This window comes from Agreia sp. Leaf210, assembly GCF_001421485.1.
Lineage (GTDB): Bacteria > Actinomycetota > Actinomycetes > Actinomycetales > Microbacteriaceae > Agreia.
The window spans coordinates 332,438-389,696 of record NZ_LMKK01000004.1 but is presented as its reverse complement, the minus strand read 5'-3'; the positions used below and the strand labels follow the sequence as shown (position 1 = coordinate 389,696).

The 57,259-nt window shown below is 64.6% G+C and carries 53 protein-coding genes and 3 tRNA genes (2 of these 56 cut by a window edge); 23 read left to right on the top strand and 33 right to left on the bottom strand.

The window, feature by feature from the left end; translation table 11 throughout:
• Positions 1-1,834 carry the 5' portion of a family 43 glycosylhydrolase gene (locus ASE64_RS16415; protein WP_200920261.1) on the bottom strand. The gene continues 1,040 nt to the left of window position 1, outside the view, so 1,834 of the gene's 2,874 nt are visible here — the first part of the coding sequence; the start codon lies at positions 1,832-1,834; the stop codon falls past the left edge of the window.
• 199 nt (positions 1,835-2,033) lie between these two features.
• The gene (locus ASE64_RS16410) at positions 2,034-3,056 is read right to left on the bottom strand and encodes a LacI family DNA-binding transcriptional regulator (RefSeq protein WP_055783013.1); all 1,023 of its coding nucleotides are present in this window, start codon (positions 3,054-3,056) and stop codon (positions 2,034-2,036) included.
• A 90-nt stretch (positions 3,057-3,146) separates the two neighbouring features.
• Here ASE64_RS16410 and ASE64_RS16405 point away from each other — a divergent pair, with 90 nt between their 5' ends.
• On the top strand, positions 3,147-3,527 hold the full coding sequence (locus ASE64_RS16405; RefSeq protein WP_055783010.1) for a hypothetical protein: 381 nt from the start codon (positions 3,147-3,149) through the stop codon (positions 3,525-3,527).
• Positions 3,528-3,559: 32 nt separating this feature from the next.
• Here the strand turns inward: ASE64_RS16405 and ASE64_RS16400 are convergent, their stop codons facing one another.
• The 8 genes from ASE64_RS16400 to ASE64_RS16370 all read right to left on the bottom strand — a co-directional run bounded on the left by ASE64_RS16400 (position 3,560) and on the right by ASE64_RS16370 (position 12,644).
• Positions 3,560-4,246 (bottom strand): response regulator, encoded by a 687-nt coding sequence (locus ASE64_RS16400; RefSeq protein WP_055783007.1) that lies wholly within the window; start codon positions 4,244-4,246, stop codon positions 3,560-3,562.
• A complete protein-coding gene (locus tag ASE64_RS16395; protein WP_055783004.1) occupies positions 4,243-6,777 on the bottom strand; it encodes an ATP-binding protein in 2,535 nt (844 codons plus the stop codon). Before ASE64_RS16395 ends, ASE64_RS16400 begins: the two co-directional genes overlap by 4 nt.
• 2 nt (positions 6,778-6,779) lie before the next feature.
• Positions 6,780-7,391 carry a potassium-transporting ATPase subunit KdpC gene (gene kdpC / locus ASE64_RS16390; RefSeq protein ID WP_055783002.1) on the bottom strand — a complete coding sequence of 204 codons (612 nt, stop codon included), beginning with the start codon at positions 7,389-7,391 and terminating at the stop codon, positions 6,780-6,782.
• A gap of 63 nt (positions 7,392-7,454) precedes the next feature.
• The gene (gene kdpB / locus ASE64_RS16385; RefSeq protein WP_235480666.1) at positions 7,455-9,554 is read right to left on the bottom strand and encodes a potassium-transporting ATPase subunit KdpB; all 2,100 of its coding nucleotides are present in this window, start codon (positions 9,552-9,554) and stop codon (positions 7,455-7,457) included.
• 14 nt (positions 9,555-9,568) lie between these two features.
• A complete protein-coding gene (gene kdpA, locus ASE64_RS16380) occupies positions 9,569-11,242 on the bottom strand; it encodes a potassium-transporting ATPase subunit KdpA (protein WP_055782995.1) in 1,674 nt (557 codons plus the stop codon).
• Entirely contained in the window at positions 11,243-11,332 is a 90-nt protein-coding gene (locus tag ASE64_RS17265; RefSeq protein WP_104279474.1) for a potassium-transporting ATPase subunit F, read from the bottom strand.
• A 614-nt stretch (positions 11,333-11,946) separates the two neighbouring features.
• Positions 11,947-12,162 (bottom strand): hypothetical protein, encoded by a 216-nt coding sequence (locus ASE64_RS16375; protein WP_055782992.1) that lies wholly within the window; start codon positions 12,160-12,162, stop codon positions 11,947-11,949.
• A 74-nt stretch (positions 12,163-12,236) separates the two neighbouring features.
• Positions 12,237-12,644 (bottom strand): winged helix-turn-helix transcriptional regulator, encoded by a 408-nt coding sequence (locus tag ASE64_RS16370; protein ID WP_082466452.1) that lies wholly within the window; start codon positions 12,642-12,644, stop codon positions 12,237-12,239.
• Positions 12,645-12,781: 137 nt separating this feature from the next.
• Between ASE64_RS16370 and ASE64_RS16365 the strand changes: the two genes are divergently transcribed.
• Positions 12,782-13,378, top strand: a complete 597-nt coding sequence (locus ASE64_RS16365) for an NADPH-dependent FMN reductase (RefSeq protein ID WP_055782989.1) — start codon at positions 12,782-12,784, stop codon at positions 13,376-13,378.
• Between the two features lie 48 nt (positions 13,379-13,426).
• Here the strand turns inward: ASE64_RS16365 and ASE64_RS16360 are convergent, their stop codons facing one another.
• On the bottom strand, positions 13,427-14,041 hold the full coding sequence (locus ASE64_RS16360; RefSeq protein WP_055782986.1) for a GNAT family N-acetyltransferase: 615 nt from the start codon (positions 14,039-14,041) through the stop codon (positions 13,427-13,429).
• Positions 14,042-14,119: 78 nt separating this feature from the next.
• Between ASE64_RS16360 and pdxR the strand changes: the two genes are divergently transcribed.
• The 4 genes from pdxR to ASE64_RS16340 all read left to right on the top strand — a co-directional run bounded on the left by pdxR (position 14,120) and on the right by ASE64_RS16340 (position 18,273).
• Positions 14,120-15,559 carry a MocR-like pyridoxine biosynthesis transcription factor PdxR gene (gene pdxR, locus ASE64_RS16355; RefSeq protein WP_055782983.1) on the top strand — a complete coding sequence of 480 codons (1,440 nt, stop codon included), beginning with the start codon at positions 14,120-14,122 and terminating at the stop codon, positions 15,557-15,559.
• A gap of 210 nt (positions 15,560-15,769) precedes the next feature.
• Positions 15,770-16,246, top strand: coding sequence for a hypothetical protein (locus tag ASE64_RS17610; RefSeq protein ID WP_162234582.1), 477 nt, complete (start codon positions 15,770-15,772; stop codon positions 16,244-16,246).
• Positions 16,247-16,257: 11 nt separating this feature from the next.
• On the top strand, positions 16,258-17,601 hold the full coding sequence (locus ASE64_RS16345; RefSeq protein WP_162234581.1) for an outer membrane protein assembly factor BamB family protein: 1,344 nt from the start codon (positions 16,258-16,260) through the stop codon (positions 17,599-17,601).
• Positions 17,602-17,640: 39 nt separating this feature from the next.
• Positions 17,641-18,273, top strand: a complete 633-nt coding sequence (locus ASE64_RS16340; RefSeq protein ID WP_055782975.1) for a GrpB family protein — start codon at positions 17,641-17,643, stop codon at positions 18,271-18,273.
• Between the two features lie 15 nt (positions 18,274-18,288).
• Here the strand turns inward: ASE64_RS16340 and ASE64_RS16335 are convergent, their stop codons facing one another.
• The 4 genes from ASE64_RS16335 to ASE64_RS16320 all read right to left on the bottom strand — a co-directional run bounded on the left by ASE64_RS16335 (position 18,289) and on the right by ASE64_RS16320 (position 20,967).
• Positions 18,289-18,873, bottom strand: coding sequence for a uracil-DNA glycosylase family protein (locus ASE64_RS16335; RefSeq protein ID WP_055782972.1), 585 nt, complete (start codon positions 18,871-18,873; stop codon positions 18,289-18,291).
• Positions 18,866-19,714 (bottom strand): alpha/beta fold hydrolase, encoded by an 849-nt coding sequence (locus ASE64_RS16330; RefSeq protein WP_235480665.1) that lies wholly within the window; start codon positions 19,712-19,714, stop codon positions 18,866-18,868. Before ASE64_RS16330 ends, ASE64_RS16335 begins: the two co-directional genes overlap by 8 nt.
• Positions 19,711-20,775, bottom strand: coding sequence for a hypothetical protein (locus ASE64_RS16325; RefSeq protein WP_055782968.1), 1,065 nt, complete (start codon positions 20,773-20,775; stop codon positions 19,711-19,713). The genes ASE64_RS16330 and ASE64_RS16325 overlap by 4 nt, the downstream gene beginning before the upstream one ends.
• A gap of 108 nt (positions 20,776-20,883) precedes the next feature.
• Positions 20,884-20,967 (bottom strand) — tRNA-Leu (locus tag ASE64_RS16320).
• Between the two features lie 263 nt (positions 20,968-21,230).
• On the opposite strand from ASE64_RS16320, the gene ASE64_RS16315 reads away from it, so the two are divergent.
• From ASE64_RS16315 to pknB, 7 genes are all read left to right on the top strand, one after another.
• Positions 21,231-22,034 carry an FhaA domain-containing protein gene (locus ASE64_RS16315; RefSeq protein ID WP_082466446.1) on the top strand — a complete coding sequence of 268 codons (804 nt, stop codon included), beginning with the start codon at positions 21,231-21,233 and terminating at the stop codon, positions 22,032-22,034.
• Entirely contained in the window at positions 22,031-22,612 is a 582-nt protein-coding gene (locus ASE64_RS16310; protein ID WP_055782965.1) for an FHA domain-containing protein FhaB/FipA, read from the top strand. Before ASE64_RS16315 ends, ASE64_RS16310 begins: the two co-directional genes overlap by 4 nt.
• A 3-nt stretch (positions 22,613-22,615) precedes the next feature.
• Positions 22,616-23,926 carry a PP2C family protein-serine/threonine phosphatase gene (locus tag ASE64_RS16305; protein WP_055782960.1) on the top strand — a complete coding sequence of 437 codons (1,311 nt, stop codon included), beginning with the start codon at positions 22,616-22,618 and terminating at the stop codon, positions 23,924-23,926.
• 22 nt (positions 23,927-23,948) lie between these two features.
• Entirely contained in the window at positions 23,949-25,325 is a 1,377-nt protein-coding gene (locus tag ASE64_RS16300; RefSeq protein ID WP_235480676.1) for an FtsW/RodA/SpoVE family cell cycle protein, read from the top strand.
• 4 nt (positions 25,326-25,329) lie between these two features.
• Positions 25,330-26,781 (top strand): peptidoglycan D,D-transpeptidase FtsI family protein, encoded by a 1,452-nt coding sequence (locus ASE64_RS16295; RefSeq protein ID WP_055782954.1) that lies wholly within the window; start codon positions 25,330-25,332, stop codon positions 26,779-26,781.
• Entirely contained in the window at positions 26,778-28,580 is a 1,803-nt protein-coding gene (locus ASE64_RS16290) for a protein kinase domain-containing protein (protein WP_082466444.1), read from the top strand. The genes ASE64_RS16295 and ASE64_RS16290 overlap by 4 nt, the downstream gene beginning before the upstream one ends.
• Before the next feature lie 62 nt (positions 28,581-28,642).
• On the top strand, positions 28,643-30,349 hold the full coding sequence (pknB, locus tag ASE64_RS16285; RefSeq protein WP_104279457.1) for a Stk1 family PASTA domain-containing Ser/Thr kinase: 1,707 nt from the start codon (positions 28,643-28,645) through the stop codon (positions 30,347-30,349).
• A gap of 32 nt (positions 30,350-30,381) precedes the next feature.
• Here the strand turns inward: pknB and ASE64_RS16280 are convergent, their stop codons facing one another.
• The 3 genes from ASE64_RS16280 to ASE64_RS16275 are packed head-to-tail and all read right to left on the bottom strand — an operon-like array spanning position 30,382 to position 32,226.
• A complete protein-coding gene (locus tag ASE64_RS16280) occupies positions 30,382-31,020 on the bottom strand; it encodes an anthranilate synthase component II (RefSeq protein WP_055782948.1) in 639 nt (212 codons plus the stop codon).
• A complete protein-coding gene (locus ASE64_RS17710; RefSeq protein ID WP_181035804.1) occupies positions 31,017-31,178 on the bottom strand; it encodes a hypothetical protein in 162 nt (53 codons plus the stop codon). The genes ASE64_RS16280 and ASE64_RS17710 overlap by 4 nt, the downstream gene beginning before the upstream one ends.
• 1 nt (position 31,179) lies before the next feature.
• A complete protein-coding gene (locus ASE64_RS16275) occupies positions 31,180-32,226 on the bottom strand; it encodes a class E sortase (protein ID WP_082466442.1) in 1,047 nt (348 codons plus the stop codon).
• A gap of 81 nt (positions 32,227-32,307) precedes the next feature.
• On the opposite strand from ASE64_RS16275, the gene ASE64_RS16270 reads away from it, so the two are divergent.
• Positions 32,308-32,565: a cell division protein CrgA gene (locus ASE64_RS16270; RefSeq protein ID WP_044440925.1), complete on the top strand. Its 258-nt coding sequence runs from the start codon at positions 32,308-32,310 to the stop codon at positions 32,563-32,565.
• Between the two features lie 111 nt (positions 32,566-32,676).
• On the opposite strand, the gene ASE64_RS16265 is transcribed toward ASE64_RS16270, so the two are convergent.
• Both ASE64_RS16265 and ASE64_RS16260 read right to left on the bottom strand, forming a co-directional pair.
• On the bottom strand, positions 32,677-33,402 hold the full coding sequence (locus ASE64_RS16265) for a rhomboid family intramembrane serine protease (RefSeq protein ID WP_326940098.1): 726 nt from the start codon (positions 33,400-33,402) through the stop codon (positions 32,677-32,679).
• 150 nt (positions 33,403-33,552) lie between these two features.
• Complete coding sequence (locus tag ASE64_RS16260) at positions 33,553-34,092, bottom strand: peptidylprolyl isomerase (RefSeq protein WP_055782942.1); 540 nt, start codon at positions 34,090-34,092, stop codon at positions 33,553-33,555.
• 144 nt (positions 34,093-34,236) lie between these two features.
• On the opposite strand from ASE64_RS16260, the gene ASE64_RS16255 reads away from it, so the two are divergent.
• Positions 34,237-34,746: a hypothetical protein gene (locus ASE64_RS16255; protein ID WP_055782939.1), complete on the top strand. Its 510-nt coding sequence runs from the start codon at positions 34,237-34,239 to the stop codon at positions 34,744-34,746.
• Positions 34,747-34,850: 104 nt separating this feature from the next.
• Here the strand turns inward: ASE64_RS16255 and ASE64_RS16250 are convergent, their stop codons facing one another.
• The 11 genes from ASE64_RS16250 to dnaA form a co-directional block, all read right to left on the bottom strand.
• On the bottom strand, positions 34,851-35,309 hold the full coding sequence (locus ASE64_RS16250) for a hypothetical protein (RefSeq protein ID WP_146077703.1): 459 nt from the start codon (positions 35,307-35,309) through the stop codon (positions 34,851-34,853).
• A 227-nt stretch (positions 35,310-35,536) separates the two neighbouring features.
• Positions 35,537-35,609 (bottom strand) — tRNA-Ala (locus ASE64_RS16245).
• Positions 35,610-35,639: 30 nt separating this feature from the next.
• Positions 35,640-35,713, bottom strand: a tRNA-Ile gene (locus ASE64_RS16240).
• Between the two features lie 76 nt (positions 35,714-35,789).
• Positions 35,790-36,197 (bottom strand): DUF3566 domain-containing protein, encoded by a 408-nt coding sequence (locus ASE64_RS16235; RefSeq protein ID WP_055782932.1) that lies wholly within the window; start codon positions 36,195-36,197, stop codon positions 35,790-35,792.
• Complete coding sequence (gene gyrA, locus ASE64_RS16230) at positions 36,190-38,778, bottom strand: DNA gyrase subunit A (RefSeq protein WP_055782929.1); 2,589 nt, start codon at positions 38,776-38,778, stop codon at positions 36,190-36,192. The genes ASE64_RS16235 and gyrA overlap by 8 nt, the downstream gene beginning before the upstream one ends.
• Positions 38,779-38,817: 39 nt before the next feature.
• Positions 38,818-40,791 carry a DNA topoisomerase (ATP-hydrolyzing) subunit B gene (gyrB, locus tag ASE64_RS16225; RefSeq protein ID WP_055782926.1) on the bottom strand — a complete coding sequence of 658 codons (1,974 nt, stop codon included), beginning with the start codon at positions 40,789-40,791 and terminating at the stop codon, positions 38,818-38,820.
• A 136-nt stretch (positions 40,792-40,927) separates the two neighbouring features.
• Positions 40,928-41,464: a DUF721 domain-containing protein gene (locus ASE64_RS16220; protein WP_082466441.1), complete on the bottom strand. Its 537-nt coding sequence runs from the start codon at positions 41,462-41,464 to the stop codon at positions 40,928-40,930.
• Positions 41,461-42,714 (bottom strand): DNA replication/repair protein RecF, encoded by a 1,254-nt coding sequence (gene recF / locus ASE64_RS16215; RefSeq protein ID WP_055782923.1) that lies wholly within the window; start codon positions 42,712-42,714, stop codon positions 41,461-41,463. Before recF ends, ASE64_RS16220 begins: the two co-directional genes overlap by 4 nt.
• Positions 42,715-42,793: 79 nt before the next feature.
• The gene (gene gnd, locus ASE64_RS16210; protein WP_055782920.1) at positions 42,794-43,684 is read right to left on the bottom strand and encodes a phosphogluconate dehydrogenase (NAD(+)-dependent, decarboxylating); all 891 of its coding nucleotides are present in this window, start codon (positions 43,682-43,684) and stop codon (positions 42,794-42,796) included.
• Between the two features lie 68 nt (positions 43,685-43,752).
• Positions 43,753-44,898, bottom strand: a complete 1,146-nt coding sequence (dnaN, locus tag ASE64_RS16205) for a DNA polymerase III subunit beta (protein ID WP_055782917.1) — start codon at positions 44,896-44,898, stop codon at positions 43,753-43,755.
• 392 nt (positions 44,899-45,290) lie between these two features.
• A complete protein-coding gene (dnaA, locus tag ASE64_RS16200; RefSeq protein ID WP_055783226.1) occupies positions 45,291-46,724 on the bottom strand; it encodes a chromosomal replication initiator protein DnaA in 1,434 nt (477 codons plus the stop codon).
• A 339-nt stretch (positions 46,725-47,063) separates the two neighbouring features.
• Between dnaA and rpmH the strand changes: the two genes are divergently transcribed.
• The 8 genes from rpmH (at position 47,064) to ASE64_RS16170 (ending at position 54,883) form a co-directional block, all read left to right on the top strand.
• Complete coding sequence (gene rpmH / locus ASE64_RS16195) at positions 47,064-47,201, top strand: 50S ribosomal protein L34 (RefSeq protein WP_010204566.1); 138 nt, start codon at positions 47,064-47,066, stop codon at positions 47,199-47,201.
• On the top strand, positions 47,149-47,574 hold the full coding sequence (gene rnpA, locus ASE64_RS17260; protein WP_326940069.1) for a ribonuclease P protein component: 426 nt from the start codon (positions 47,149-47,151) through the stop codon (positions 47,572-47,574). Before rpmH ends, rnpA begins: the two co-directional genes overlap by 53 nt.
• Positions 47,571-47,912 carry a membrane protein insertion efficiency factor YidD gene (yidD, locus tag ASE64_RS17255; RefSeq protein WP_082466439.1) on the top strand — a complete coding sequence of 114 codons (342 nt, stop codon included), beginning with the start codon at positions 47,571-47,573 and terminating at the stop codon, positions 47,910-47,912. The genes rnpA and yidD overlap by 4 nt, the downstream gene beginning before the upstream one ends.
• Before the next feature lie 5 nt (positions 47,913-47,917).
• Positions 47,918-48,877, top strand: a complete 960-nt coding sequence (gene yidC / locus ASE64_RS16190) for a membrane protein insertase YidC (protein WP_055782914.1) — start codon at positions 47,918-47,920, stop codon at positions 48,875-48,877.
• Between the two features lie 86 nt (positions 48,878-48,963).
• Positions 48,964-49,461, top strand: a complete 498-nt coding sequence (locus tag ASE64_RS16185; protein WP_055783223.1) for a Jag family protein — start codon at positions 48,964-48,966, stop codon at positions 49,459-49,461.
• 44 nt (positions 49,462-49,505) lie between these two features.
• Entirely contained in the window at positions 49,506-50,135 is a 630-nt protein-coding gene (gene rsmG / locus ASE64_RS16180; protein ID WP_200920267.1) for a 16S rRNA (guanine(527)-N(7))-methyltransferase RsmG, read from the top strand.
• A gap of 2,851 nt (positions 50,136-52,986) precedes the next feature.
• Complete coding sequence (locus ASE64_RS16175) at positions 52,987-53,913, top strand: ParA family protein (RefSeq protein ID WP_055782908.1); 927 nt, start codon at positions 52,987-52,989, stop codon at positions 53,911-53,913.
• Positions 53,903-54,883, top strand: a complete 981-nt coding sequence (locus ASE64_RS16170) for a ParB/RepB/Spo0J family partition protein (RefSeq protein WP_055782904.1) — start codon at positions 53,903-53,905, stop codon at positions 54,881-54,883. The genes ASE64_RS16175 and ASE64_RS16170 overlap by 11 nt, the downstream gene beginning before the upstream one ends.
• Before the next feature lie 118 nt (positions 54,884-55,001).
• On the opposite strand, the gene ASE64_RS16165 is transcribed toward ASE64_RS16170, so the two are convergent.
• Both ASE64_RS16165 and ASE64_RS16160 read right to left on the bottom strand, forming a co-directional pair.
• Positions 55,002-55,964, bottom strand: a complete 963-nt coding sequence (locus ASE64_RS16165) for a D-alanine--D-alanine ligase family protein (protein ID WP_055782903.1) — start codon at positions 55,962-55,964, stop codon at positions 55,002-55,004.
• A gap of 2 nt (positions 55,965-55,966) precedes the next feature.
• Positions 55,967-57,259, bottom strand: the 3' portion of a protein-coding gene (locus ASE64_RS16160) for an aminotransferase-like domain-containing protein (RefSeq protein ID WP_055783221.1). Its footprint extends 27 nt past the window's final position; the window shows 1,293 of its 1,320 coding nt (coding positions 28-1,320); its start codon lies off the right edge, out of view; it ends in the stop codon at positions 55,967-55,969.

Here is a 57,259-nt window from a genome sequence, read left to right as displayed (position 1 = left end):
CGCGGTCGGTAAGCGACCAGTATCGGTTGTCCGGGGCGTGGTTCCATTCCCACGGCAGGTCGAGGCGCGAGCCGTTGGGCTCGATCTCTTCGGCACTCGGCTGCTCCACCGTCACCTGCTGACCGACGATCGAGACGTCGTCGACGAGGTAGCTGACCGAGGAGGAGGCGGGCTGGGGCTGGGCCCACGGTGTCTCGATGGCGAACTTCACCGAGGCGACGTTGGCTGTCTGCGGCATCGTGTAGGTGCCCACCACCTCGGTCCATTCGCCGACCGGAACCGACTTCGACACCATCGTCTGCACCCCGGAGCCCCAGTCGGCCGTGAGGTTGAACTGGATGTTCGAGGGGGCGCCGGAGTACTTCACCTTTGCCGAGACGATGTAGGTGATGCCCCGCTGCAGGGTATTCGTGAGCACCTGGTTGGGCCCCGACCCGTTCAGCGTGCGGTTGGTCACCGAAAGAGCGGATGCGCCGGATGCTGCGTCTGTGCTGGTCGCCACGACGGCGCCATACTGGCTGCCCCAGGGCGTGACCTCGGCGGATTCGAAGCCGGGGTTCTGCATGAGTTCGACACCGAGCAGGGACTCGTCGAAGGTCGGCCCGGCGGGAATGGTCCAATCTTCGTGCTGGTAGGCGCGATCTGGCGCGTCGTTGTCGAAGTCATCCGACACCACGAGGCTCTTCTGCCGCTCGAAAAGCTCCTCTTCAGGCGTCAGCCGGATGGGCTTCTCGAAGAGGCCGTTCACCGGAACGGAGCCGTTGTCGCCGAAGGTAGGCCAACCATCGCTCCAGGTAGCGGGAATGAGCGCCGGCACACGCCCCGTCGGGAAGGTGTCGCGAAAGAACATGCCGTGCCAGTCGGTGGTGCCGTCGGCTCGGTTGATGGGAACGAGACTGCCCTGAGCGAAGCCGTTGGAATTCAGCACGCCACGCGCTTCGTAAGGATTGCTCCCATCTGCGGTGGCGTAGCGGCCGAGTAGATCCTCGGAACGGAACAGCACGACCTGGCGGCCCTGCCCGGGCGGCCAGGTGATGATGACCACGTAGTAGTAGCCATCGATGTACTGCACCTGAGCGCCCTCGAAGAGCCCGCCGAGATAGCTCGAACCCGGGTAATCGGCGGGACGGAGGATGTCGGAGTACTCCGCGACGACCTCGGTGAGGTCGCTATTCAGCTTCACCGCGCTCGTCGAACCCGAGCCATAGAAGATGTAGGGGGTGCCTCCGTCGTTCTCGTCGAAGAAGAGTGACGGGTCGTGAAAGGCCCGGCCCAGCGCGACCTTGCCCCACGACCCGCTGTCGATGTCGTCGGTCGAGTAGATGTACGACCCGCCCAGGTTGTTGGTATTGAACGCCACGTAGAACCGACCCTCGTGGTAGCGCAGCGACGAGGCCCACTGGCCCTGGCCGTACGACGTCTGGCCGTTACGCAACGAGAATGAGTCTCCGATGCTGGCGCGGTCGAAGACATAGTTCACCGTCTCCCAGTTGACGAGATCGTACGACTTCATGATCGGAGCCCCCGGGCTCAGGTGCATCGTTGTACTGATCATGTAGTACAGGTCACGGCCCTCGTCGTTCTCTGCTGCCGGCACCATCTCGACGCTGACATCGGGAACATCCGCGTTGAACAGGGGCACCGAGTACGTGCCGTCGCCCTTGTCTGTCGACGTGAAGGAACCGGGGGGATTCCATCCATCGTCTGCCCGCGCGCTCATCGGCGACTCCACCAGGCTGACTGCCACCATGGCGATGGCGATGAGAGCGGTAACAATAACCGCGCCGGGCCTAGGCGTCACGACGAGCGACGACATCGAGAATGACGATCTCATTCCAGCTCCTTTGCTGTGGCGAGACGGATCTGTCGCAGAGCGCGAACCAGGAACCAGGCGTTACCCCCGAGCGGGGGTGGCCTTCGTCAGGATGTTACCGGGAACACTCGAAGACGGTCAAGCAAATCACAGAAACTTTTGTTAGCGCTCACAAGCGCGGCACCCAGAAGCGCGTGTCGATCAAGTCGATCGGCCCGCGCTACAGCGCGGCAGAGCGCGGCGGCGCGGTCGACTCGCGCACCACGAGGCGACTGGGGATTTTCACATGCCTGGCCGACACCTCGGACTCCAGTGCCGAATGCAGAAGCTCCAGCGCCTTCACGCCGAGCGCCGTGAAGTCCTGCTCGACGGTGGTGAGTGGCGGGCGCAGGTGCCGTGAGGTGGGTAGATCGTCGAACCCGACCACGCTGACATCATGCGGCACAGCGATGCCGCGGTCGTGCAAACCGTGCATGACGCCGAGCGCCATGTCGTCGTTCGCGGCGAAGATCGCCGTGTAGTCGGGCATGCCGGTGAGGGCACGGGCGAACTCGTACCCCGTATCCGCCGTCCAGTCCCCCACCACGTGAGGCCGTTTCGGCAGGCCCAGAGCGCGAATGCGAGCATGGAACGCTCGCAACCGCGACTGAGCATCAGACCAGTCGAGCGGACCCGAGATGTGCAGGATGTCGCGGTGCCCGAGCTCGGCGAGGTGGTCGACCAGGAGATTCGTACCCAGAACCTGGTCCACCCCGGCCGTGAGAAAGGTACGGTCTGCGGTCGATTTGATCACGAGAACCGGCACGGCGATGGCCATCTGCCGCAGAGCGACCAGCGACGATGTGCGCGGGGCGATCATGCAGAGAGCGTCCACTCCCTGTGCCAGCAGATGTTCCACGGACTGAGTCGGCGTCAACTTGCCGCGATGGCTCGTCGCCGTCGTCAGCGTGTAGCCCATGTCTCGGGCTGCCTCCTCGATGGCACGAATGGTGCTCATCGGGCCGTACTCGACCGCGCTCTCCACGACCACGCCGATCTGCCTCGAGCGGTGAGTGGCCAGCGCCCGCGCGGCCGTGCTCGGGGTGAAGTTGAGCTCGCTGATCACATCGAGCACCCGCTGGCGGGTGGCCGGCCGTATATTCGTGTGGCCGTTGAGCACCCGTGACACGGTCATGTGCGACACCCCGGCGAGGGATGCGACGAGACGGATACCGGTCTTGCCGGGCTGATCGCTCACGTCCATCGCTGCTTCCATTCTCCGCGGAGTGGAGACACTCGACTTTACCGCCAGGGCATCGCTGGATCGGACTCGTCGTGCCGCTATTGTCAGTGCATGGCATCCAGTTACGACTTCTTCATCTCCGGCGATCACAACGCTGCGAAGACCATCATCGGCGACGCGCTCACCGCCGAGGGCTTCACGATCACCATGAACACCGACGGCGGATTCCACGCCGTGCGCGGCAGCACCGCCGCCACCGTTCTCTGGGGAGGACTCGCGGGCAAGAAGCTTCACATGGCCTTCGACACGCAGTTCTTCGTCGACGAGCGCGGCCAGCTCGTCGCTCGCCTCGCGCGCGACCTCGCGGTCGGCGCACTGAAGGGCGGCGCGATCGGTGCGTCGAAGACCGCGACGGCGTTCGAGGCGACATCTCACGCTGTCGGCACGGCGCTCACGAATGCCGGCGTCCTGACCTCGAGCATCGCCAACTAGGCCTCGGGCTCACCGAGCCGACGGCGCTCGGCTCACAACACGAAGCGGTATCCCATGCCGGCCTCGGTCAGCAGGTGGCGCGGCCTCGCGGGCTCCTGTTCGAGCTTCTTGCGCAACTGCGCGAGATAGACGCGCAGATATCCGGAGTCGTTGGTGTGGTTCGGGCCCCAGACGGCGGTCAGCAGGGCTGCTCGCGTCACGAGCCTTCCGGGGCTCCGCACCAGGGTCTCGAGAATGATCCACTCGGTCGGCGTGAGCCGAACGCTCTCGTCGCCACCGGCATCCGTTCGTCTCGTGACCTGCTTCGCCGAGAGGTCGATCGTGACGTCGCCGAACGTCACGAGCGCCTCGTCGCCCGCCGTCGGCACCCGCCGGGTCAAGGCTCGGATGCGCGCCAACAGTTCGTCGATCGCGAACGGCTTGGTGACGTAGTCGTCGGCGCCGGCGTCGAGCGCGAGCACCTTCTCGGCCCCGTCGGTGCGCCCCGACACGACGAGAATAGGCACCTGCGACCAGCCGCGGATCCCTTCGATCACCTCGATGCCATCGAGCTTCGGCATACCCAGATCGAGCATGACCAGATCGGGGTGCTGATCGATAGCCGCGTTGAGGGCCTCGGCCCCGTCGCGCGACGTCACGACGTCGTATCCGCGGGCACGGAGAGTCACCGATAGGGCACGCAGGATCTGCGGATCGTCGTCGGCGATCAGAATCTTCATGGCTTCTCCTCGGCTGCTGGCTGGACTGCGGGAAGAGAGACCACCATGGTCAGGCCACCGCCGGGCGTGTCTTCGGCCTCGATCGTTCCGCCCATGCCCTCGACGAAACCCTTCGAGAGGGCGAGCCCCAGCCCGAGACCGGTGGAATTGTCGGTGTCGCCGAGACGCTGGAACGGCACGAAGATCTCGTCTCGCCGTTCGCCGGGAACACCCGGACCGCTGTCGACGACGCGCAGTTCGACCCGGCCGCGGAACGCGCTGGCAGAGAGCCGCACCTTCGCCCCCTCGGGCGAGAACCTCACCGCATTCGACAACAGGTTCACGAGAACCCGCTGCAGCAGAACCTCGTCGGCCAACACCGGCGGACGCTCGTCGCCATCGAGGGCGAGCTCCACGCGATCGGGACCGAGCTCCAGTTCGTCGAGCGCGGGAACGATCACGTCTTCGACATCGATCGCGTGCATCGACACAGCCAGCACACCCGCCTCGACGCGGCTGACGTCGAGCAGATCGGTCACGAGGTCGGCAAGGGAGTCGAGACTCTCCTGGGCCGTATCGAGCAACTCGGTGCGGTCATGCGAACTGAGTTCCACCTCGGTCGACCGGAGCCCGCTCACGGCGGCGGTCGCCGCGGTCAGAGGGCGGCGCAGATCGTGACCGACCGCCGCGAGCAGAGCACTGCGCATGCGATCGGCAACGGCGAGAGGACCGACCTCGCTCGCGGTCGCCGCCAGATCCCTGTGTTCGAGCGCCTGATCCATCTGGGCCGCGATGACTCCAAGCAGCCGGCGCTCGGATGCGGCGAGGTCAGGACCACAGAGCTCCAGCGTGGCGCGGTCGCCGACCGCGATCGTCGACGCTGCACGCGACACGGTCTCAGTCCCGGCTCCAGCCTCCGCCTCGAACTCCGACAGCGACGACGAAGCCAGGATGCTGCCGTCCAATGCCTTCAGCCGCACCTCGTTGAGCCTGAAGGCTTCGCGTGTTCGGTCCACGAGCGCCTGCAGAGCATCCTGCCCCCGCAGGACGCTGCCGGCGATGCTCGCGAGGAGCTCCGACTCCGCCGCCGCGCGCCTCGCCTGCCGCGAGCGCCGGGCCGCGGTGTCGACGACCACGCTGACCAGCACGGCGTTCACGACGTACAGCGCCAACGCCAACAGGTGCAGGGGTTCGCCGACCGAGACCGTGTAGAGCGGAGAGACGAAGAAGAAGTCGAGCGTGAGTCCAGAGAGCAGAGCGGCGAACAGCGCCGGCCAGATTCCGCCGACCAGCGCCACCAGAACCACCACCAGCTGGAACGTCAGCACGTCCGAGGTGATCGACTCGTCGGACCTCAGCGTGACGAGCAGCCAGGTCACCAGCGGCCCTCCTCCGAGGGCGAGCACGAATCCCAGAATCCGGCGACGCGCGGTCAACGATCCGCTGAACCGGGGAAGACGCAGCTTTCCCCCCGCGGCCGCGTGCGTCACGATGTGAACGTCGATGTCACCGGATGCGCGGATCACGGTCGCCCCGATACCCGGGCCGGAGAGGGCTGCGCTGAGGCGGGTTCGGCGGCTCACTCCGATCACGAGCTGGGTCGCGTTCACTCCACGGGCGTAGTCGACGAGAGCCGCGGGAATGTCGTCGCCGACCACCTGGTGGAATGTCCCGCCCAGCGATTCGACGAGCGAGCGCTGCGCGGCCAGCGCCCCGGGGTGAGCCGCGCGCAGACCGTCTTGGCTCGTCACGTGCACGGCGACGAGGGTGCCGCCGGCCGACCGGGCGGCGATCCGGGCGCCTCGCTTCAGCAGGGTCTCGCCCTCAGGGCCTCCGGTCAGAGCAACGACCACGCGCTCCCGGGCCTCCCACTTGCTCGCGATTCCGTGGTCGGCCCGATACGACTTGAGCGCCGAGTCGACCTCGTCGGCCAGCCAGAGCAGGGCGAGCTCGCGCAGCGCCGTGAGGTTGCCGAGTCGGAAATAGTTCGAGAGGGCGGCATCGATGCGCGCTGCGGGGTACACGCGTCCATCGGCGAGGCGGTCGCGCAGTGCCTGGGGGGCCAGGTCGACGACCTCGAGCTGCTCGGCCGAGCGCACGACCCAATCGGGCACCGTCTCCTGCTGGCGCGCTCCCGTGATCTGCTCGACCACGTCGGTGAGCGACTCGATGTGCTGGATGTTGACGGTCGTCATCACGTCGATGCCGGCATCCAGCAGGGTCGCGACGTCTTGCCAGCGCTTCTCGTGGCGCGACCCCGGCGCATTGCTGTGCGCGAGCTCGTCGACGAGCGCCACATTCGGATGCCGCTCGAGCACGGCGTCGAGATCCATCTCGCTGAGCGTCACCCCGCGATGCGTCACGGCCAGGCGCGGCACGACCTCGAGGCCGCCGAGCATGCGCGCGGTGGCCGATCGCCCGTGGGTCTCGACGACCGCCACGACCACGTCGCGGCCCTCGGCGGCGAGTCGGGTGCCCTCCTCGAGCATCGTGTACGTCTTGCCGACGCCGGGCGCGGCACCGAGCAGCACACGCAGGCGGCCGCGCCCCATGATCAGCCGGCCATCGACGCGAGCGCGAGGTTCAACTCGAGCACATTGACCGTCGGGTCTCCGAGGATTCCGAGATCGCGACCCTCGACGAACGAGTCGACGAGAGCAGAGACCTTCGCCTCGGGCAGATCACGAGCCTCCGCCACGCGGGCGACCTGAAGTCGCGCGTACTCCGGGCTGATCTGAGGGTCGAGACCGGATGCCGACGCGGTGACGGCGTCAGCGGGAACCTCGGACTCCGACACGCCTTCGAGTTTAGCCACGGCCGCTCGACGTTCACCGATCGCCGCGATGAGGTCGGCGTTCTCAGGGCCGAGGTTGCTGCCGCTCGAGGCGGTTCCGTCGTATCCGCTGCCCGCGGCCGACGGACGCGACTGGAACCACTGGGGAAGAGCGTTGCCGTCGGCGTCGGTGAACGACTGCCCGATGAGGGCCGAGCCGACGACCTGGCCGTCGGCATCCGACACCGGCTGGCCGCCGGCCTGGGCCGGGAGGGCAAGTTGCCCGATGCCGGTGACGACAGCCGTGTAGCCGATGCCGAGAACGACGGTGAAGACCACCATCGCCCGCAGGGCGACCCAGTACTGGCGGCCGCTGCGTGAACGTGTACTCATTTTCGTGCTTCTTTCTTGTATGAATGCGCTGGTCGAGTAGGCCGCCTGCGGCCGTATCGAGACCTAGAAACCGGGGATCAGGGTGACGACGAGGTCGATCAGCTTGATGCCGATGAAGGGCGCCACGACTCCACCGAGTCCGTAGATCAGCAGATTGCGGCCGAGGATGCGCGAGGCCGAGAGTGCGCGGTACTTCACGCCGCGCAGGGCCAGCGGCACGAGCACCACGATGATGATCGCGTTGAAGATGATCGCCGAGAGAATGGCCGAGGCCGGCGAGTGCAGCTGCATGATGTTGAGCACCGCGAGCCCGGGGAACACACCCGCGAACATCGCCGGGATGATGGCGAAGTACTTGGCCACGTCGTTCGCTATCGAGAACGTGGTGAGCGCGCCGCGGGTGATGAGCAGCTGCTTGCCGATGCGCACGATGTCGATGAGCTTGGTCGGATCGCTGTCGAGGTCGACCATGTTGCCGGCCTCCTTCGCGGCCGAGGTGCCCGTGTTCATCGCGACTCCCACGTCGGCCTGGGCCAGTGCCGGCGCGTCGTTGGTGCCGTCGCCGGTCATGGCGACGAGGTTGCCGCCCTCCTGCTCGCGCTTGATCAGCTCGAGCTTCTGCTCGGGCGTGGCCTCGGCGAGAAAGTCGTCGACCCCGGCCTCGGCCGCGATGGCCTTCGCGGTGAGCGGGTTGTCTCCCGTCACCATCACGGTGCGGATTCCCATGGCCCGCAGCTCGGCGAACCGCTCGGCGATGCCCTCCTTCACGATGTCCTTGAGATAGACGACACCCAGGATGCGGGCTTCGCCCGGCTGCTTTCCGACGGGCGGCGCCTTCACGGCGACCACCAGGGGCGTGCCACCCGCGTTCGAGATGCGCTGTACCTGTTCGTCGAGCTGGGCGATGGTCGACGAGGCCGCCCTGCCCGACTCCTCGACCCACGCGAGCACGGCGGAGCCCGCGCCCTTTCGGATCTGGCATCCGTCGGGAAGATCCAGCCCCGACATACGGGTCTGCGCCGTGAACGGCACGATCACCCCGTCGATATCGTCGGGCGTCACGAAGCCCTTCGTCTCGGCGAGCACCACGATCGACTTGCCCTCGGGGGTGGGGTCGGCGAGCGACGAGCTGGCGGCGGCCTCGATGAGCTCGAGCGGCGCGACACCGTCGAGCGCCGAGAACTCGGCGGCCTGGCGGTTTCCGTAGGTGATGGTTCCGGTCTTGTCCATGAGCAGCGTGGTCACGTCGCCCGCGGCCTCGACCGCACGGCCCGACATGGCGAGCACGTTGTGCTGCACCAGGCGGTCCATGCCGGCGATGCCGATGGCCGAGAGCAGCGCACCGATGGTGGTCGGAATCAGGCAGACGAGCAGCGCCACCAGCACGGGCACGCTCACCGAGGCCGCGGAGTATCCGGCGATCGGGTTGAGCGTCAGCACCACGACCACGAAGATGACCGAGAGGCTGGCGAGCAGGATGTTCAGGGCGATCTCGTTCGGCGTCTTCTGCCGCGAGGCGCCCTCGACGAGCGCGATCATGCGGTCGACGAAGGTCTCGCCGGGCTTCGACGTGATGCGCACGACGATGCGGTCCGACAGCACGCGGGTGCCGCCGGTCACGGCGCTGCGATCGCCGCCGGATTCCCGCACGACGGGAGCGGATTCACCCGTGATCGCCGATTCGTCGACCGAGGCGATGCCCCACACGATGTCACCATCGCCCGGGATCAACTCGCCCGCGGTCACCACGACGTGGTCTCCGAGCGTGAGCTCGGCGCTCGAGACCGGACGTGTCTCGGCGCGCAGGCCACCGGCATCCGATTCGGCGTCGTACGACGCGATCACATTCGCGGTCGTCGAGGTGCGGGTCTGGCGCAGGCTGTCGGCCTGGGCCTTTCCACGGCCCTCGGCGATGGATTCGGCCAGGTTCGCGAAGACCACGGTGAGCCAGAGCCACACCGCGATCCCCGCGGTGAACGTGGCCGGCACGGGTGAGCCGCCGGATGAGGCCGGCCCGCCGAGAAAAGGCTCGGCGACGGCCAGCAGGGTCGTGAGCACGGCGCCGACTTCGACGACGAACATCACGGGGTTGTGCCACATCTGGCGTGGATCGAGCTTGCGCAGGGCCCCCGGCAGAGCGGGGATGACTGTTGCGGTGAGCATGGACATAGCTGCGGTTACAGCCCTTCAGCGAGTGGAGCGAGCGCGAGAACGGGGAAATAGGTGAGGGCCGACACGATGATCGTGACGCCCACGAGCAGGCCCACGAACTGCGGACGATGCGTGGGCAGGGTGCCCGCGGTCGAGGGGATCTTCGGCTGCGCGGCGAGCGAGCCCGCGAGCGCCAGCACCAGCACGATCGGAATGAACCGGCCGAACAGCATGGCCACACCGAGAGCGGTGTTGAACCAGGGGGTGTTCGCCGTGAGACCAGCGAACGCGGATCCGTTGTTGTTGGCGGCCGAGGTGAACGCGTAGAGCACCTCGCTGAGGCCGTGGAGCCCGGGGTTCAGGATCGACGTGCCCTCGACATCCGCCCTGATCGCCGGAATCGCGAAGCTCAGAGCCGTTCCGGCGAGCACCAGCGTGGGAGTCACGAGGATGTAGAGGCTCGCGAGCTTGATCTCCCGCGGGCCGAGCTTCTTGCCCAGGTACTCGGGCGTGCGTCCGACCAGCAGGCCGGCGATGAAGACCGCGATCACGGCGAGGATCAGCATTCCGTAGAGGCCCGAGCCCACGCCTCCCGGCGCGACCTCGCCGAGCATCATGTTGATCATGGGCATCATGCCGCCCAGCGAGGTGAACGAGTCGTGCATGGAGTTGACCGCACCGGTCGACGTGAGCGTCGAGGTCGAGCCGAAGAGCGTCGAGGCCGCGATGCCGAAGCGGGTCTCCTTGCCCTCCATCGCCGCACCGGCCAGTTGTGGAGCCGTGCCCGCGCCGCCCAGCTCGAACAGGGTCAGCGCCGTGAGCGACACCACGAAGATGGCCGCCATGGCCGCGAGGATCGCGTAGCCCTGGCGTTTGTCTCCCACCATCGCGCCGAAGGTGCGGGGCAGGCTGAAGGGGATGGCGAGCATCAGCACGATCTGCACGAGGTTCGTGAACCCGGTCGGGTTCTCGAACGGGTGCGACGAGTTGGCATTGAAGAAGCCGCCACCGTTGGTGCCGAGCATCTTGATGGCCTCCTGGCTGGCGACGGGGCCGCCCGGGATGCTCTGGGTTCCGCCTGACAGCGTGGTCACGTCGGTGAAGCCGGCGAAGTTCTGGATGACGCCTCCCGCGATCAGGACGATCGCGACGAGTGCCGCAAGCGGCAGGAGCAGGCGCAAGGTGCCGCGGGTGAGGTCGACCCAGAAGTTGCCGAGGGTGCCCTGGCGTGTGCGGCGGAGGCCGCGCACGAGGGCGATGGCCACGGCGATTCCGACCGCGGCAGAGACGAAGTTCTGCACGGCGAGGCCGGCGAGCTGCACCGTGTAGCCCATGGTCGCCTCGGGCGAGTAGCTCTGCCAGTTGGTGTTCGTGACGAACGAGACCGCCGTGTTGAACGACAGCCCCTCGGGAACGGCCGGCAAGCCGAGGGAGTACGGGAGCACCGCCTGAGCGCGCTGGAGGGCGTAGACCAGCAGCACGCCGATGAGCGAGAACGCGAGCACGCTGCGGAGGTACGCCATCCAACTCTGCTCGGCACGGGCATCCACGCCGATGAGGCGGTAGAAGCCGCGCTCGACACGCAGATCTTTCGTCGACGAGTAGATGCGGGCCATGTAGTCGCCGAGCGGCCGGTGGATGGCGACGAGAACAAGCGCAAGGGCGCCGACCTGCAGGATTGCGAGAAGTGAGGAGTCCATCTAGAACTTCTCCGGCTTCACGAGGGCGTAGACGAGATACGCGAGGGCCGAGACGGCGAGCACCGCCGCGAGCGTGTCGAAGACGATCACAGCTTCGACACCCCCCAGGCGATGACGCCGACGAGCGCGAACGCGGCGAAGATGCCGAGAACGTAGACGAGGTCGAGCACGGAAAACTCCATCGGATGATGTGACGTGACGCGCCCCGGCCGGGGTCGCTCATCCGAGTAGATACCTGCTTTCGGGCGGCATCCCGCGCCCTAACGGATTCCTAACGGGTGCCTCGCGCATCCATACGATGTCGATACGGCTGCGGCTGTTCCCTGAGCCTGTCGAAGGGAGCCCCCGTTCCCTGAGCGACCACCCGGGCGGAGATTCCTGCGTACCGCCACGCGTAGGCGTCCGGTAGCGGAAATCTCCGCCCAACCTGGCGAACGGGAGGAAATACGCCAAACCGACGCAGTATTTGCGTCGGATGTGCTCATCTCCTCCCGTTCCGCTGGTCGAGTAGGCCGCCTGCGGCCGTATCGAGGCCACCGTGGCGGATTTCGATACGCCAGCACCCGTTCCCTGAGCCTGTCGAAGGGAGCCCCCGCACACCGCGCTGGTCGACCAGCCGCCCTTCGACAAGCTCAGGGAACGACTCCTCTTCACGACGAAGGCCCCGGGTTCGTCACCCGGGGCCCTCGTTCGTTCTGTCGCTACTAGTCGCGCAGCTTTTCTTTGTACTCGTTCTTGGCTTCGGTGGCGTCGCGCTCCGCTTCGGCGCGCTTCACGTCGCCCTCTGCCCGCTTGACCTCGGCGTCGGCTCGAACCTCGTCGGCCTTGTCGCTGAGGCGTTCTTTGGCATCGTCGACGGCCTCGCCGATCTTCTTACCGGTGGCCTCTGCAGCATCTTTGGCGTTCTCGAGAAAACCCATGGTGTCGTTCCTTCCGGTTGAGTGCCTCCACCGTATGAGTGTGCGCTGAGAATTCGCGGAAAGCGCGCTGGCGACTACCTCACTCCGTCGAACTGCTGTCGGCTCTCCTCTATCTCGGCCTGGTGCAGCTGCGTCCACGCGATGAAGGCCCGCACGGGTTCGCTCAGCGTCTGGCCCAACTCGGTGAGCTCGTACTCGACCCGCGGTGGCGATTCGGGGTAGCTGGTGCGACCGACCAGGCCGTCCCTCTGCAGCGAGCGAAGCGTGCGGGTGAGCATCCGGTGCGAGATGCCCTCGACGGCCTGCATCAAAGCCGTGAAGCGCACCGGGCCTTCGTCGAGGGCTCGGATGACAGGCATCGACCAGCGATCCCCCGTCATGGTGAAGATGTCGCGCACGAGGTCTCGAGTGGACGGAACCTCGCACGCCTTGTTGAGCCCCTCGACCGATTCTGCAGCGGCCGTTATCGACAGTGCCGTCATAACGCGTGACTTCCCTTCGTGTGCGTGACGCACTCCAAAGTGCGTGGCCGGCGACGGGACTAAATCGCGCCTCCGACCTCTTCGTATGACTGACAACGTGCGTTACGCACGAAAAGTTCCTAAGGAGAGAAATCCAGATGACCACAATCGCAATCATTCTCGGCAGCACGCGCCCCGGACGCAACGGAGAGGCCGTCGCCAAGTGGGTTCGTGACATCGCCGTGAAGCGCGACGACGCGACCTTCGAGCTCGTCGACCTGGCCGACTTCCCGCTCCCCCACTTCGACGAGCCCGGCTCGCCCGCGTGGGGTAACTACCAGAACGAGCACACGAAGGCCTGGTCGGCGAAGATCGCCCAGTTCGACGGCTACGTGTTCGTGACCCCCGAATACAACCACTCCACCTCGGGCGTACTCAAGAACGCCCTCGACTACCTCTACAACGAATGGAACAACAAGGCCGCGGCCTTCGTGAGCTACGGTTCGGTCGGTGGAGCCCGCGCGGTCGAGCACCTGCGACTCGTCGCATCCGAGCTGCAGCTGGCGACGGTTCGCGCCCAGGTCGCCATCTCGCTCGTGACCGAGTTCGAGAACTACTCCGTCTTCACGCCCAACGACTACCTGCTTCCGCAGGTCGACACGATGCTCGACCAGCTCGTGGCCTGGTCGAAGGCTCTCGAGCCGCTGCACGCTCCCGTCGTGCCCACTGACGCCGACGAGACCGTCGCCGCCTGATCGTCTGACCCCGGTCGGCCCATCACCGGATGCGATGGGCCGGCTCGGTCAGCCTCGAACCTTCTCGACGCGGCGCCGCAGCCCCGCGCGCACCGACGGCCACTCGCTTTCGACGATCGAGAACACGACGGTATCGCGCAGCGTTCCATCCGCCATGCGGGTATGGCTGCGCAGCACTCCGTCTTGCTTCGCGCCGAGTCTGGCGATCGCCTCGCGCGACTGCTGGTTCATCCAATTGGTGCGGAACTCGACGGCCACGCATCCGAGGGTCTCGAAGGCGTGCCCGAGCAGCAGCAGTTTCGAATCGGGATTGGTTCCCGTTCCCTGAGCCGAGGCCGCGTTCCAGGTGTAGCCGATCTCGAGTCGAGGCGTGGTGTGGTCGATGTCCATGTAGGTCGTCATGCCGATGATGCGACCGGGCTCGCCGGTCTGGGCATCGCGCACGCGGGTCGTGAAGGGCAGCATCGACCCTTCTTCTTGCAGCCGCAGCCGCCGGTCGATCTCGGCGCGCATGCCCTCGGGTGATGGCACCGTCGTGTAGAAGAGCTTCCAGAGCTCGCCGTCTCGCACGGCATGCACGAGCCCGTCGTGGTGGTCGTGGCTGAGTGGCTCGAGAACGACGTGGGTTCCGGTGAGGGTGGTGGGGGCGATCGTCAGTGTCATGCCTCCGATTCTGGGCGCAGCAGTGGATCATCGGGTATGCCACTATTGGCGAACTCGCATAGACCAGTTGGGGAGTCAATGAGGCACGCGCGCGCAGTCGATATCGTCGAGATGATCGCGCCAGAGGGTGCCGACAGCCCGCGCGACAGACTCGCGGCGGGGCTCCGCGCGGCGATCCTCGGCGGCCGGATGCGACCGGGTGACGCGGTGCCGTCGAGCCGCGCCGTCGCATCCGCCGTCGGAATCGCGCGTGGAACCGTCGTGCGCATCTACGACGAGCTGTCGGGAGAGGGATACCTCGAGACCGTTCAGGGTTCGGGCACCTTCGTCTCCACACGCGTGCCTCCGCGAGCGCCGCACGCTGAGAATGTCGTCACGGAGATACGGATGAACGCCGGCGATCCCGCACCGACCGCCCCCTCGAGCCCACCCATCGAGCTGCGCCCTGGCATCCCCTCGACCGCGTCGATCACGCGCGGCGACTGGGCAGCGGCCTGGCGCCGAGCGACCCCGGGCGAGGTGCCCGCCGTCTACCCGCCCGCAGCGGGGCTGCCCGCCCTGCGCGAGCAGATCGCGCGGCACCTGTTTCATGCTCGTGGTCTCGCGTGCGACCCCGACGACGTCATCGTCACCTCGGGCGCACGAGAGGGTCTCGCGCTGGTCGCGCTCGGGCTCGCGGCCCGGCACGGCCGCCACCTGCGGGTCGGATGCGAGAACCCGGGCCACGTCGGCAGTCGCACGGTGCTCGCACGGTTCGGCGCCGAACTCGTGCCCATCGACGTCATCGACGGCGGGGTCGACCTCGACGCCGTGCAGAGTGAGCGACTGACCGCACTGCTGGTCACGCCCAGCCACCAGTATCCGCTGGGAGGAAGCCTCGACGTGGGGCGCCGGCTTCAGCTGCTCGGGTGGGCTGCGCGAACAGGCTCGATCATCATCGAAGACGACTACGACAGCGAATTCCGCCACCTCGGGCGAGCGCTGCCGTCGATCGCGTCGCTCGACGACTCCGGATTGGTCGTCCACGTCGGCAGCTACTCGAAGGTCATCACCCCGTGGCTGCGCTGCGGCTACGTGGTGGTGCGCGACCCGGCGCTGCGTGCCGCGATTCTGGATGCCCGGGTCGACGTCGGCGAGACCGTGTCGGGCATCCCGCAGCAGGCGCTGGCGCACTACCTCGACAGTGGCGGACTCAGTCGACACCTCGCCCGCACCCGCCGCGCCTACGCGCACAAGCGGGCCCTGGTCGTGGATGCGCTCGACGGCGACGTCGGGTCGTCGTTCATGCTCAGCGCCCTCGACGGCGGACTACACGCGGTGCTCTCGTCGCCCGCGGGCACCGGGAACGCAGATCTGGCTGAGCGCCTGTCGCGCCGCGGCGTCGCCGTGACCGAGCTTGCCAGGCACTACTTCGGGCAGACCGCTGCCGGCCGCGAGGGGATCGTGTTCGGCTACGGCGCTGCGACCGACCTCGAGCTGCAATCGGCCCTCGTCTCGATCCGACGCGAGATCGTCTGAGCGGTCGACTAGTCGTTCGGCTTCCGAGAAACCGTGATGGTCACCGTCGGCCGCCCCCGACTGTCGGCGCCCGGGTCGATGGCGTCGAGCGCCACGGTGACGCCCGGGACCGTGCCATGGCGTCTGGAGCGAGCGTAACGAGTCGTACAAAACGGTCGATGGGTAGATCTCCCCATCCGCCGACATCCTCGCCCTGAGTACGCTGGCTGCATGACTCCCGTGCCCCGACTCACAGCCGCGCTCGTTGTGACCGCCGCCCTGGTCGCCCTGTCGGGATGCGCGGTATCCGACCCCTCCCCCAGTATGGATTCCGAGGCCGCCGCTGAACGCTACGAACCGGTGATGGACGACGTCGTGGCGGCACTCGAGCAGAAATACCCTGACGTCGCATGGAGCGACGACGACGAGACCCGCGTCGTGGCCGATGGTGACCGGTGCACCTTCGTGGTGGGAACGCAGCGAGGCGAACCGTCGCTACGGGAGGCGGCAGGCGGATGGGACGCGGTGGCAGATGTGATCGATCCCGTGATCACAAACCACGATCTCGATTCCGTGTCGGAACAGAAGCTCGAGGGCGGCTGGACCGGAGTTGCATCTCGCGACGACAGTGGGGCCACGCTGGACATCTCCGACAAGACGTACACGCTCATCGAGTTGTCGGTTCCCGTAACCGACACCGACTGCTGAGAGGACCAGCTGTGTCGCCACAACGACCGCGTCGCCGCGGCTATGCCTTGGGCGTCGTCGTCGCGCTTCTGGGTGCATTGCTGATCGCTGCCACGATCATCTGGCAGTGGCGGCACATCCCCTACGGGCTGGGCGTTGCGGCGCTGGCTATCGGATGCGCGATTCTCATCGCTGTGGCGATGCGCCGAGTGGTGTGGAAGGTGATCGCCGGCGTTGCCGTGGGCGCCCTCGTCGTGACCGGTGGCGTGGTCGCCCTGACCGGCATCTCATCGAACACCCTGCCGCACTGGGATCGCCGGGTCTTCGAAGGGGTATCCGGGTTGTCTGCACGCACGGGCGACCTCCTCGTCTCAGGCAACATCGCATACGACGCGCAGACCGGAGACGTGGCGTGGAGTCTCGACGACAGGAGTGCCGACCCGATGCTCGTCCACTCCGACATCGTTGTTCTGGGCACCTCCGACGAGACCGTCGCGCTCGAGACGTCGACCGGAGACGAACTCTGGCGCTCACCGATCTCCGGGCAAGGAGTCGCCAGCGACGGTGACATCCTCGTCGTCTCACATTTCGTCTCGGATACCGAGACCGAGGTGGTCGCTCTCGACCTGAAGACGGGCGCGGTCGTCTGGCAGCGCCCCGGCCGCGCGGTGATGGAATGCGATCTCGGACCCATCAACGTCTTCTCTGTGGCTCCCGAACAATCTCACGTTCTGGTCGATCACGATGGCGGCCAGACCGAGCTTCTCTCGGTGGCCGATGGCAGCACCACGGTCGCAGACGTGGATTGCTCTGTCAGCGCACGCATGGTCGGCGACGTTCTGCTCGAGACGAACGACAACTCCCTGCTGGGCAGATCGCCCGTCGACGGCGCACGGCTCTGGTCGACGCCCATCGACGAATCCTGGGTCGTCGAAGGGAACGGAGCAGAGGTCTTCACAACCAGCGAGGCCCTCGGAGACTCCGCCGAACTCACGGCCATCGACGTCGCGACCGGCCGAGCACACACCGTGGAACCTCCGGCAGGCACGGTCAGATACCTCTCGAGCACCGAGCGCTACCGCACGACCGACGTCTGGGTGGTCGTCGACCTCGACGCCGGGGCGGCGATGTGGAACCCGAGCTCCGACGCCTTCGTCACCATCCCCGACGCCGAGTCCATCGACGACTACAGCGTGGACGCGTACTCGGGGTGGATCGCCCTGAGCGGCCGGACTCGCGATTTCACAGGCGACGTGACCCGCCTCTGCTGGGCCCTCTCGCCAGACGGAGAGCTCTTCGGCCCGGCTCCGGGGCCCGGATGCTACGTCGACGAGGGAATCATGGACGCCGGTCACGCGGTCTATCCCCTGAAATAACCGACCGTCTCGGCCGCGTCGCCCTGATAGCTTGTCCCGATGCCTTCTACGCGTCAGATCACAGAGTTCTCCGATGAACCGGCCGCCGGCAACCCCTGGGTCGTCGAGCCCATGCCCGCAACCATCGAGCTTGTCGAGTACGACCCGGTGTGGCCGACGCAAGCCCGACAGATCGGCGACCGACTCAGCGAGCTGCTCGGCCTGCGGGCCATCCGCATCGATCACGTCGGATCGACCGCCGTCGAGGGCCTGCCCGCCAAGCCGGTCATCGACATCGACGTCACGGTCGCCGACCCGGCAGACGAGGCGGGATACGTGAGCAGACTGCAGGAGGCGGGATTCGTTCTCACCGTGCGCGAGCCCTGGTGGCATGAGCACCGTTTGTTCCGCGGCGGCCGACGCTCCGACGATCGCGTCGCACCGACCGACGGCGGCCCGGCCACGAACATCCATGTCTTCGGGCCCGACAGCCCGGAGCCGATCAAGCATCTCGTCTTCCGCAACTGGTTGCGCTCCAGCGCGAGCGACCGAAAGCTGTACGCCGATACGAAACGCGCCGCCGCCGCCGCCCAGCGCGACGACGACGCCGTCATGGACTACAACGCCAGAAAACAGACAGTGATCCTCGACATCTATGAACGCGCGTTCCGCGCCTCGGGTTTTCTGAGCTGACGCCCGCGCGCCGCCTCAGCCGGCGTCGAGCGCTTGCCGCACCTCCTGTGCGAGCAGCGGAACCGTCGTCTCCTCGAACCACGGGTTGCGGGAACGCCAGCCGCGGGCCAGAGGCGACGGATGAACCAACGGAAAAAACGGCAGGAACGTCTCGGCCGCCCGGACGGTCTCGGTCACGGACTGGCGCTTCTGCCCGTGCAGGTAGTACCGCTGCGAATACGCGCCCACCAGCACGGTCAGACGCACGTCGCTGAGCGCGCCGATGATGCGCGGATGCCACAGCGGCGCGACCTCGGGCCGCGGCGGCAGATCACCGCTCGGCCCCTTGCCCGGAAAGTAGAAGTCCATGGGCAGAAGCGCGAACTGCTCGGGGTCGTAGAACGTGGCATCCGTCACGCCGAGCCACGATCGCAGCAGCCGCCCGCTCACATCGCTCCAGGCCAGGCCCGTCTCCTGCGCGACTCGGCCCGGCGCCTGCCCGATGACCAGCACGCGAGCGCGCGCGGATCCGGTGAACAGGGGCGCCCACCCCTGTTCCGACGCCCACGCGTTCGACGGGTGGTCGATGATCTCCTGTCGAATGACGTCGAGTTCATCCACGAGCGGCTCGGCTCCGCTCTGCCAACCAGGTGTCGAGCAGCTCCCGGAAGGCAGCGGGCTGTTCGATCCACGGATAGTGACCGCACTCCGCGATGAACGCCACCCGGGCGTCGAGTGCCGCCGCATAGTCGCGAACGGGCTGAACCCCGGTCAGCAGATCCTGATCTCCTCCGACGACGAGCGTCGGCGGTGGCAAGTGCATGGCCCGGATGCGCTCGGGCGCGTCGCTCGGAATGTCGCGGAACCAGGCGGTCGCCGCCGCCAGGCTCACCGCTCCGAGCTGCGCGTGGACACGTTCTCTGTCTGTCCATCGCGCATAGCCGGCCGGGGCCTGCCTCAGGAACAACGCGCGATACTCCGTCTCAGTGCTCGCATCGCCGTGCTCCAGCGCAGCAAGGGCTTCGGTGACCTCGGGCTCCGCGCGATTCACGGCGATCGATGCGACGTCTGACGATGCACCGGTGAGCCAGGCAGCCGGAGGCGTGACGAGTGCGAGAGATCGGACCCGCTCGGGAAAGCGCGCCGCGGTCGCGAGGGCCAACCGGGTTCCGGCGGAGTGCGCCACGATGTCGACATCCGCCAGGCCGAGCGCATCGACGAGAGCGACGACGTCATCGGCATCCGACCACCACCCTCGCGAGAGTCCTCCGCTGTGAGGAGCACCCCGGGGATGCAGCACCACCAGGGCATGATCGCCGGCCAGGCCGGCGAGGTCTCCGAGGTACTCGGGGCCACGACACGGGCCGCCCGGCAAGACGATCACGGCCGGACCGGAGGCGTCGCCCAGGCAGGAGACCGCGAAGGGCAGGTCGAGATCATCCATGCGAACGAGCGGGGTCACAGGATGTCTTTGAAGAGGTTGTAGAAACCGATCACGGCCAGAATTCCGCCGATGACCCACCACCACTCGGCCCGACGGTCGAGTCTTCGCCCCTGGGGCGCAACGCCCTCTCGTCGGGCGGAGTTCGGAACGACGCCGCCCGTCCATCCTGCGACTTCGGCATCCAGACGCTCGTCACGCCACCGTTCCCACTGCCGGACCCTCTGCGAGAGGATCTCGACCACAGAGAGGAGCTGTTTCCACAGGTCGGGATCGAGGGTCGACAACTCTCTCTGGGCGTAGAGGAACAGATAATCGTCGACGATCTCGATATCGAAGGCGGCGGCATTGTCGATGAACTTCGCCATGACGTCGGGGGTGAAGAGATACAGCGCGTCCGCTTCGTACCCTGAAGGGCAATACAGGGCGAAGTGCCGGTCGAAGTCTCCCTCGAGAGACAACCTCTGCCCCGCGGAGAGCGCGACCGGCAGAGCGGGCCTGCCCCACTCGTTGTTCTTCTGGGCGTCGAGAACGATGTTGGGCAATGGCGAGGTCAGACGAATCGCCACGTAGCCCCACCGGTGCACGGTTCGGTTCTTACCCGACCCCACGACCAAGGTGTGGTTCGCGATCGTCACGGGTGGCTCGCCCTCACGGCTGACGACGTCGGTCGAGTAGGCAGACGACTGCCCCTGACGGCTGAAGATCATGCCGGGAAGCTGAGGTCCTTTCGACCACGGAACGTAGCTGAACGAGTTCGCCCGAGCGAAGCCGTCGATGCGGAACTGCCGGACACCGTTGCGCGATCTGAGGGCGCGCACAAGAAGGGCAATGGCAATGATCGGCATGGCGATGACCGGCACGAGGAACATCACGCTCGACGAACTGAAGTCGCCGATGACTCGATCGAACCCCACACCCTTCAGCACCATGGCCAGGAACACGACAGGAAAGGCGAGAAAGACGAACGGCAGCACCACGCTCGCCAGCTTCGGCCGCACCGCGGAGGGAAGGGTGCGACGGAACGCGCGCAGAGCCCGGTGGTCGATCCTGTCGGTCAGCGGGCTGGTATCCAGAGTCACCCGCTCAGATTAGTTGCAGCCCTCAGGGCGCAGGTCGATCTTCGACGAGACACGACGAAAAGAGCCGGCCAGCGATTTCTCGCTGACCGGCTCTCTGTTGCGTTCGCGTGCGCGAGGGGGGACTTGAACCCCCACGCCCTTTCGAGCACTGGCACCTGAAGCCAGCGCGTCTGCCAATTCCGCCACTCGCGCGAACTTAGAGAGATTAGCACGAAGGGGCAGTGCGGGGGAATTCGAGGGCGAAAGGAGCCTCGATACGCGCTGCTGGGCACTCGCGAGCGCCACCCGTTTGACGCGGATCGCCCACTCCATCGGCGCGCTGCTTTTAAGAGGTACGAAATTCATCGGAATACCGGCACGGAACGCGTACTAGGTGGATTTGCACGCAACACAAGTAACATCTACCTGAGCGTCGCCGCCCGTCTTATGGCGTGCGCGCAAGAAATGGGAGACACGTGGGACTGCTGGACAACTTCGAGAAAGGTCTCGAGCGTGCCGTCAACGGCGCATTCGCCAAGACCTTCCGCTCGGGGCTGGCACCGGTCGAGATCACCTCTGCCCTGCGCCGCGAGCTCGACACCAAGGCCGCCGTCATCTCGCGCGACCGCATCCTCGTGCCCAACTCGTTCCGCGTCATCGTGGGCCCGAACGACTACCAGCGCATGATGGCCCTCGGCCCCACGCTCAACGACGACCTCATCCAGTTCATCCAGACCCACGCCAAGCAGCAGGGCTACCAGTTCGCCGGCGGCATCTCGATGGAGCTCGTGCAGAACGCACGCCTCACCGATGGTCTTGTGCAGATCGAGTCGGCCAACGCGGCCGGCGAGGTCACCTGGACCCCCGTGCTCGACGTCGCCGGCAAGCGCTACCCCATCACCTCGTCGCGCACCGTCATCGGTCGTGGGTCGGATGCCGACATCACCATCGACGACCCCGGCACCTCGCGCAAACACGTCGAGATCCTGTGGGACGGCAAGCGCGCCCAGGTGAAAGACCTCGGCTCCACGAACGGATCGCAGCTCAACGGGGTCGCCGTCTCGAAGGCCCCGCTCGAGCCGGAGTCGGTCATCCAGATCGGCCGCACACGCATCGTGTTCCGCGTTCTCGCGCAGTCGGCCAGCGTCGATCAGTACTCCGATCTGCGCACGCAGCGCCAGAGCCGCGCTCCCGAGCCGTTCCGCGAGCAGCGCCCGCTGCCGCCGCGCCCCGACCGGCCGCGCCCCGATCCGGGCGGCTTCTGGAGGGACAACAGTTGAGTGAACTCACCCTCCTGATCCTGCAGTTCGCGTTCCTCGCCCTTCTCTGGATCTTCGTCTTCGTCGTGGTCTACGCCATGCGCAGCGACCTCTTCGGTCGCCGGGTCAAGAAGCTCCCGGATGCGCAGGCCGCGGGCGCGGCCGGCTTCCCGACTGCGGCCCCGGCCGCCGCCGTGAGCACCAACACCCCGCCCCGTCAGCAGGCGCCCGTACCCCAGTCGAAGGTCCCCACCTTCACCCCCCTCGAGGGCTCGTCTGCCGGAACTCACCCCCGCGCCACGACCGGCAACGCGTCTCGCCTGGTGATCACCGCCGGCACGAAGAGCGGCACCGAGATTCCTCTCGGAACCATGCCCCTCACCATCGGTCGCTCGACCGACTCGAGCGTCGTCATCCGCGACGACTACACCTCCACTCACCACGCCAGGCTCATGGTGTGGAACGAGGAGTGGATGCTGCAGGATCTCGACTCCACGAACGGAACCTTCCTCGACGGCAAGCGCGTCACCTCCCCGGTGAACGTCCCCCTCAATACGCCCATCAAGATCGGCGCGACCAGCTTCGAGTTGCGGCGCTAACACATGGCACTCGTCACATCGAGCGCCGCCATCTCCCATGTCGGCAAGATCCGCTCGAACAACCAGGACTCCGGGTTCGCCGGGCAGTCTCTGTTCGCGGTTGCCGACGGCATGGGCGGTCACGCGGGCGGCGATGTCGCATCCGCTCTGGCCATCACACGGCTGCGTGAGATCGACGGCGAGTACGGCTCGGCCGTCGACGCCGAGTTCGCCCTGCAGGAGGCCATCGTCGCGGCCAACGCGATCCTCGCCGAGACCGTCTTCGAGCATCCGGAACTCACCGGAATGGGCACGACCCTCTCGGCTCTCGTGCGCGTGGGCCAGAGCGTGGCCCTCGCCCACATCGGAGACTCCCGCGTCTACCGCTTTCGCGACGGCACGCTGACTCAGATCACCGCCGACCACACCTTCGTGCAGCGCCTCGTCGACTCGGGTCGCATCACGGCCGAAGAGGCCAAGACCCACCCCCGCCGCTCTGTTCTGATGCGGGTGCTCGGCGACGTCGATTCGACACCGGATGTCGACCTGCAGGTCATGGACACCCGTCCCGGCGACCGATGGCTGATCTGCTCCGACGGCCTTACGGGTGTCGTCGACAACGACCACATCTCCGAAGCCCTGGCCAGCGAGATGACGCCGGCCGAGGTCGTCTCCGAACTCGTCAAGCAGGCCCTCGACGGTGGCGCCCCCGACAACGTCACCATCGTGGTCGTCGACATCAGCTCGTCGTTCGACGAGCACGGCGTCGAACCGGTGACGGTCGGCTCCGCATCCAAACCGGTGGCGTTCGAGGGAACGCTCGGTCGTCGCGTCTCCCGTCTGCCGGGCCTGCGCCTGCACCCTCGCGGTCCCGCTGATCCCAGCCACTTCGAGCCCGAATCCGAGGACTACCTCGACGAGCTCATCGAAGAGAACCGGCGCCGCTCGAGGCGACGAAAGACAGCCTGGCTGGCCGGCGCCCTCGTCATCATCCTCGCCATCGCGGCCGGAGCCTTCGCCGGCTACAAGTGGACCCAGACCCGCTATTACGTCGGCGATGTCGACGGGCAGGTCGCGATCTTCCACGGCGTGCAGCAGAGCATCGGGCCGATCGCACTGTCCGAGGTCTACCAGACCACCGACATCCAGCTCGACGACCTTCCCTTCTACACGCAGGAGCAGGTGCGAGACACGATCAGTGCCGACTCGGTGAAGGCCGCGCTCGAGATCGTCAAGCGCCTCGGCGCCGCGGTCGAACCGGAGCCCACGCCGACACCCACGCCCACTCCGTCGGTCACGCCAGCACCCGAAGCCCCGGCGGCCCCCGTTGGCTGACGTCAAAGGGTCGTCTCCCGTGATCGAGGCCTCGCCGCGCGTTCCGGATGCCGGGCGCGGCATCCGTCGCATCCGCGTGCCCCAAAAACTCCGCAACCTCGAGTTGTTCCTGCTGGTCGTCGCGTGCGGAATCAACGCCTTCGCCGTCGCGCTCGTGCAGCTCGGCGCGATCGGAACCGTCGATTCGACGGTCATCACGCTCGGCGCGAGCCTGTCGGTTCTCGTTCTCGGCATGCACATTGCGCTGCGCTACGTCGCTCCGAACGCCGACCCGTTCATCCTGCCCGTCGCCGCGATCCTCAACGGCATCGGCATCGCCGTGATCTATCACGTCGATCTGATCAACGGCGATACAGGCTGGGATTCGACCGCCATCCGCCAGGTCGTGTGGAGTGCCATCGCGCTGATCTGCGCTATCGCCGTGGTCGTCATCATCCGAAACCATCGCGTGCTGCAGCGCTATACCTACGTCTTCATGTTCGCGGCATTCGTGCTGCTGCTCCTACCGATGCTGCCGGGCATCGGGCAGGAGATCTTCGGGGCCCGGGTGTGGATCCACATCGGTCCGTTCTCGTTCCAGCCGGGTGAGATCGCCAAGATCCTGCTGGCCATCTTTTTCGCCGGCTTCCTCGTGCAACGCCGCGACACCCTGTCGCTCGTGGGCCGCAAGGTGCTCGGCGTGCGTTTTCCCCGCGCACGCGATCTCGGTCCGATCATCGTCATCTGGGCGCTCTCGATGTCGGTCATCGTCTTCCAGCGCGACCTCGGAACCGCGCTGCTCTACTTCGGCCTCTTCGTGGTCATGCTCTACGTCGCGACCGGGCGCACGAGCTGGATTCTCCTGGGTGGTGGCCTCTTCCTCGCCGGCGCCGTCGTGGCGAGCCAGACCCTCACTTATGTCAACGACCGCTTCAGCGCCTGGCTCGATCCCTTCAGCCAGAAGAACTACGACGACCAGGGCGGCAGTTTTCAACTCGTGCAGGGCATCTTCGGCCTGGCCAACGGCGGACTCATCGGCACAGGCCTCGGCAGGGGTCGACCCGACATCACCCCCCTCTCGCAGAGCGACTTCATCATCTCGGCGATCGGCGAAGAACTCGGTCTCGCCGGCCTGTTCGCCATCCTCTGCCTCTACCTGCTGCTCATCGCGCGCGGCCTGCGCATCAGCTTCGCGGGCCACGACGACTTCGGTCGTCTACTCGGCGTCGGGCTGTCTTTCGTCATCGCCCTGCAGTGCTTCGTCGTGATCGGCGGCGTCACCCGTGTCATCCCCCTCACCGGCCTCACAACGCCGTTCCTCGCCTCCGGTGGCTCGTCGCTGATGGCCAACTGGATCATCGTCGCGCTCCTTCTGCGCCTGTCGGACACAGTTCGCAACCAGCCAAGGCTGGTGATCTAGTCCGATGAGCAAAGAACTCAAACGTGTCGCGATCGTCGTTCTCCTGATGTTCGGCGCCCTGTTCGTGGCGACCACGAGCATCCAGTTCTTTCAGACCGACACCCTCGCCGCCGACAGTCGCAACACGCGCGCCTTGTATGCGAGCTACGACGCCGAGCGCGGCCCGATCCTGGTCGACGGCCAGCCGATCGCCATGTCGGTTCCGTCGGATGACGACTACAAATTCCAGCGCACGTATCCGAACGGCCCGCTCTACAGCCAGGTGACGGGCTACTACACGCTGGGTCAGGGTTCCACGGGCATCGAGAACTCGCTGGGCGACTTCCTGTCGGGCACGGCCGATTCGCAGTTCCTCGCGCGCATCAACAGCATCATTACGGGGCAGAAGCCCAAGGGTGCCTCGGTCGAACTCACGATCGATCCCGTCGTGCAGCAGGCGGCGTGGGATGCGCTGGGCGACCTCAGAGGATCGGTGGTCGCCATCGAGCCCTCGACCGGGCGCATCCTCGCCATGGTCTCGAAGCCCACGTTCGACCCGAACTCCCTCGCGGTGCACGACAGCCAGAACGTGATCGATACCTACGACTCGCTGCTCAACGAGTCCGGAGATCCCCTCATCAACCGCTCGATCGACGGCAACCTGTACCCGCCGGGATCGACGTTCAAGATCGTGACCTCGTCGGCAGCACTGCAGAGCGGAATCTCCGCGACCGACACGCAGCCGAACCTCGCACGCTTCCCCCTGCCCGGCTCGAACAACACCGTGTCGAACGCCGGCGGCGGAACCTGTGGGGGCGGCGATTCCGTTTCGCTCGAGACCGCCTTCGTGCTCTCGTGCAACATCCCCATGGCCGAGTTCGGCGTGCAGATGGGCGACTCCACTCTGATCGACATGGCGAAGGCCTTCGGTTTCACCAAAGATCTCGACATCCCCATGGCCGTGCAGCCCAGCACGATCCGTTCACCGTTGGCCGACGACAAGCTCGCTCTGGCGTCTTTCGGCCAAGACGAAGACCGGGTCACGCCGCTTCAGGTCGCCATGTTCTCGGCGGCAGTCGCCAACAAAGGAACCATCATGAAACCGAACCTGGTCGACTCCATCACCGCGCCCGATCTGACGGTGTTGCAGCAGTTCGAACCGAAGGTCTTCGCCGACCCGATCACCTCTACAACATCTTCGACACTTTCGCAGTTCATGGTCTCTGCAGTCCAGAATGGCGCGGCGACTAATGCAAGAATAGATGGGGTCAGCGTGGCCGGTAAGACAGGCACGGCAGAGAACGGCGAAGACGATCCGTACACTCTCTGGTTCACCGGTTTCGCCCCCGCAGACAACCCTCGGGTAGCCATCGCGGTAGTGGTGGAAGACGGCGGAGGCGAGAACCAATCCGGCTCGGGGAATTCCATCGCCGCGCCGATAGCAAAACAAGTACTTGAGGCGGTGCTGAGTAAATGAGACCCACAACAGGGCTCACCTTCGGGGGGCGCTACGAACTCTCCAGTCGCATTGCGATCGGGGGCATGGGCGAGGTCTGGCAGGCCACCGACCTGGTCATCGGTCGGACCGTCGCGATCAAGATCCTCAAGGACGAATACCTCGGAGATCCCGGCTTCCTCGAGCGGTTCCGCGCCGAGGCGCGCCACGCCGCTCTGGTGAACCACGAGGGCATCGCCAACGTCTTCGACTACGGAGAAGAGGAGGGCAGCGCCTACCTCGTCATGGAACTCGTTCCGGGCGAAGCGCTCTCCACCGTGCTCGAGCGCGAACACGTTCTCTCGACAGACCGAGTGCTCGACATCGTCGCGCAGACCGCCTCTGCACTGCAGGCCGCGCACGCCGCGGGCCTCGTTCACCGCGACATCAAGCCGGGCAACCTGCTCATCACGCCCGATGGTCGCGTCAAGATCACCGACTTCGGTATCGCGCGCATCGCCGACCAGGTTCCCCTCACCGCGACCGGCCAGGTCATGGGAACCGTGCAGTACCTGTCGCCCGAGCAGGCCTCGGGTCAGTCGGCATCGCCGACCACCGACGTCTACTCGCTCGGCATCGTGGCCTACGAATGCCTCGCCGGCAAGCGCCCGTTCACGGGCGAATCGCAGGTCGCCATCGCCATGGCGCAGATCAACGAGACGCCGCCCGATCTGCCGATCACCGTTGCAGAGCCGGTACGCAACCTGGTGCTCTCGTGCATCGCCAAAAAGCCTGACGACCGCCCGTCATCGACGGCCAACCTCGCGCGCGCTGCGACGGCGCTGCGCCGGGGCGATATTGCGGCTGCTGCTGCTGCCGTTCCTGCTGTTCTCGGCGGTCGCCCCGCTCCTCAGACTCAGGCCACCAGCCTGATGCCGACGGCCAACACGGTCGCTTACGGAGCGACCCAGGCCACCACCGTCATCGGCGCGGCCGGTGCCGGTGACGGTCTGCCCCCCATCGATGCGGAGGGCACAGGCGACGGCGACGACAAGAACAAGAAGAAGCGCAGCCCCTGGACGTGGCCGCTCATCGTTCTCATCGCCATCCTCGTTCTCGTTCTCGGCGGAATCGTCACCGCGCTGGTCATCGGCCAGAACGGCTCGAACGATGTCCCGGTGACGACGAGCTCGTCAGCTCCTCCCACAAAAGACACCCCGACGCCGAAACCCAGCACGCCCACTCCGACACCGACCGCCACCACGGTCGCTATTCCCGAGAGTGAGCTCGTCGGCAAGTCGTTCGACGAGGCGGCGGCCGTGCTCAATGCACTCAACTTCGAGCTGAGCGCGTCGAGCGTCACAGGCAACGCGGCGACCTCGGCGGAGCAGGTGGGCACGGTCTACAAGGTGAACCCTGTCGGCAACGTTCAGCGTGGCACCAAGATCGAACTCACGGTCTACGGCCCGCTGCCCACGGTGAACGCGCCCACCACGGCGCCGAAGCTCGGCAGCGTCGACGCACCGGCGCCGCTCCCGGCCAACCAGGTTCCCGCGGGAACCGGGTCGTTCACCGTCTCGTGGAGTGCCTACAGCTGCCCCTCGGGAACGAGTCTCGACGCCTACTCGATCGTGGCCACCAACGCCACCGTTCTCACCGAGCCGGGCATCGGCACGCAGGCCACGCTTCAGGCCACGGCCGCCGGTCCTGTCACGGTCGCCTACACCGTCACCTGCTCGGGAATCGTGTCGCCTGCTTCTCCGGCGCTCAGTCTCACCGCGCAGTCGCCCTCGACGACGGCGCCGACCGGCAACGGGAATAGCGCAGGAACGGGCAACTGACTAACGACCAGCCCGTACACCTAGACTGAGAACCCCCGCCCCACCAACCATGGAGTATCACTGTGACCGATGAACATCGCCTGCTTGCCGGGCGGTATCGAATCGGAGAAGTCATCGGCCGTGGGGGTATGGCCAATGTCTACTCGGGACGAGACGAGCGCCTCGGGCGACAGGTAGCGATCAAGCTCCTGCGTTCGTCGCTGGCGAGCGATCCCGTCTTTCGCACTCGGTTCAAGCAGGAGGCGCAGGCCGCCTCCCGTATGGCGCACCCCACCATCGTGCGCGTGTTCGACGCGGGCGAAGAGAAGGTGCGCGAACCGGGCGGGTTCGAAGGGGTCGTTCCCTTCATCGTCATGGAGTACGTCGAAGGCCGTCTCCTCAAAGACATCATCAAAGAGGGACCGGTCGCGCCGGCCGAGGCGATCCGGATCACCGAGGGGATCCTCACAGCCCTCGAGTACTCCCACCGCGCAGGTGTCGTTCACCGCGACATAAAGCCCGGCAACATCATGCTCACCACCTCGGGGCAGGTGAAGGTCATGGACTTCGGAATCGCCCGCGCGATCTCCGACTCCTCGGCCACCGTCGCGCAGACGACCGCGATCCTGGGCACCGCCCAGTACTTCTCGCCCGAGCAGGCACGCGGCGAGTCCGTCGATGCACGAACAGATCTGTACTCCACCGGCGTCGTTCTGTTCGAGCTGCTCACGGGCCAGGCGCCCTTCCGCGGCGACACTCCCGTCGCCGTCGCGTACCAGCACGTCAGCGAGACGCCTCCGGTACCGTCTTCGATCAACCCCAACATCTCGCCCGCCATCGATCGGGTCGTGCTCCACGCGCTCACCAAAGACCGCTTCTCGCGGTTCCAGTCGTCCGCCGAGTTCCGCACCGACCTCCAGGTCGCCGGCGCCGGCAAGATCCCGTCGAAGCGTCCTCCCGTAGAGGACTTCCAGTCGTCGCTCTTCGGCGCACCCCCCAGCCTCACCGCCACCTCGGACTCGGCTCTGACGCAACTGGCCGGAGACGACGACTACGCCGTCCGCACGCAGTCACGGCCCCCGGTCGTCTGGATCTGGGCGGGCATCGCCAGCGTCGCGGTCATCATCATCGCGATCGTCTTCTGGATCTTCACGCTCCAGCCCACCACGATCGTTCCCGACAACTCGATCACGGTTCCGAATGTCGCCGGCCAGACCTACGACGCTGCCGACAGCACGTTGCAGCAGATGGGCCTGGTAACAGCACGACAAGACATCTTCGATGCGGAGATTCCTGAGGGGCGCGTCATCCGCACCGATCCCGAGCCGGGCACGGTGCTGAACGAGAGCTCCGATCTGGTGATCGACGTGTATGTGTCTCTGGGCAAGCAGACGGTATCCATTCCGGATGTCTCGGGTAAGCCCGACGCGGAGGCGACTCAGGCCCTCACTGCTCTGGGACTCACCGTCGGCACGACGACGAAAGAAAACCACGCCACGGCTCCCACCGACGCGGTCATCCGCACTACTCCCGCAGCCGGTACGGCCAGTTTCGTCGGGGACTCGGTCAATCTGGTGATCTCGTCCGGTCTCGTCAGTGTCCCCGACGTCACCGGACAGGCGCTCGAGGTAGCGAGTTCTACTCTTCAGGGTCTGGCGCTCCAGGTCACCGTCGACGGTGACCCGGGCTGCAAGACGGTTCCCGGCAATCCCGTGTCGAGTCAGTCGATCGCGGCCGGAGACGCCGCCCAGAAGTCGACCATCGCCATCCGGTACTGCACCGGCGCTTAGGCCCGGCATTCTCGGGTCTAACCGATGAGCCTCTAGTTCGTGCGCATGAGCGGACTGAGGCTCTGAGCCGCAAAAGGCGCGCTCTCGAGACCTGCCGCACCGAGCCAGTTACCGAGCATGCGGTAACCGCCCTCGGTAAGAACCGATTCCGGGTGGAACTGCACGCCGAACACCGGCGCCTCCTTGTGGCGGAGTCCCATGATGACGCCGCCCTTGGTGCGGCTGGTCACGAGAAGCTCATCGGGAACCGTGCCGTCGACGACAGCCAGCGAGTGGTATCGCGTGGCCGTGAACGGATCGGGCACTCCCGCATAGAAGGCGCTGCCATCGTGCTCGATGAGGCTCGTCTTTCCGTGCATCAACTCGTCGGCGTAGGTCACCGTGGCGCCGAGGGCTTCGCCGATGGCCTGATGGCCGAGACACACCCCAAGGAGAGGTGTGCTCGAGGCAAGGGCAGCGTGCACCACGGGGATCGACACGCCCGCGTCGTGCGGAGTACCCGGCCCGGGCGACACGAGCACCGCGTCGTAGTCCGCGATCCGTGCCGAGGCGTCTACGGCCGCGAAGTCGTCGTTGCGCACGACGTCGGTCTCGGCCCCCAACTGCAGGAGATAGCCGTTCAGGGTGTAGACGAAGCTGTCGTAGTTGTCGATCACGAGAACGCGCGTCATTGGTCGACAGTGACTTCCTGTGTCGGGGTGATCATCACGTCGATCCAGGGGAAGACCCAGGCGGCGAGGGCATAGACCACCGCAGCGGCGAGAATCAGAACGAGAAGGATGCGCAGCCAGATCGGGCCGGGCAGAACTCTCCAGAGAGCGGCGTACATATCAGTTCCCCGATCCGACGACGGATGCGATCTCGGCCGGTGGTCCGGCCGATCGCGGCTGCCACGACTCGAACGCCCCGTAAGCGATGATGCGCTCCGACGCGATATACAGCGGGTTGCAGCTCGTGAGGGTGATGAGACGATCGACGGGGGTGGCTCCCTCGACCTGCGGAACGGGATCGATGACGCCGATTCCGTACGGGGTCACGTACTCCGTGTCGCGGTAGCGGTAGGTGTACCAGCCGTCTTGCGTCTCGACGTAGATGGGGTCGCCGATCTGCAGCTCGTTGATCTTGATGAACGCGCTGCCCCAGCCGTCGCGGTGAGCAGCCACGGCGAAGTTGCCGACCTCGCCCGGCATCTGCGTGTCGTCGTAGTGACCAGCGCCCCCCTTGTTCAGCACCGTGTGCGGATCGACGCCCTCTGCGATCGTGCGCTTGAAGTCGGCGCCGAAGCGGGGCACGTAGAGGATCGCGAAGTCGCTGCCGGCCGAGGGCGCACCCATCACGGCGGGTTCTCCGTAGTTCACCGGTGCTGCAGCGGCCCCGGTCGAGGTCGGAGTCGGCGTCGGAGTCGTTCCGGTCACGACGGGGAGCTTCCAGTCGTCGGCCAGAGATGTCGCGTCTGATGCCTGCTCGTTGGTGAGCACGATGCTGTTCCACCACAGCTGCCATCCGAGGAACAGGAGCACGAAGACCCCCGCTGTGATCAGCAGCTCGCCGAACACTCCCACGACCTTCGTGGCAAGACTGCGCTTCACCGGCGGTCGCGGGGTCTTCTTCGACGTTCGCGGCTTCGTCGGCCGAGCGGATGCGGCTTCGCCGGCAGCGACGACGGGCTCGTCGCCTCCCACAGGCGGCTCGGACACCGAGAGGGCATCCAGATCTGAACGAGCGGCAGCCGTGTCGGGCTGCGGCGTCGTGTCGGGCTGCTCTATCGACGACGTCGAGCTCTTCAGTGCTTCTGCCTCGGCCTTGCGCGCCTCACGACGTGACAACGGCGTGGCATCAGAACCTGGCTGAATATCCCCCGGCTGGTATTCGGTCATTGTTGCATTGTAAGCCGTCGATGCGGCCCTTTGCCCTGAGAGCCAAGCCGTTCCCAAGCATTCCGGGCTAGAATCGTGCCTATGGCCCGCGAGAAGACCCGTTCACCCCGTTCCGAAGTCGCAAAGACTGCTACCCGAAGCGGTGATGAGTCGACGAAGCCGAACCCCGTATGGTTCAAGCCGGTCATGTTCGGCTTCATGCTCGTCGGTCTCGCCTGGATCATCACGTTCTACGTGAGCCAGGCCAAGTTCCCGATCGCCGATCTCGGCGGCGGCAACATCCTCATCGGATTCGGGATCGCCTTCATCGGCTTCCTGATGACGACACGGTGGCGCTGACCACCTATTACGCCACACAACCTGTGGATAACTAGGAATTACACCCGTGTAATTATCCCCAGCTGTGGATAACCCTGTTAATAACTACTCTGCACTTCTGTGGAGAGTCGGTTAGACCAAAGCCTTCGCGACGGTGAGGGCGACGAGCCCCACGCCGGTCGCGACCAGCAGAAGCATCTGCGTGTTCTTCTGACGCACGTTTCGGGTCTTCGTGAAGATCAATCCCACCAGCGCACCCGCTGCAAGGCCGCCGAGGTGCGCCTGCCAGGCGATGCCGAAGCCGGGAATGAAGCCGATCACCAGGTTGATTCCGACCAGCACGAGCAGCTGAACGTTGTTGCCGCCGAAGTGGCGCTGGATGACGAAGAACGCGCCCATCAGTCCGAAGATCGCGCCTGACGCGCCGACGACGCCCTGGAACGGTGAGGCGATCAGGTCGACGGCGACCGAGCCACCCAGACCGGCCAGAAGATAGAGCGTGAGGTAACGCGCGCGACCCAGGGTGTGCTCGAGCATCTGCCCGAAGATGAACAACGCGTACATGTTGAAGAGCAGATGAAGGACACCGCCGTGCATGAAGATCGAGGTGATCATGCGCCAGGGCTCGAGCGGAGCGCCCAGAGCCGGCTGCGTGTAGGCACCCGCGTACTGCAGAGCCTGTGTGACGGACTGACCGATGCCCGGAACGCTCTGCAGAATGAAGAAGAACGCGGTGACGCCGATCAGCGAGTAGGTGACGACAGGCTGCGTCGACGTGCTGCGGAAAGCCGTGACGAAACGGGGCTTCGGGCGGGCGGGCCGATTCTGCCGCGCACAGTCGACGCAGTGCACCCCCACTGCCGCCTGAACCTGGCATTCAGGGCACACGGTCTTGCCGCATCGCTGACAGAGAATGAAACTCTGTCGGCCGGGATGCCGATAACAGAAGTTATCGGCATCCACCGGAGCCTGTGACACCCGCGTTCGCCTCTATCTCGTGAAAGAAGCTCAGACGGCTTCTACGGTGACGCTCTCGACGACGACGCTGTCGAGGGGGCGGTCGCCGGCGTCGGTGGCGACTGCGCCGATCTTCTCGACGATGCGCTTCGACTCGTCGTCGGCGACCTCGCCGAAGATCGAGTGCTTGGCCTGCAGCCAGGTGGTCGGACCCGTGGTGATGAAGAACTGCGAGCCGTTGGTGCCGTGGCCCCCGCGCTGACCGGCGTTGGCCATGGCCAGAACGTACGGCTGCGTGAAGTTGAGCTCGGGGCTGATCTCATCGTCGAACGCGTAGCCCGGGCCGCCGGTGCCCTGTCCGATGGGGTCGCCGCCCTGGATCATGAATCCGGGGATGATGCGGTGGAAGATGGTGCCGTCGTAGAGCTTGTCTTTGGAGACCTTGCCGGTCTGGGGATGGGTCCACTCGATTTCGCCCGTGGCGAGGCCGACGAAGTTGGCGACGGTCTTGGGCGCGTGGTTGCCGAAGAGATTGACCTTGATTGCGCCGTGGTTGGTGGTGAACGTAGCTACGTGGGTGTGTGCAGGCATGAATTGATTCTCCCATACACCCTCAGACATCCAGACGAGGCACAGGGTATGTGCGGGTGATCGCCAGGGCAAGCCGTGCGCGGCGAGCGATGTGCGTGGCAAGATTGGGGGGAACCGCGCTCGTTCCGCTGATGGAGGTTTTCAATGAGTCTTACTCGCAAGCGTCGCAAGGCGCTCAAGAAGTTGAAGGGCAGTGCTGAAGAGCTTTGGCTCGACCAGCAAGAGATCCTTGATCGCGCAAACCAGATCGCCCGCGTCGCCGCCGGTCACGCGTCCGATCTGACCCGAGAAGAAGTCGTACCCCGCGTCCGCGGAGCGGTCGACTCGATCGGACCGGTCATCGGCCGCAATGTCGCGGGCGCGAAGCTCGCGGCTCAGGAAGTGCGCAGCCGTTTCGCTCACGATGTCCTGCCCTCGGTCGGAACAGCACTCGGATCGGCAGCCACGGTGCTTCACGTGGCCAACAACCCGACCGTCAAGCGAGCGATCGCCAAGACCCAGCCCAAGAAGGCTCCGGTCGGCGGCATTGTCGCGATCGTCTTCGGCGTGGTCGCCGCGGCTGGCGTCGGATACGCACTGTGGCAGACGCTCCGTGCAGACGACGAGCTCTGGATCGCTGACGACGAGGCCGTCTCCGAGACGCCCGCCGGCTAGCAAGTACACCAGCACGAACGACAAGAGCGGCATCCCCACGCGGGGTGCCGCTCTTGTCGTTCGTGCTGATATCGATCGAGTCGATCGCCGAAACCGGTCGTCGCCTAGATGTCGTCCATCTGCTTCTTGAGAGCCGCGAAATCGACGTCGATCAGCGTGCGGATGCGACGGGCTCGGTTGCGCGTGTAGTCGGCGTCCTTGACCGGCGACGTCGGAAGCGTGTCGAGGCGCATCTCGACGGCCCCGCCCAGGTCACCCCAGGCGGCCTGTCTGGCCGTCTCGACGATCTCTGCGACGTAGTCGGCCTCGTCTGCCAGAACTCTCAGCCGGGCCGCTACGCGCGAGTACACGGCGTGACGCAGGTCGAGGCTACCCAGGTCTTCGGGATGGTAGTCGTGCTCGTGCCGCACGCTGCCTCGCGCCCGTGCGGCGCGCTCTCGCAGCACGTCGGTGACGCGGTCCGCATAGTCGGACTGCTCGGCCGCGAGACGCACCAGCGACTGCTTCACCTCGCGCGCGGTGGCGTCGGCATCGAAGGGCTCGTCGTGGCGGAGTGCACTCACGATGATGTGATTCTTCACATCCATGACGACGGCGAAGCGGGCGATGAGGAGACCTTCATCGACGGCCCGTTGAACGGCCTCTTCTGAAACGGAAATGGCCTCGGACGAAGCCGACGGGCGCTTTCGCTTCCGATCGGACTTTCGCCTCAAGGCCATTTCGATCCACCAGTTTTATGGACTGCTGTTTTGTTCACTGCGAGTGAAAGTCACTTAGATCTTCACTGCGGTGGAGCCTAGGAGAATCGAACTCCTAACCCCCTGCTTGCAAAGCAGGTGCTCTGCCAATTGAGCTAAGGCCCCGGTTGAGAAGGCTTCTTTCGAAGCATCTCGTGGGGGTACGTGGACTTGAACCACGGACCTCTTCGTTATCAGCGAAGCGCTCTAACCGCCTGAGCTATACCCCCGGATGGGCAGATAGTAGGTTATCCCACCTGCACCCGTTTCCCCAAACCGAGCGAACCCGGATGGGGAGAATCCGTCTTACTTGTTGGTGAAACCGAGCAGAATTCCGCCCGTGATCTTCGTTGCGAGGTTATACAGAACCGCACTGATCGCGCCGAGAGCCGTGACGACGATCACGTTCAGGATCGCCACGATGACAGCGAAGCCCATGACCTGCGACAGCGAAGCGAAGTCGAAGAGATCGAAGTTGTCTTGACCCGCGATGTCTTTGAGGAGGCCGTTGATCTGGTCGAAGACGCCGGTCTGGTTGAGCAGCGACCACACCAGGAAGGACACGACGATCGTGATGATTCCGAGAATCACCGCGAAGAGGAACGACAGCTTGAGGATCGACCAGAAGTCGACGTAGACCAGCTTGAGCCGCACCTGCTTGGTGGCTGCGGGGCGCGACGACTTCTTCGCGAGTTTCTCGGCGACATTACTCATTCGTCGATTCTTCCTTTCCGTCGGGCTCTGATTCGCCCTGTGCGGCGGCGGCGCTCTCTGGCACACTATCCGACGCCGCTTCGGCGTCGAGGTTTCGTTCAGTGTTTTTTGCGAGAGCGATGATTCTGTCTTCGTCTGCGAAACGGGCGAACACGACACCCATGGTGTCACGACCCTTGGCGGGTACTTCGGCCACGGCAGAGCGTACCACCTTGCCACTGGCAAGAACCACAAGCACCTCGTCGTCCTCTTCGACGATCAGCGAACCCGCCAGATCGCCCCGAGCTTCTTGGAGTTTCGCCACCTTGATGCCGAGACCTCCGCGACCCTGGACGCGATACTGCTCCACGTGGGTGCGCTTGGCGAACCCGCCCTCGGTCACCACGAAGACGTAGCCCTCTTCAGAGACCACCGACGCGGCGAGCAGATAATCGTCGCTCCGGAACTTCATGCCGATGACACCCGCGGTGCTGCGTCCCATCGGGCGAAGGGAGTCGTTCGACGCGGTGAAGCGGATCGACATGCCCTTCTTCGACACGAGCAGCACATCGGAATCTTCTTCGACGAGTAGAGCCGAGACGAGCTCGTCGCCCTCGCGCAGGTTGATCGCGATGATTCCGCCCGAGCGGTTGGTGTCGTACTCGTCGAGTGCCGTCTTCTTGAGAAGACCGCCTCGCGTCGCGAGCACGAGGTACTTGGCAGCCTCGTAATCGCGGATGTCGAGGACCTGTGCGATCTGCTCGTCCGGTGCCATGGCGAGCAGGTTGGCGACGTGCTGACCCTTCGCGTCGCGGCCGGCCTCCTGCAGCTCGTATGCCTTGGCGCGGTAGACCCGACCCCGGTTGGTGAAGAAGAGCAGCCAGTGGTGGGTGGTCGTGACGAAGAAGTGCTCCACCACGTCGTCTGCGCGCAGCTGCGCGCCCTTGACTCCCTTGCCTCCGCGGTGCTGGCTGCGGTAGTTGTCGCTGCGCGTGCGCTTGATGTAGCCGCCGCGCGTGACCGTCACCACCATCTCCTCTTCGGGGATGAGGTCTTCCATGTTCATGTCGCCGTCGAACCCGAACACGATCTCCGTGCGGCGGTCGTCTCCGTACTTGTCGACGATCTCGCTGAGCTCTTCGACGACGATCTCGCGCTGACGTGCCTGCGACGACAGGATGAAGTTGTATTCGTCGATCTTCAGCTGAAGAGCGTCGGCCTCATCCATGATCTTCTGGCGCTCGAGGGCGGCCAGTCTGCGCAGCTGCATCTCGAGGATGGCGCGCGACTGCAGCTCATCGATGTCGAGGAGCTGCATCAGACCATCACGGGCATCCTCGACCGTGTTGGAACGGCGGATCAGCGCGATGACCTCGTCGAGCGCGTCGAGCGCCTTGAGATAACCCTGCAGGATGTGCATGCGCTCCTGCGCCTCGCGCAGTCGGAACATCGTGCGTCGCACGATGACGTCGACCTGGTGCGTGACCCACTCGCTGATGAATCCGTCGATCGAGAGCGTGCGCGGAATGCCGTCGACGATCGCGAGCATGTTCGCGCCGAAGTTCTCTTGCAGCGACGTGTGCTTGTAGAGGTTGTTGAGAACGACCTTCGCAACAGCATCACGCTTGAGCACGATGACGAGGCGCTGACCGGTGCGGCCCGACGTCTCGTCGCGGATGTCGGCGATGCCGCCGACCTTGCCGTCTTTCACGAGGTCGGCGATCTTGATCGCGAGGTTGTCGGGGTTGACCTGGTAGGGCAGCTCGGTGACGACGAGGCAGGTTCGACCCTGCAGCTCCTCGACGTTGACGACGGCGCGCATCGTGATCGATCCGCGTCCCGTGCGATAGGCATCCTGGATGCCCTTCGTTCCCAGGATCTGCGCTCCCGTGGGGAAATCCGGACCCTTGATGCGCTCGATCAGCGCATCCTGCAGTTCTTCGCGCGTCGCATCCGGGTTCTCGAGGGCCCAGACGGCACCCGCTGCGACCTCGCGCAGGTTGTGCGGCGGGATGTTGGTGGCCATTCCGACCGCGATACCCACCGACCCGTTGACCAGCAGGTTGGGGAATCGCGAAGGAAGGACGACCGGCTCGAGCGTGCGCCCGTCGTAGTTGTCCTGGAAGTCGACGGTCTCCTCGTGGATGTCGCGCACCATCTCGAGCGCGAGCGGAGCCATCTTGGTCTCGGTGTATCGAGGGGCCGCGGCGCCGTCGTTTCCGGCGGAACCGAAGTTACCCTGACCGAGCGCCAGTGGGTAGCGCAGGCTCCACGGCTGGATGAGGCGCACCAGGGCGTCGTAGATCGAGGTGTCACCGTGAGGGTGGAACTGCCCCATCACCTCGCCGACGACGCGGGCCGACTTGGAGAAGGCTCGGTCGGGGCGGTAGCCGCCGTCGTACATCGCGTAGATGACGCGTCGGTGCACGGGCTTGAGTCCGTCGCGCACGTCGGGAAGCGCTCGACCCACGATCACGCTCATCGCGTAGTCGAGGTAGGAGCGCTGCATCTCGAGCTGCAGGTCGACCTGCTCGATGCGGTCGGTCATGGCGCCCGAGGAATCGGGGGCCTGGGGGATGTCGCCCGTGGTGTCGTCAGTCATGGTGTCCTAGCGGTAGAGCCCGTCGCCGAGCAGAGCGCATCAAATATCGAGGAAGCGAACGTCTTTGGCGTTCTTCTGGATGAAGTTGCGTCGGGATTCGACGTCTTCACCCATCAGGGTCGAGAAGATCTCGTCGGCAGCAGCAGCGTCGTCGAGCGTGATCTGGCGCAAGGTGCGGGTGTCCGGGTCCATGGTGGTGTCCCACAGCTCGCGGTAGTCCATCTCGCCCAGACCCTTGTAGCGCTGGATGCCGTTCTCTTTCGGGATGCGCTTTCCAGCGGCCTGGCCATTGACCAGCAGCGCGTCGCGCTCCGCGTCGGAGTAGACGTACTCGTGTGCCGAGTTCGTCCATTTGAGGCGGTAGAGCGGCGGCATGGCGAGGTAGACGTATCCGAGTTCGATGAGCGGACGCATGTACCGGAACACGAGGGTGAGCAGCAGGGTGGTGATGTGCTGGCCGTCGACGTCGGCGTCGGCCATCAGAACGATCTTGTGATACCTGGCCTTGTCGGGGTTGAAGTCCTCGCCGATTCCCGCGCCGAATGCGGTGATCATGGCCTGCACCTCGTTGTTGCCGAGCGCTCGGTCGAGCCGTGCCTTCTCGACGTTCAGGATCTTTCCGCGCAGGGGCAGGATGGCCTGAGTCTCGGGGTTACGGCCCTGAATGGCGGAGCCACCGGCGGAGTCTCCCTCGACGATGAAGATCTCGCTCTTCTCAGGGTCGCGACTCGAGCAGTCCTTCAGCTTTCCAGGCATGCCGCCGCCCTCGAGCAGGCCCTTGCGTCGGGTCTGCTCTCGCGCCTTGCGTGCCGCGAGACGAGCCTGGGATGCCTGGATCGCCTTGCGGATGATGTCGCGGGCCTGCGCGGGGTTGCGATCGAACCAGTCGGTGAGCTCGACGCCGACGACGCGCTGGACGAAGGCCTTGGCCTCGGTGTTGCCCAGCTTGGTCTTGGTCTGGCCCTCGAACTGCGGTTCGGCGAGCTTGATCGAGATGACGGCCGTCAGACCCTCGCGCACGTCGTCGCCGGAGAGGTTGTCATCTTTCTCTTTGATGATGCCCTTCTCACGGGCGTACTTGTTGACGAGCGTGGTGAGGGCGGCTCTAAAACCCTCTTCGTGCGTGCCACCCTCATGCGTGTTGATGGTGTTGGCGTAGGTGTGAACACTCTCGGTGTAGCCCGTGGTCCACTGCATGGCGACCTCGAGCGCGATCTTGCGCACGGTGTCCTCCTGCTCGAACGAGATGATCTCCTCGTTCACGAGGTCGTTCTTCTTCGCCCGGTTCAGGTACTCCACGTAATCTTGGAGACCCTTCTCGTAGAGATAGGTCACCGCTACCGGCTCGCCGTCGTCGCCCGCGGTCGCCCGCTCGTCGGTGAGGCTGATGCTGAGGCCCTTGTTGAGGAAGGCCATCTGCTGGAAGCGGGCGCGCAGAGTCTCGTAGTCGAACTCGATCGACTCGAACGTCTCGGCGCTCGGCCAGAACGTGATGCGCGTTCCGGTCTCGGTGGTGGTCTCGTCTTTCGACAGAGGTGCCTCGGGCACACCATTGCGGTAGCTCTGGCGATAGACGTTGCCCTGTCGGCGCACCTCGACATCGAGTTCGCTGGAGAGGGCGTTGACCACCGAGCTGCCGACGCCGTGGAGACCGCCGGAGACCGCGTAGCCGCCGCCGCCGAACTTTCCACCGGCGTGCAGGATCGTGAGTACGACCTCGACGGTGGATTTCTTCTCGACGGGGTGCATGTCGACGGGGATGCCGCGACCGTTGTCGGTGACCTGGATGCCGCCGTCGCGCCGCATGACGACCGCGATCGTGTCGGCGTAACCTGCCAGCGACTCGTCGACCGAGTTGTCGACGATCTCGTAGACCAGGTGGTGCAGTCCGCGGGGTCCGGTCGATCCGATGTACATACCCGGACGCTTGCGCACCGCTTCAAGGCCTTCGAGAACCTGAATCTGGTCGGCGCCGTACTCGCTGTCGGGGTTCACTTTGTCTGACTCAGACATATAGAAATGGGCTCCTCAGTGCCGCCTCTATGTGAGTCATGAAGGCGACCCTTAATTCTAGCAAAGACCGCGTGTGTTAAACGGCTACATGGCGATCTGAGCGGTTTATTTTGGTGGGGTGACCGTATTTGCCACGTCAACCGTAGGTATCGCGAGGACCACGCCCTGGAATTGATCTGGAGCCCTTTTTCCATGACGGTGCGTGGGGTGCCTGAAAGCGCACACTCTCGATGCCCGCGTCTGGGTAGGACTGTGCGATGCGGGTCATGATCATCGTGCGCATGTGTCGCAGCTGCGTGGCCCAGGCCGTGGAGTCGCACTGCACCGTGAGGACCGCGTCTGTCACATCGAGGGGAAAACTGTGCTCGGCGGTGTCGGCGCCGGCGATCTCCTTCCACGCCAGAAGCAGATCCGACTTGGCCAGAGGGGTCGCCCATCCCAACTCGCTGGTCATCGCCGTCATCACGTCGGCGATGCCCTTCGGATCTCGACCGCGACCGTAGGCCTCGCTCTCGACGACCGGCTCGCGTGTGCGACGCTTCCGCGGTCCGTAGCGTCGACTCGTCGCATCACCGAATACTTCTTTGAAGCGCAGGTATACAGATGACGAGAGCGAGGTAGCCGGTGCGGCGCCTTCGTCGACCGTGCTCGCCGAAGAGACCTCGTCGCTCACGGCCTGTCCTCGTCGACAGGCTCAGGAGAGGAGTCGGAGTCGGGGGACGCATCGGGTTCGGGGAACGGCACACTCGGGTCGACGATCGTGCCCGCGCTGATACGCACCGTGTGCGGGGTCAATGACTCGGGCACATCATCGTAGACAGCCGCCGTGATGAGCACCTGCTCATAGTCGGCGACCGCTATCGCCAGACGTTTGCGCCGGGCCTCATCGAGCTCCGCGAAGACATCGTCGAGGATCACGACGGGATCTCCCGTGGGCGACTCGATGCGCAGCAGAGCGGCCGCCGAGAGTTTCAGCGACAAGGCGTATGACCAAGATTCCCCGTGGCTGGCGTATCCCTTGGCCGGAAGCCCATTGAGCTCGAAGACCAGATCATCACGATGGGGGCCGATCAGAGTCAGGCCCCGATCGAGCTCCTGCCTGCGAACACGAACGAGGCCCTCCCTGAAGAGCTCGGCGATGCTCTCTCGCGTGAGGTTCTCCTTCGTAGTCCCCTCGGGTACGGCGAATCCGTCGTCAGCCTGGTCGTCGGCATCCGGATGCGCGGCGAGCACGCTGAGTCTATTGCCGAGCGCCGGGCGATGGTCGGCCCCGGCGATCGAGCGGTAGGCATCCACCACGAGGGGGTGCAGACGGCCGACGAGGGCTACGCGCTCGGCGATCAACTCGCTGCCGAGTGCGACGAGTCGCTCGTCCCAGATGTCGAGCGTCGACAGATTCGCGCCGCGGAGTCCCTGTGCCCGGGCCGACTTCAGCAGCGTGTTGCGTTGCTTGAGAACTCGCTCGTAGTCGGACTGCACGCCGGCGAGACGAGGAGTGCGCGCGACGAGCAGCTGGTCGAGAAATCGGCGCCGACCCGACGGCTCGCCGCGGATCAACGCCAGATCTTCGGGCGCGAACAGAACCGAGGAGAAGTACCGCGGCAATTCGCGGGGCTTGATAACAGAGCGATTGACCTGGGCGCGGTTCGCACTCGACCGGTTGATCTGAACCTCGACCAGCAGCTCGCGTGCCTCGTGTTCGAGTCGAGCCCGCACGATGGCTGCGTTCTGGCCCGCACGGATCATCGCGTGATCGACGGAGACGCGGTGCGAGCCCAAGCTGCTCAGATAGCCGAGGGACTCGATGAGATTCGTTTTGCCCTGCCCGTTGCTTCCGACGAAGAGGTTCGGGCCAGGCTCGAGGTCGACTTCTGCTGTGGCGTAATTACGAAAGTCGACGAGCGAGAGATGCCGAACGAGCACGGTTCTCTCCTGTCTTACTGCTGTCGTTCCCTGAGCTTGCCGAAGGTGCCCTTCGACAAGCTCAGGGAACGAGAGACTCCTAGTCTTCGGCCTTCTTGACCGCGTGGCCGCCGAACTGGTTGCGCAGCGCCGCGACGGCCTTCATCGAAGGCGAGTCCTCTTGACGCGACACGAAGCGCGCGAAGATCGACGCCGAGATCGTGGGAACGGGCACCGCGTTGGAGATGGCTTCTTCGATGGTCCAGCGACCCTCTCCGGAGTCCTCGACGTAGCCCTCGATGTTCTCGAATTCGGGGTCCTGCTCCAGCGCCTGAACGAGGAGCTCGAGAAGCCAGGAGCGCACGACCGTTCCGCGCTGCCATGCCTTGAAGGTTCCCGTGACGTCTTTGATGATGTCCTTGCGGGTGTCGAGGAGCTCGTAGCCCTCGGCATACGCCTGCATCAGGGCGTACTCGATGCCGTTGTGCACCATCTTGGCGTAGTGACCCGCGCCGACCTCGCCGACGTGGACAAAGCCCTCTTCGCGAGGTCCTTCGGGACGAAGGGCGTCGAAGATCGGCATCAGCATCTCGATGTTGGCCTTGGTGCCACCGACCATCAGTCCGTAGCCGTTCTCCAGGCCCCAGATACCACCGGAAACGCCAGCGTCGACATAGCCGATGCCCTTGGGCTCGAGTTCTGCGGCGTGCTTGAAGTCCTCGGTGAAGCGGGAGTTTCCTCCGTCGATGACCAGGTCGCCGTCAGAGAGGACCGTTCCGAGCTCGGTGATGACCGAGTCGGTGATCTTTCCGGCGGGAACCATGACCCAGACGACGCGGGGGCTCGGGAGCGCCGCAGCGAGAGCCGCGAGGTCGGCCACGTCGGATACGGCGGGGTTGTTGTCGTACCCCGTCACCTCGTGACCCGCGTTGCGCAGGCGCGCACGCATGTTGTTGCCCATCTTGCCGAGACCGACGAGTCCAATGTGCATTACAGAATCTCCTTGACGAAAGACGTGGGTGAGGGCGTCCGGGATCCCGGCCGCCGGCATCCGGTGAATTACCGCAGCAACAGGTTCGGCTGCAGCAGGTATTTGTAGTCGTCTGTGCCGGGCTGGTCTTTAGACGACTGGCTCGTGATGAGCACGGGGCCCGGCTTGTTGGGATTGTCGGTCTTGGTGAACGAGATCCGAACGTATTCCGAGTGCACGGCACTCAGACCATCAAGCAGGAACTGTGGTTTCAGCGAGACGACGGTGTCGGAGCCGGTGAGAAGCGCGTCGATCGATTCGGATGCCTGGGCCTGCTCGGAGCCGATGGCTTCGAGGGTGACACCGTCGATGGTGAAGGTGAAGCGGAGCGCGGCCTCGCGCTCGAGAACGAGGCTGACTCGACGAGTCGACTCGATCAGCTCTGCGGTGTTGATGACCGCGTAGTTGTCGACGGTCTCGGGGAAGAGTCGCTTGACTGGAGGGAAGTTGCCCTTGATCAGCAGCGATGTGACGGTCTTCTTGTCGGCTCGGAAGGCGATGAGCTCTCGATCGTCGGTGTTCGTGATCGAGACCGAGATGGTGCCGGCGTTGCCGAAGGTCTTTCCGACCTCTTGCAGAGTCTTCGCCGGCACGAGTGCACTCGCCGTGGAGAGACCGGAGTCTCCCGAATCCCAATCGATGTTGCGCACAGCGACGCGGTAGCGGTCGGTCGCCACCAGCGACAGCGTGTTCTCGGACACCTCGAGTTGGACACCGGTGATCACGGGAGTCACATCGTCTCGGGATGCGGCGACAGCCACCTGAGCCACGGCGGCAGCGAATTTGTCGGCGGGCAAGATGCCTGATTCTTCGCCGATCTGCGGAAGGCTCGGATATTCCTCGACGGGCATGCTCAGCAGCGTGAACTTGGCCGATCCGCTCGAGACGGTGATGCGGGAATCTTCTGAGGCGAATCGCACCGGTGCGTTCGGCAGCTTGTTCGCGATATCTGACAGCAGGCGACCCGATACGAGTACCGTGCCCGGTTCTTCGACATCTGCGGCGATCTGCGTCTGGGCCGAGACCTCGTAGTCGAAGGACGACAGAGTCAGGCCGTCTTCATCGGCCTTGATGAGGATTCCGGAGAGGATCGGGAGAGTGGTTCGCTGAGGCAACAGCTTGACGGCGAAGGAGACGGCTTCGCTGAAGACGTCTCTGTTGGCTTGGAACTTCACGAAGGCACTCCATACGAGATCGGCCAGTTGAGATGGGTTGCTGATTGGCCTCAATGCTAGCGGGTGGTGGGAACGTCGAGACGTTCTTGTCATTCAGGGGCCGCCCGATCGAAAAGGTTGTCGGGGGCTTAATTAAGTGAAATTAACGTTAATGGTCTTAACCGCTGTGGATATGTGGATAACTTCTGTGGATTGCAGTTTTCCGTAGGGAACTACAACGGTGTGACATGTAGAAATCGTGTGCGGAGTGCATCCACAACTCGACCGGCCGAAGAACGCGATATGAACGAGTCCACAGCTCGAACCGATCGACTCACATCTTTAAGCCTCTTATCCACAGCTTCTGCACAAGCTGTGGAAAGTCCTGTGGGGATGGACGCTGTCGAGGCGGGTCAGACGTCCTTGTAACGCTGATTGTGCTTGATGCGGTTGCTGATCTCGGTGACCTGGTTGTAGATCGACCGCTTCTCGGTCATGAGCTTGCCGATCTTGTTGTTCGCATACATGACCGTCGTGTGGTCGCGCCCGCCGAAGAGTTGACCGATCTTGGGCAGAGACAGGCTCGTCATCTCTCGGCACAGGTACATGGCGATCTGTCGGGCTGTTGCGATCGCCTGGGAACGAGAGGAGCCGTAGAGGTCGTCGACCGAGAGCTTGAAGTAGTCGGCAGTGTGATTGATGATGTCGACGGGCGCGATGATGTTGTCTTCATCGAGCGTGATGAGGTCTTTGAGCACGGTCTGCACGAGCTGCATGTCGACCGGCGTCCTGTTGAGGCTCGCGAAGGCGGTGACCCTGATCAGTGTTCCTTCGAGCTCGCGCACATTCGACGACACCTTGGTGGCCATGTACTCGAGGATGTCGTCGGGCACGCGCAGCTTCTCGCTCTGGGCCTTTTTTCTGAGGATCGCGATGCGCGTCTCGAGGTCGGGAGTCTGCACATCGGTGATGAGCCCCCACTCGAACCGGGTACGCATCCGGTCTTCGAAGCCTGTCAGGGCCTTAGGCGGCAGGTCGGATGTGATGACGACCTGCTTGTTGTGGTCGTGCAGTGTATTGAACGTGTGGAAGAACGCTTCCTGCGTCTCTGCCTTGCCCTGCAGGAACTGGATGTCGTCGATCAGAAGCAGATCGATGTCGCGGTACCGCGAATGGAAGGCCGCGCCCCTGTTGTTGGCGATGGAGTTGATGAAGTCGTTCGTGAATTCTTCGCTCGACACATAGCGAACCCGAACGCCGGGGTACAGGCTCATCGCATAGTGACCGATGGCGTGCAGGAGGTGGGTCTTGCCGAGTCCGGAGTCTCCGTAGATGAAGAGCGGGTTGTAGGCCTTGGCCGGCGCCTCGGCCACGGCCACCGCGGCCGCGTGGGCGAAACGGTTCGATCCGCCGATGACGAAATTGTCGAAGCTGTATTTGGGGTTCAGGCGTGTGTCGTTGTTGCGCGGGGGGCCGACGGTCTCCTGGGCTGGGGTCGGGGCCGTGTGAACAGTCGGCGTTTCGATGTAGACCGGTTCGGATGCCTCGGCCTGGCCGGCCATCTCGCTCCCGCTGATCTCCGGGTTGACGACCACGGAGAAGTTCGTAACGGACAGTCCGGAGTCGAGCTGGCCTATTGCCGCGAGGAGTGACGGACGCACCCTCAGCTCGAGCATGTCCCGGGTGAAGTCGTTGGGTACCTCGAGGTAGAACGAACCGGCCATGATGCCCTTCGGCACCACCAGGCCCAAGAAGCCTCGGAGTTGCGGAGTGATTCGCTCGTCACGGGACAGTGCCTGAAGGACGGAGCGCCATTGGCCCTCCGTCGAGGTGTCATCCTCCGCCATGGAACTCCCGTCGAACATATGAAAAAAATCGATTCTGCCTGTGGAAAACTAGGCGAATCGAGCCGAAGTGTTGAGTGTGCCCGAGCGTCAGCGAACTGGATAACTAAGCTAGTTGCTGGCATGCAGCGGGGCAAGCTCACTGTATTGACTCTACGCGTGTCATGCACAGGCAGTTTCCACAGTCTGTGGATAATAGCTGTCTCTGTGCCCAGGAAGTTTGACCATTGGCATCCGAGGTCGTAGGTTTAATCAGTTGACTTGTGGCCAATCGGCCCGCATTTACTTTCCCGGTTCCCTGTCGTGCACACGCGATGAGGTCCGGGCCACGGAGAACACACCATGAGCAAGAGAACTTTCCAGCCGAACAACCGTCGCCGCGCCAAGGTGCACGGCTTCCGTCTGCGCATGCGTACCCGCGCAGGCCGTGCCATCCTCGGCGCACGTCGCCGCAAGGGTCGCACCGAGCTCTCCGCGTAGCAGCCGAGCTCGTTTCGCTGTGTTGGCTCACGCCAACCGGATCACGACCGCCGATGATTATCGCGGCGTGGTCCGGCGGGGAACGCGTTTTGTGTCCCCTAACGCCGTGACGTACCTTCGCGCACCCAAAAACGAGCCAACTGCGCCCGCCGCGCCCCGATTCGGATTCATCGTCGCCAAGTCAGTCGGCGTCGCAGTGGTCAGAAATCGAGTGCGTCGACGACTCAAGGCGGCGAGCTACACGATGCTCGATCGGGTGAAACCGGGAACCGATGTGGTGGTGCGTGCTCTACCGGGAGCCGCATCCCAGCCTTACGGCGTACTCTGCGAAGAGTTGGCCGCATCGCTTCGGAAGGGATCCGCACTCGTATGACGACGGTTCCTGTCTCCTCTATATCTTGGAAATACGTTCTGATCAGCGTATTCCTGGTCCCACGCAATGCTGCAGTACTTCTGCTCCGCGGTTACCGGGCGGTCATCTCTCCTCTTTATGGTGACGTGTGCCGGTACTACCCGTCGTGTTCGTCGTACACCCTCCAGGCAATCCAGCACCGCGGGCTGTCTGTGGGAGTCGGCCTGGGCATCCTGCGCATCGCACGCTGTCACCCGTGGGCAGCCGGCGGTATCGACGATGTGAAGCCGGCCAAAAACCCCCGATACGCGCTGACGCCGTTCGGATTCGTTGTTCCACGTAGCCACGGAAAGGGCTAGTCGCTTTGGATCTCCTCGGCACCATACTTTGGCCGATCAAATGGGTCGTCGAACTCATTCTGGTCGCATTCCACTACGTCTGGACGTGGGTGGGACTCAACCCCGACGATGGCCTCACCTGGGTGTTGTCGATCGTGGGACTCGTGCTGGTGATCCGCGCCGCTCTTATTCCGATCTTCGTCAAGCAGATCAAGAGCCAGCGCAAGATGCTCGAAGTCGCCCCGCAGCTCAAGAAGATCCAAGACAAGTACAAGGGCAAGAAAGACCAGTTCTCTCGCGAGGCCATGTCTCGCGAGACGATGGAACTATACAAGCGCACCGGAACGAATCCGCTGAGTTCGTGTCTTCCTCTGCTTCTGCAGATGCCCATTTTCTTCTCGCTGTTCTCCGTTCTGAATGATGCGCAGCACGAGAAGGCCGGCGGAGGAGTCGGTCTGCTCAACGAGACGCTGGCCAAGTCGTTCGGTGAGTCCGATCTCTTCGGCGCTCCCCTGAAGGCGACTCTCGCCAACAACGAGGGCAGCTTCCTCGTCATCGTCTTCGCTGTGACCATGATCGCGCTGATGACCGCATCGCAGTTCATCACGCAGCTGCAGATCATGTCGAAGAACCAGTCGCCCGAGGCCAAGAACAGCCCGATGTTCAAGCAGCAGCGCATCCTGCTCTACATCCTCCCGGTCGTGTTCATCTTCTCCGGTGTCGCCTTCCCCCTCGGTGTGATGTTCTACTGGTTGACCTCGAACTTCTGGACGATGGGACAGCAGTTCCTCGTCATTCGCAACATGCCCACACCGGGCAGTGAGGCGGCCGCCGCGCGCGAAGCCCGTCTCGCCAAGCGAGGAAAACTGGTCATCAAGGACGGTCCTCTGAGTGACGAGCCCGTCGCAGACGAAGTACCGAAGTCGACGCAGCGTCAGCAGCCCGTCGGCAAGAACCGAGCCAAGAAGCAGGGTGGATCCAAGTGAGTGACGTGACAACCGAGACCGCGGGCGTGTCGACCGACGACAACGTCGAGGCATTCGATGACGCAATCACCGTCGACGAGTCTGCCGTGGGTACCGACCCCGCTGAGACGAGCGACTCGACACCCGAGGCGAACCTCGACGACGAGGGTGACATCGCGGCCGATTACATCGAGGAACTGCTCGACATCTGCGATCTCGATGGAGACATCGACATCGACACCCGTGGTGGCCGCGCCTACATCTCGGTCAATGCGTCTGGCGACAGCAACATCCGTGTTCTGTCCAAGCCCGACACGGTGAACGCGCTTCAGGAGCTCACCCGTCTCGCCGTTCAGACGAAGACCGGTGCCTTCAGCCGGTTGATTCTCGATGTAGGTGGCAGTCGCGAGGCGCGCCAGGCCGAACTCGGTCGTCTCGTCGATTCCGCCGTTGCTCGTCTCGACGCCGGTGAAGAATCTGCAGCACTGCCAGCCATGTCGTCGTACGAACGCAAACTCGTTCACGACATCGTCGCCGAGCGCGGACTGGTGTCGGCTTCTGAGGGTGATGGCCGCGATCGGCACACCGTCATCAGCCGCGGCTGAACGACCACTCCCCCGTACGCCTGGGCCTGGTCAGTGCTATGAGTATTCCTGAGAACACCGAGGTCGAGCCTGCGGTTGCCGTCGATCTGTTCGGCGAACGCATCGAACTCGCGCGAGAGTTCACGAACGCGCTTGCCACCCACGGCGAGGAGTACGGGCTCATCGGCCCCTTGGAACTCCCCCGGCTGTGGACCCGGCACGTACTCAACTGCGCTCTTGTGGCTCCCCTGCTTCGTGAGGGCACCGTCGGAGACATTGGCAGTGGCGCGGGGCTTCCGGGTCTCGTCTTGGCGATCGCCCGACCAGACGTGCACTTTACGCTCATCGAGCCGATGGAGCGTCGAGTCAAGTGGCTCAACGACCAGGTTCGCTCTCTCAAGCTCGACAACGTCGATGTTCTTCGTGACAGAGCCGAAGATGTGAGACTGCCCGAGGGTTTCGATCAGCTCACTGCGCGTGCGGTGAGTGCCTTCTCCAAGCTCATCCCGATGTGCGCACCTCTCGTTGTTCCTGGTGGCGAGTTCATCTTGATGAAGGGCATCAACGCGGCAAAGGAGATCGATGCTGCTGAGAAGCAGATCCGCCGGTTCAAACTCCGTGATATCGAAGTCGTCGAATTGGGCCAGGGTGTACTGCCCGATACGACCCGTGTGATCAGGGCCACTGTTTCGTAGCCCTCGGCAATGTTTCACGTGAAACATTCGAGTTGCGCATGCAACTGGTGCTGACCCGCACCCGGAGGCGCGCAGCTCCCTCTCCTGTGTATGCGAAGACCCGGGGCACGCTGGGGATCTGTCACCGCCGCGTCCACTCCCCCGCGCTACGAACGCCGGATTGTGTCACCGAGTGGGGACGTGCTTCTGCGGCTCTCTGAGGCTATGCCAGTGTCCGTGTCCGTGTCCGTGTCCGTGTCCGTGTCCGTGCCCGTGTCCGTGCCGGTGCCTGTGTCAATGTCCGTGCCTTCGTCGGTGGCTGTGGTCGAGACGACGCCCGTGCCCGGGAAGCCGAGTGTGCGGCACGAGCGCGGGCACGGTGCGTGCCGGTGTGCGCGACGAAGGCGTATGGGATGTTAAGCCCCTCTATGGTTGTGGCAACGGGAACCGTGAGATGTCTCGGCGTGTGGGCGCGCGATGCAGGCGTCGGCGCGGCCTCAGACGTTGGCACCGCTACGGAATATGAGGCTGCTATTGGGTCATCGCCGATCTACAACCCGGGCCGGGCCTGGCGACTCTCTACGGCACCTGGCCCGAGTTCGTCGAAATCAGAAGCTTTCTTGGCTGGTAACGTCGGCGTGTAGAGCGCAACCTGCTCGGTGAGGCGGGCGGGCGTCAGGCGTCACAGTAGGGCCTGGACCGATTGATGGAACGCTGGCTGTGTAGAACGCCTCAGTGGTGCCACGGGTGCCATCATCGACGAGGTGCGACAGGCTGGCGATCGCCTCGAGACAGGCCTCGTTCTTATGATCTGCGCGCTCGTTCCATGCAGAAGTCGGGTTCGCGGTTGTCGTCGCTGCGTCACTCCGGTCGCGAGAGCCAGACAGGATGTGAACTCGGCGGCCGGGAGCACTGTCGTCGTGAGAACTGCGACCCATCGTCGATCTCGATGCCAAAAACCCCCGAGACTCCCGGATATCCGGGCGCAGCGGCCAGGTCGCCAGTTCTGGCGACCCCGTCTCACGGACCGCACCTCAGCACAGAAAGAAATCGTCTCGGGGTGAATGCGTTAGAAGAGAGACGACGAGAGCGGCAGTTTGGTGCGGGCGGCCTCTTCGACCTTCTCGTGCCAGCGAGTGTCTGTATGGAGTAGCGGAAGCGGGACGAGGCGAGCCTGTTGAGATGTAGCGCACGTAGTCGGGATGGAATCGGAGAGAAGCCACGATGTAGATCTCTGACATCCCGTCGCCCCTTGGTCTGCCGCCACTTTCGACCTGATTTCTTCTCCAGGCCGTGTCGCGTTTCGTGCGAGCTGCGGACTACGCCGAGTCCGGGGGTCGGGCACCTCGGGCACAAGTGAAAGCAATTCGCTGACCACGTGATGCGTGTTGAGGGGCCCGGTGTCGGGGCGAGATGAGACTACGCCGCAGCGACCTTGTGGGCAGCGCGGCGTCAGGTGAGGCGGGTGAGCCCTCACCGCGCGCGGATCGTTGTCGTTGTCGTTGCCGTTGTTGTCGTGTCGAGGTTGGTAGGTGGGTTGTGATGAATAGGCCTGGATGAGGAGAGAGAAGCGCAGCGGGCGTCAGGCCTTCGGAAGAGGGCATTGGGACACGTGGCGAGAAATAGGGCGTGCATAGCGCACCTGTCTGGTTGATCAAACATTTCGAGTTCAGTCCCTCCTCTTTCGACGGCAGAAGCAGGCGCAGGTGGTCGGCGCTTGTATTTGAGGAAGTTCACGGGCGTGCTGATCGCGGGTCCAGGTTGGCTTGACGCAGACATTCGTTAGAGCCCGTTCGCGCCATATCTCGGAGGAAGCCGGGGCATCAGTGGGGGTCGCGTGTCTCGTGGTGCTCGAGGTCTCGTCTCTAAGCGAGGGCACTGCGCGTGGATTCACATCGATGGTGGGTCTTCGATGAGGGCGGGTTCGACTGAGGAGTGTCGGCTGGCAACAGCTGGCGTCGCGGTCAACGTGTCGTCTAGAGCTCCTCGTGTCGTTCTACGGTCGACCGACAGGCGCGTGGTGGATGTCGGTGGTTCCTTCGGATTTAGCGAGCATAAGTGAGCCGCGTGGTGCAGACACGAAGGTACTGTGACGAACGCTGGGCACGCGTATCTCAAGACCTCCACCGTAGTTTTGGGCGACGACGCGCGGCTAACGTCGGTGAGTGCTCGGCAGTGGAGGAGCTTGGTCTGAACCCACGATGGATGAGTGCGTGGCGGCTTGCTCGAGCCCGGAGCGTAAATCGTGCCAGGGCTGCGCAGCGTCAAGGACTGCGGACGGAGCGGGGCTGCTGTTGTCATGCCAGGGTGGGTGGCTCATGCTCGTACTGTGGTTGGGTTGTGGAGCAGCCGATGCAATGAGTCTCTTCGCGGGATTGGCATTGGTCGGTCCAGCCCGACCGATCTCGTGTTCGGTGCGGTTCTGTTCGACTCCGCAAGATCCATCTCAATGACGTGACTTGCCTCTCTCCCCTCCCCCCTGCCCGCCTCACACACATCATCGATCGTCGGTCTCCGCGACCACGATGTTTCACGTGAAACAATCGAGCGGCGGCACGATTTCCATGCGCCGAGCAGACCACCAGGTACCTAATGCATCTGCGACATGTTCGTCAAGAGCGTGGCTCGACTTTTCGTTCGCTGAAACGGATCCTAAGCGATTTTCGACCGACCTAGATCGGCCGAAAATACGACCAGAATCGACCGATTTCGGTCTCAACTTAGAGTTTCCAGCGACGCCGGGTACTTTGGTCTAGGGACGATTTCGTTTCGACATCCGATCACGTCAGTGATGGATCGGTGTCTTCCACCCCCTCCCCCGGCCTCGGGTTTCTTCGGGTCGCAACGGAACTCAGCAAGTCAGGATTTGTGGATGTCAACGGAACCAATTGGTGGGAACGCGTCGTTCGACGCATCGACACCCCTGGCTCGTGAACTTGCCGATCTATCGAATCGACGGCGCAATTTCGCGAACCGAGTCGTTCCCCTGCCAGAGACGACTCGAGTCTTCACCGTCGCCAATCAGAAGGGCGGGGTGGGCAAGACCACGACGACCGTCAACCTTGCAGCGGCCCTCGCCCGCAGCGGAGCTCGCGTTCTCGTCATCGACCTCGATCCGCAGGGGAATGCGTCGACGGCATTGGGAGTCGATCACCGGGCCGAGACTCCGAGCGTCTATGACGCACTTGTCAGAGACGAGCCGATGGCGGAACTCGTTCAGAAAAGCCCCGAGTTCGACACCCTGTTCTGCGTGCCGGCGACGATCGACCTGGCGGGTGCCGAGATCGAACTCGTACCCATGGTCGCGCGTGAGCAGCGTCTGCGCACGAGCGTCGACACCTACCTCCAGGAGTCGTTCGACTCAGGGCACGCCTATCACTACGTCTTCATCGACTGCCCGCCGTCTCTCGGCCTGCTTACCATCAACGCGTTCGTCGCGGCTCACGAAGTACTCATTCCTATCCAGTGCGAGTACTACGCGCTCGAGGGTCTGAGCCAGCTTCTGAAGAACATCCAGCTGATCGAACGTCACCTGAATCCCAGTCTCGCTGTATCGACGATTCTGCTCACCATGTACGACGGTCGTACCCGCCTCGCCTTCCAGGTGGCGGAAGACGTCCGTAGCCACTTCCCCGATCAGACTCTTGCCGCCGTCATTCCGCGCTCCGTGCGGGTGTCGGAGGCCCCCAGCTATGGTCAGACCGTGATCAGCTTCGACCCCAATTCACCCGGCGCTCTCTCGTATTTCGAGGCCGCAGCCGAGATCGCAGACAGAGGAGCGCCCACCGATGGCAACTAAGAAGAGAACGGGCCTGGGGCGCGGAATCGGCGCGCTCATCCCGACGAACGACGCCGTCGACTCCGAAGGGCGCCCCGGGGTCCGTCCGGTCGACGTGTTCTTCGCCGATCGTGGCGAGGCCGCCGCTCCCCCGCAGGCAGATCTCGTCGAGGTTCCCGGAGCGCGACTCGCGCACCTGAACCCCGCCGACATCGTGCCCAACGCGAAGCAACCTCGTGCGGTCTTCAAAGAAGACGACCTGGCCGAACTGGTCGTGTCGATCCGCGAGATCGGGGTGCTCCAGCCTGTTGTGGTGCGCCCACTCCCTGTCGTGGCCGGCGAGAGGCCGACGTACGAGCTCGTTATGGGTGAGCGACGACTTCGCGCGACGCGGCAGGTCGGCCTCGAGAGCATTCCGGCCATCGTCAAAGACACGGCCGACGAGAACATGCTGCGCGACGCTCTGCTCGAGAACCTGCACCGATCGGAGCTCAATCCTCTTGAAGAGGCATCGGCGTACCAGCAGCTTCTGAGTGACTTCGGCATCACGCAAGACGAACTGGCCACTCGTATCGGTCGCTCGCGCCCGCAGATCACCAACACCATCCGTCTACTGCGTCTGCCCGCTGCTGTGCAGAAGCGCGTGGCGGCAGGCGTTCTGAGCGCTGGTCACGCCCGGGCCGTGCTTTCTGCCGGCGATGCAGAGGCGATGACCCGCCTCGCCGACAAGATCGTGAACGAAGATCTGTCGGTGCGCGCGGCGGAGGCAGCGGCGAGTGCCGCCCCCAAGCCGGCCAAGGCAAAGACCGTCGCCGGCACCAAGCGCGGCCACCTCGATGAGATCGCCGACCGGTTGGGAGACCGCCTCGACACTCGCGTCAAAGTCAGTCTCGGCCGTTCCAAGGGCCAGATCGTCATCGACTTCGCGACGATCGGCGATCTGAACCGCATCCTCGCCGAACTGGGTGACAAGGGCTTCGGCCGACCCTGACGTAGATCGCGGCTCTCGTAGCGCCACATACGCAAAACCCCGATGTTTCACGTGAAACATCGGGGTTGCGTCGTTAAAGCTGAGGAGCATGTTTCACGTGAAACATGCGGGTTGCTTGCTACGCAGACGCGTCTGAGATCGCCTTCTCGCCCAACGCCTCGTACACCTCTCCGAGGTTGAGTCCCGCAGCTTGGATGGCCTGGGGAACCAGCGAAGTCTCGGTCAGGCCCGGTAAGACATTAGCCTCGAGGAACCAGACGACCCCGTCATCGTCGATGATGAGGTCGACGCGCGAGATGTGCCGGAGCGCGAGGATGTTGTGGATCTCAAGTGCCGTGGACTGCGCCAACTCGGTGATCTCAGGTGACAGCCGCGCAGGGGTGAAGAAGCGCGTCTCCCCCGCGTTGTAGCGTGCGTCGTAGCCATAGACACCCAGCCGCGGTTCGATCTCGACGGCGGGCAACGCAAAGGGGCCGTCGCCGGTGTCGATGATGCCGACCGAGATCTCGGTACCCGAAACGCGTCGTTCGATGAGGGCGACGTCTCCATAGGTGTACGCCTCCACGACACCGCGACGCAGGTCGTCGGTGTCGGCGACCATGGAGACGCCCTGAGCTGAGCCACCCTGAGCGGGCTTCACCACGAGGTCGGTTCCGAACTGGCTGGCGACGCGGTCGAGCACCTGCGCGGAGCCGAGCTCACGGAAGGTGTCGCGCGGAAGGGTGATGGACTCGGGCGTGGAGAATCCGGCGCGCGAGACGATGACCTTGGCCGTGGGCTTGTGCCATGCGAGCCTGCTGGAGCCCGGCTGGGATCCCACGTAGGTGATGTCGAGGGCATCGAGAAGAGCTCGGAGGGCGCCGTCTTCTCCGCTGGCGCCGTGCAGGGCAGGCCAGACCACGTCGGGTCGGTTGGATTCGAGATAGGACAGCAGTGTGGCATCCGGCTCGCGCAGAATCACGGTGTGTCCGCGATCGAGCAGGCCGTCGGCCACCCGACGGCCCGAGCGAAGAGAGACGTCGCGCTCGTGCGAGATGCCTCCGGCCAGAACAACGACGGTACGAGAGGTCACGGTATTCATCCCTAGTTGGTGTTGGGCGGCGGTGCTATGTAGTTGTCGTCGCGTCGAATCGCGGTGAGCGGGCCTGTAGCGGAGAACGACTCGAGCAGATCACGCTCTGCATTGATCACAGAGGTGAGGCGACGGATGCCGAGCTTGATCTGCTCCGGCGTGGGATAGCAGAACGAGAGGCGGATGTTGTTGCGACCCTGTCCGTCTGCAAAGAACGCCGTGCCGGGGGTGTAGGCGACCAACTCGGTCACGGCCCGGGGCAGCATCTGCTTGGAGTCGAGATAGTCGGGCAGGGTGAGCCAGACGTAGAAACCACCGTTGGGGTTCGTCCAGGTCAGATCGGGCAGGTACTCGGTGAGCGCCGAGAGCATGGTCTCTTTGCGCTCTTTGTAGATGCCGCGGAACCGATCGATCTGGCCCTTCCAATCGGCGGTGTCGAGGTACTGGCTGATGATCATCTGGCTGAAGGAACTGGGGCTGAGCACGGCGGCCTCGTTGGCGAGGATCAGTTTCTCGCGAATGGCGTGCGGAGCGAGTGCCCAGCCCACGCGGAAGCCGGGGGCCAGGGTCTTCGAGAAGGTGCCCAGGTAGATGACACCGTCTGATTCGAGCGACCGGATGGCGGCGGGTGGCTTCTCTTCGAAGTACAGCAGGCCGTAGGGGTTGTCTTCGAGAACGAGAATGCCCTCTGACCGGCAGATTTCGAGGATCTCGACTCGACGCTCCCAGCTGAGCGTGACGCCGGCAGGATTGTGGAAAGTGGGGATCGTGTAGAGGAACTTGATGCGCTTGCCGGCCCGCTTGAGCCCCGCGATGTGCTCACGCAGCGCGTCGGGGATCAGCCCGTGCTCGTCCATCGGCACGTGTTCGATCTCTGCCTGGTACGACTTGAAGATGACGACGGCCGTGACGTAGCTGGGGCCCTCGGAGAGCACGACGTCTCCCGGGTCGAGGAACAGCTTGCTGACGAGCTCGAGGGCGTGCTGCGACCCGGTCGTCACGACGACGTCGTCGACACCGGCCTTGATTCCCTCCAGAGCCATGACATCGAGGATCTGCTCGCGCAGGGCCGGAACGCCCTGGCCCGAGCCGTACTGCAGTGCGGCTGCGCCCCTGTCTGTCATGACCCGATTCATCGCGTCGACCACGAGGTCTTGGGGAAGACCGGAGACGAAGGGCATGCCACCCGCGAGCGAGACGACCTCGGGCCTGGATGCCACGGCGAACAGTGCACGCACCTCGGATGCCGCCAGGCCTGCCGCGCGGGCGGCGTAGTTGCCGTACCACGGGTCGAGGTTGTTTCC

What these genes read in the sequence shown, in the direction of transcription:
- ASE64_RS16410 (WP_055783013.1), bottom strand. Translation starts at nt 3,056, where the DNA reads ATGGACGTGAGCGATCAGCCCGGCAAGACCGGTATCCGTCTCGTCGCA.
- ASE64_RS16405 (WP_055783010.1), top strand. Translation starts at nt 3,147, where the DNA reads ATGGCATCCAGTTACGACTTCTTCATCTCCGGCGATCACAACGCTGCG.
- ASE64_RS16400 (WP_055783007.1), bottom strand. Translation starts at nt 4,246, where the DNA reads ATGAAGATTCTGATCGCCGACGACGATCCGCAGATCCTGCGTGCCCTA.
- ASE64_RS16395 (WP_055783004.1), bottom strand. Translation starts at nt 6,777, where the DNA reads ATGGGGCGCGGCCGCCTGCGTGTGCTGCTCGGTGCCGCGCCCGGCGTC.
- kdpC (WP_055783002.1), bottom strand. Translation starts at nt 7,391, where the DNA reads ATGAGTACACGTTCACGCAGCGGCCGCCAGTACTGGGTCGCCCTGCGG.
- kdpB (WP_235480666.1), bottom strand. Translation starts at nt 9,554, where the DNA reads ATGCTCACCGCAACAGTCATCCCCGCTCTGCCGGGGGCCCTGCGCAAG.
- kdpA (WP_055782995.1), bottom strand. Translation starts at nt 11,242, where the DNA reads ATGGACTCCTCACTTCTCGCAATCCTGCAGGTCGGCGCCCTTGCGCTT.
- ASE64_RS16375 (WP_055782992.1), bottom strand. Translation starts at nt 12,162, where the DNA reads ATGGGTTTTCTCGAGAACGCCAAAGATGCTGCAGAGGCCACCGGTAAG.
- ASE64_RS16370 (WP_082466452.1), bottom strand. Translation starts at nt 12,644, where the DNA reads ATGACGGCACTGTCGATAACGGCCGCTGCAGAATCGGTCGAGGGGCTC.
- ASE64_RS16365 (WP_055782989.1), top strand. Translation starts at nt 12,782, where the DNA reads ATGACCACAATCGCAATCATTCTCGGCAGCACGCGCCCCGGACGCAAC.
- ASE64_RS16360 (WP_055782986.1), bottom strand. Translation starts at nt 14,041, where the DNA reads ATGACACTGACGATCGCCCCCACCACCCTCACCGGAACCCACGTCGTT.
- pdxR (WP_055782983.1), top strand. Translation starts at nt 14,120, where the DNA reads ATGAGGCACGCGCGCGCAGTCGATATCGTCGAGATGATCGCGCCAGAG.
- ASE64_RS17610 (WP_162234582.1), top strand. Translation starts at nt 15,770, where the DNA reads ATGACTCCCGTGCCCCGACTCACAGCCGCGCTCGTTGTGACCGCCGCC.
- ASE64_RS16340 (WP_055782975.1), top strand. Translation starts at nt 17,641, where the DNA reads ATGCCTTCTACGCGTCAGATCACAGAGTTCTCCGATGAACCGGCCGCC.
- ASE64_RS16305 (WP_055782960.1), top strand. Translation starts at nt 22,616, where the DNA reads ATGGCACTCGTCACATCGAGCGCCGCCATCTCCCATGTCGGCAAGATC.
- ASE64_RS16295 (WP_055782954.1), top strand. Translation starts at nt 25,330, where the DNA reads ATGAGCAAAGAACTCAAACGTGTCGCGATCGTCGTTCTCCTGATGTTC.
- ASE64_RS16290 (WP_082466444.1), top strand. Translation starts at nt 26,778, where the DNA reads ATGAGACCCACAACAGGGCTCACCTTCGGGGGGCGCTACGAACTCTCC.
- ASE64_RS16280 (WP_055782948.1), bottom strand. Translation starts at nt 31,020, where the DNA reads ATGACGCGCGTTCTCGTGATCGACAACTACGACAGCTTCGTCTACACC.
- ASE64_RS17710 (WP_181035804.1), bottom strand. Translation starts at nt 31,178, where the DNA reads ATGTACGCCGCTCTCTGGAGAGTTCTGCCCGGCCCGATCTGGCTGCGC.
- ASE64_RS16275 (WP_082466442.1), bottom strand. Translation starts at nt 32,226, where the DNA reads ATGACCGAATACCAGCCGGGGGATATTCAGCCAGGTTCTGATGCCACG.
- ASE64_RS16270 (WP_044440925.1), top strand. Translation starts at nt 32,308, where the DNA reads ATGGCCCGCGAGAAGACCCGTTCACCCCGTTCCGAAGTCGCAAAGACT.
- ASE64_RS16260 (WP_055782942.1), bottom strand. Translation starts at nt 34,092, where the DNA reads ATGCCTGCACACACCCACGTAGCTACGTTCACCACCAACCACGGCGCA.
- ASE64_RS16255 (WP_055782939.1), top strand. Translation starts at nt 34,237, where the DNA reads ATGAGTCTTACTCGCAAGCGTCGCAAGGCGCTCAAGAAGTTGAAGGGC.
- ASE64_RS16235 (WP_055782932.1), bottom strand. Translation starts at nt 36,197, where the DNA reads ATGAGTAATGTCGCCGAGAAACTCGCGAAGAAGTCGTCGCGCCCCGCA.
- gyrA (WP_055782929.1), bottom strand. Translation starts at nt 38,778, where the DNA reads ATGACTGACGACACCACGGGCGACATCCCCCAGGCCCCCGATTCCTCG.
- gyrB (WP_055782926.1), bottom strand. Translation starts at nt 40,791, where the DNA reads ATGTCTGAGTCAGACAAAGTGAACCCCGACAGCGAGTACGGCGCCGAC.
- gnd (WP_055782920.1), bottom strand. Translation starts at nt 43,684, where the DNA reads ATGCACATTGGACTCGTCGGTCTCGGCAAGATGGGCAACAACATGCGT.
- dnaA (WP_055783226.1), bottom strand. Translation starts at nt 46,724, where the DNA reads ATGGCGGAGGATGACACCTCGACGGAGGGCCAATGGCGCTCCGTCCTT.
- rpmH (WP_010204566.1), top strand. Translation starts at nt 47,064, where the DNA reads ATGAGCAAGAGAACTTTCCAGCCGAACAACCGTCGCCGCGCCAAGGTG.
- yidD (WP_082466439.1), top strand. Translation starts at nt 47,571, where the DNA reads ATGACGACGGTTCCTGTCTCCTCTATATCTTGGAAATACGTTCTGATC.
- ASE64_RS16175 (WP_055782908.1), top strand. Translation starts at nt 52,987, where the DNA reads ATGTCAACGGAACCAATTGGTGGGAACGCGTCGTTCGACGCATCGACA.
- ASE64_RS16170 (WP_055782904.1), top strand. Translation starts at nt 53,903, where the DNA reads ATGGCAACTAAGAAGAGAACGGGCCTGGGGCGCGGAATCGGCGCGCTC.
- ASE64_RS16165 (WP_055782903.1), bottom strand. Translation starts at nt 55,964, where the DNA reads ATGAATACCGTGACCTCTCGTACCGTCGTTGTTCTGGCCGGAGGCATC.